General features: G+C 67.2%; 58 protein-coding genes and 2 pseudogenes (2 of these 60 only partly in view). 27 read left to right on the top strand and 33 right to left on the bottom strand.

Translation table 11 applies throughout. The annotated features are described in order from the left end of the window. The 6 genes from ACOGXQ_RS07165 to ACOGXQ_RS07140 all read left to right on the top strand — a co-directional run. Window positions 1–518, top strand: the 3' portion of a protein-coding gene (locus tag ACOGXQ_RS07165; RefSeq protein WP_419947357.1) for an ATP-binding cassette domain-containing protein. The gene continues 256 nt to the left of window position 1, outside the view; only the last 518 of its 774 coding nucleotides appear in the window; the start codon falls outside the window, past its left edge; it ends in the stop codon at window positions 516–518. After that, window positions 518–1507: an ABC transporter permease gene (locus tag ACOGXQ_RS07160; protein WP_419946727.1), complete on the top strand. Its 990-nt coding sequence runs from the start codon at window positions 518–520 to the stop codon at window positions 1505–1507. Before ACOGXQ_RS07165 ends, ACOGXQ_RS07160 begins: the two co-directional genes overlap by 1 nt. 71 nt (window positions 1508–1578) lie before the next feature. After that, on the top strand, window positions 1579–2433 hold the full coding sequence (locus tag ACOGXQ_RS07155; protein ID WP_419946726.1) for a phosphate acyltransferase: 855 nt from the start codon (window positions 1579–1581) through the stop codon (window positions 2431–2433). 101 nt (window positions 2434–2534) lie between these two features. Next, window positions 2535–3158, top strand: coding sequence for a TetR-like C-terminal domain-containing protein (locus ACOGXQ_RS07150; RefSeq protein WP_419946725.1), 624 nt, complete (start codon window positions 2535–2537; stop codon window positions 3156–3158). A gap of 116 nt (window positions 3159–3274) precedes the next feature. Then, window positions 3275–5041: a sulfoacetaldehyde acetyltransferase gene (gene xsc, locus ACOGXQ_RS07145; protein ID WP_419946724.1), complete on the top strand. Its 1767-nt coding sequence runs from the start codon at window positions 3275–3277 to the stop codon at window positions 5039–5041. After that, entirely contained in the window at window positions 4954–5781 is an 828-nt protein-coding gene (locus tag ACOGXQ_RS07140; protein WP_419946723.1) for a hypothetical protein, read from the top strand. Before xsc ends, ACOGXQ_RS07140 begins: the two co-directional genes overlap by 88 nt. Before the next feature lie 37 nt (window positions 5782–5818). Here the strand turns inward: ACOGXQ_RS07140 and ACOGXQ_RS07135 are convergent, their stop codons facing one another. Genes ACOGXQ_RS07135 through ACOGXQ_RS07110 form a run of 6 tightly spaced genes read right to left on the bottom strand, consistent with a single transcriptional unit; the run spans window position 5819 to window position 12308 of the window. Further along, entirely contained in the window at window positions 5819–6595 is a 777-nt protein-coding gene (locus ACOGXQ_RS07135; protein ID WP_419946722.1) for an ABC transporter ATP-binding protein, read from the bottom strand. After that, window positions 6592–7521, bottom strand: coding sequence for an ABC transporter ATP-binding protein (locus tag ACOGXQ_RS07130; RefSeq protein ID WP_419946721.1), 930 nt, complete (start codon window positions 7519–7521; stop codon window positions 6592–6594). Before ACOGXQ_RS07130 ends, ACOGXQ_RS07135 begins: the two co-directional genes overlap by 4 nt. Beyond that, window positions 7518–8447, bottom strand: a complete 930-nt coding sequence (locus tag ACOGXQ_RS07125) for an ABC transporter permease (RefSeq protein ID WP_419946720.1) — start codon at window positions 8445–8447, stop codon at window positions 7518–7520. Before ACOGXQ_RS07125 ends, ACOGXQ_RS07130 begins: the two co-directional genes overlap by 4 nt. Further along, the gene (locus tag ACOGXQ_RS07120) at window positions 8447–9463 is read right to left on the bottom strand and encodes an ABC transporter permease (RefSeq protein ID WP_419946719.1); all 1017 of its coding nucleotides are present in this window, start codon (window positions 9461–9463) and stop codon (window positions 8447–8449) included. The genes ACOGXQ_RS07125 and ACOGXQ_RS07120 overlap by 1 nt, the downstream gene beginning before the upstream one ends. Window positions 9464–9523: 60 nt before the next feature. Continuing rightward, on the bottom strand, window positions 9524–10657 hold the full coding sequence (locus ACOGXQ_RS07115) for a DUF917 domain-containing protein (protein ID WP_419946718.1): 1134 nt from the start codon (window positions 10655–10657) through the stop codon (window positions 9524–9526). Window positions 10658–10691: 34 nt separating this feature from the next. Beyond that, entirely contained in the window at window positions 10692–12308 is a 1617-nt protein-coding gene (locus ACOGXQ_RS07110; RefSeq protein WP_419946717.1) for an ABC transporter substrate-binding protein, read from the bottom strand. Between the two features lie 228 nt (window positions 12309–12536). Here ACOGXQ_RS07110 and ACOGXQ_RS07105 point away from each other — a divergent pair, with 228 nt between their 5' ends. Both ACOGXQ_RS07105 and ACOGXQ_RS07100 read left to right on the top strand, forming a co-directional pair. Beyond that, a complete protein-coding gene (locus ACOGXQ_RS07105; protein WP_419946716.1) occupies window positions 12537–13028 on the top strand; it encodes an Lrp/AsnC family transcriptional regulator in 492 nt (163 codons plus the stop codon). Window position 13029: 1 nt separating this feature from the next. Continuing rightward, on the top strand, window positions 13030–14034 hold the full coding sequence (locus tag ACOGXQ_RS07100) for a hypothetical protein (protein WP_419946715.1): 1005 nt from the start codon (window positions 13030–13032) through the stop codon (window positions 14032–14034). An 11-nt stretch (window positions 14035–14045) separates the two neighbouring features. Here ACOGXQ_RS07100 and ACOGXQ_RS07095 read toward each other — a convergent pair whose 3' ends face one another. Next, window positions 14046–15482, bottom strand: coding sequence for a M20/M25/M40 family metallo-hydrolase (locus ACOGXQ_RS07095; protein ID WP_419946714.1), 1437 nt, complete (start codon window positions 15480–15482; stop codon window positions 14046–14048). Window positions 15483–15707: 225 nt separating this feature from the next. Between ACOGXQ_RS07095 and ACOGXQ_RS07090 the strand changes: the two genes are divergently transcribed. Then, complete coding sequence (locus tag ACOGXQ_RS07090) at window positions 15708–16004, top strand: AbrB/MazE/SpoVT family DNA-binding domain-containing protein (protein ID WP_419946713.1); 297 nt, start codon at window positions 15708–15710, stop codon at window positions 16002–16004. Next, window positions 15994–16419, top strand: coding sequence for a PIN domain-containing protein (locus ACOGXQ_RS07085; protein WP_419946712.1), 426 nt, complete (start codon window positions 15994–15996; stop codon window positions 16417–16419). The genes ACOGXQ_RS07090 and ACOGXQ_RS07085 overlap by 11 nt, the downstream gene beginning before the upstream one ends. Before the next feature lie 13 nt (window positions 16420–16432). Here ACOGXQ_RS07085 and ACOGXQ_RS07080 read toward each other — a convergent pair whose 3' ends face one another. From ACOGXQ_RS07080 to ACOGXQ_RS07070, 3 genes are all read right to left on the bottom strand, one after another. After that, a complete protein-coding gene (locus ACOGXQ_RS07080) occupies window positions 16433–17959 on the bottom strand; it encodes a TauD/TfdA family dioxygenase (RefSeq protein WP_419946711.1) in 1527 nt (508 codons plus the stop codon). Then, window positions 17959–18747 carry an alkaline phosphatase family protein gene (locus tag ACOGXQ_RS07075; protein ID WP_419946710.1) on the bottom strand — a complete coding sequence of 263 codons (789 nt, stop codon included), beginning with the start codon at window positions 18745–18747 and terminating at the stop codon, window positions 17959–17961. Before ACOGXQ_RS07075 ends, ACOGXQ_RS07080 begins: the two co-directional genes overlap by 1 nt. Window positions 18748–18836: 89 nt before the next feature. Beyond that, window positions 18837–19259, bottom strand: coding sequence for a YciI family protein (locus ACOGXQ_RS07070; protein WP_419947356.1), 423 nt, complete (start codon window positions 19257–19259; stop codon window positions 18837–18839). Window positions 19260–19349: 90 nt separating this feature from the next. Here ACOGXQ_RS07070 and ACOGXQ_RS07065 point away from each other — a divergent pair, with 90 nt between their 5' ends. Beyond that, window positions 19350–19754: a hypothetical protein gene (locus tag ACOGXQ_RS07065; protein ID WP_419946709.1), complete on the top strand. Its 405-nt coding sequence runs from the start codon at window positions 19350–19352 to the stop codon at window positions 19752–19754. Between the two features lie 22 nt (window positions 19755–19776). On the opposite strand, the gene ACOGXQ_RS07060 is transcribed toward ACOGXQ_RS07065, so the two are convergent. Beyond that, window positions 19777–20769, bottom strand: coding sequence for an LLM class flavin-dependent oxidoreductase (locus ACOGXQ_RS07060; protein WP_419947355.1), 993 nt, complete (start codon window positions 20767–20769; stop codon window positions 19777–19779). 425 nt (window positions 20770–21194) lie between these two features. Between ACOGXQ_RS07060 and ACOGXQ_RS07055 the strand changes: the two genes are divergently transcribed. Further along, window positions 21195–21371, top strand: coding sequence for a hypothetical protein (locus ACOGXQ_RS07055; RefSeq protein ID WP_419946708.1), 177 nt, complete (start codon window positions 21195–21197; stop codon window positions 21369–21371). 231 nt (window positions 21372–21602) lie between these two features. Here the strand turns inward: ACOGXQ_RS07055 and ACOGXQ_RS07050 are convergent, their stop codons facing one another. The 3 genes from ACOGXQ_RS07050 to ACOGXQ_RS07040 are packed head-to-tail and all read right to left on the bottom strand — an operon-like array spanning window position 21603 to window position 23536. Further along, window positions 21603–21884, bottom strand: a complete 282-nt coding sequence (locus tag ACOGXQ_RS07050; protein ID WP_419946707.1) for a hypothetical protein — start codon at window positions 21882–21884, stop codon at window positions 21603–21605. Between the two features lie 23 nt (window positions 21885–21907). After that, window positions 21908–23011 carry a helix-turn-helix domain-containing protein gene (locus ACOGXQ_RS07045; RefSeq protein WP_419946706.1) on the bottom strand — a complete coding sequence of 368 codons (1104 nt, stop codon included), beginning with the start codon at window positions 23009–23011 and terminating at the stop codon, window positions 21908–21910. Window positions 23012–23053: 42 nt separating this feature from the next. Further along, window positions 23054–23536, bottom strand: coding sequence for a DUF6642 family protein (locus tag ACOGXQ_RS07040; protein ID WP_419946705.1), 483 nt, complete (start codon window positions 23534–23536; stop codon window positions 23054–23056). Between the two features lie 113 nt (window positions 23537–23649). Between ACOGXQ_RS07040 and ACOGXQ_RS07035 the strand changes: the two genes are divergently transcribed. Then, window positions 23650–23856: a hypothetical protein gene (locus tag ACOGXQ_RS07035; RefSeq protein WP_419946704.1), complete on the top strand. Its 207-nt coding sequence runs from the start codon at window positions 23650–23652 to the stop codon at window positions 23854–23856. A gap of 28 nt (window positions 23857–23884) precedes the next feature. Here the strand turns inward: ACOGXQ_RS07035 and ACOGXQ_RS07030 are convergent, their stop codons facing one another. Together ACOGXQ_RS07030 and ACOGXQ_RS07025 are read right to left on the bottom strand one after the other, a co-directional pair. Next, window positions 23885–24076 (bottom strand): hypothetical protein, encoded by a 192-nt coding sequence (locus tag ACOGXQ_RS07030; RefSeq protein WP_419946703.1) that lies wholly within the window; start codon window positions 24074–24076, stop codon window positions 23885–23887. Window positions 24077–24110: 34 nt separating this feature from the next. Next, window positions 24111–24692 carry a hypothetical protein gene (locus ACOGXQ_RS07025; protein WP_419946702.1) on the bottom strand — a complete coding sequence of 194 codons (582 nt, stop codon included), beginning with the start codon at window positions 24690–24692 and terminating at the stop codon, window positions 24111–24113. A gap of 614 nt (window positions 24693–25306) precedes the next feature. Between ACOGXQ_RS07025 and ACOGXQ_RS07020 the strand changes: the two genes are divergently transcribed. Both ACOGXQ_RS07020 and ACOGXQ_RS07015 read left to right on the top strand, forming a co-directional pair. Then, complete coding sequence (locus tag ACOGXQ_RS07020) at window positions 25307–26467, top strand: ImmA/IrrE family metallo-endopeptidase (RefSeq protein ID WP_419946701.1); 1161 nt, start codon at window positions 25307–25309, stop codon at window positions 26465–26467. After that, on the top strand, window positions 26467–27006 hold the full coding sequence (locus ACOGXQ_RS07015) for a DUF4411 family protein (protein ID WP_419946700.1): 540 nt from the start codon (window positions 26467–26469) through the stop codon (window positions 27004–27006). Before ACOGXQ_RS07020 ends, ACOGXQ_RS07015 begins: the two co-directional genes overlap by 1 nt. 754 nt (window positions 27007–27760) lie before the next feature. Here the strand turns inward: ACOGXQ_RS07015 and ACOGXQ_RS07010 are convergent. Both ACOGXQ_RS07010 and ACOGXQ_RS07005 read right to left on the bottom strand, forming a co-directional pair. After that, window positions 27761–28621 carry a transposase gene (locus tag ACOGXQ_RS07010; protein WP_419946699.1) on the bottom strand — a complete coding sequence of 287 codons (861 nt, stop codon included), beginning with the start codon at window positions 28619–28621 and terminating at the stop codon, window positions 27761–27763. Continuing rightward, complete coding sequence (locus ACOGXQ_RS07005) at window positions 28618–29112, bottom strand: transposase (protein ID WP_419946698.1); 495 nt, start codon at window positions 29110–29112, stop codon at window positions 28618–28620. The genes ACOGXQ_RS07010 and ACOGXQ_RS07005 overlap by 4 nt, the downstream gene beginning before the upstream one ends. 127 nt (window positions 29113–29239) lie before the next feature. On the opposite strand from ACOGXQ_RS07005, the gene ACOGXQ_RS07000 reads away from it, so the two are divergent. After that, window positions 29240–30163 carry an RNA-directed DNA polymerase gene (locus tag ACOGXQ_RS07000; RefSeq protein ID WP_419947354.1) on the top strand — a complete coding sequence of 308 codons (924 nt, stop codon included), beginning with the start codon at window positions 29240–29242 and terminating at the stop codon, window positions 30161–30163. A gap of 178 nt (window positions 30164–30341) precedes the next feature. Here the strand turns inward: ACOGXQ_RS07000 and ACOGXQ_RS06995 are convergent, their stop codons facing one another. From ACOGXQ_RS06995 to ACOGXQ_RS06985, 3 genes are all read right to left on the bottom strand, one after another. After that, complete coding sequence (locus ACOGXQ_RS06995; RefSeq protein WP_419946697.1) at window positions 30342–31286, bottom strand: transposase; 945 nt, start codon at window positions 31284–31286, stop codon at window positions 30342–30344. Window positions 31287–32289: 1003 nt separating this feature from the next. Beyond that, window positions 32290–32685, bottom strand: coding sequence for a type II toxin-antitoxin system death-on-curing family toxin (locus ACOGXQ_RS06990; RefSeq protein ID WP_419946696.1), 396 nt, complete (start codon window positions 32683–32685; stop codon window positions 32290–32292). Window positions 32686–32692: 7 nt separating this feature from the next. Beyond that, window positions 32693–32911, bottom strand: coding sequence for a ribbon-helix-helix protein, CopG family (locus ACOGXQ_RS06985; protein WP_419946695.1), 219 nt, complete (start codon window positions 32909–32911; stop codon window positions 32693–32695). A 123-nt stretch (window positions 32912–33034) separates the two neighbouring features. Here ACOGXQ_RS06985 and ACOGXQ_RS06980 point away from each other — a divergent pair, with 123 nt between their 5' ends. Next, window positions 33035–33283, top strand: a complete 249-nt coding sequence (locus tag ACOGXQ_RS06980) for a DUF2188 domain-containing protein (RefSeq protein WP_419946694.1) — start codon at window positions 33035–33037, stop codon at window positions 33281–33283. A gap of 66 nt (window positions 33284–33349) precedes the next feature. Next, the gene (locus tag ACOGXQ_RS06975; RefSeq protein WP_419946693.1) at window positions 33350–33796 is read left to right on the top strand and encodes a hypothetical protein; all 447 of its coding nucleotides are present in this window, start codon (window positions 33350–33352) and stop codon (window positions 33794–33796) included. Here the strand turns inward: ACOGXQ_RS06975 and ACOGXQ_RS06970 are convergent. The 7 genes and pseudogenes from ACOGXQ_RS06970 to ACOGXQ_RS06940 form a co-directional block, all read right to left on the bottom strand. After that, window positions 33790–34038 carry a hypothetical protein gene (locus tag ACOGXQ_RS06970; RefSeq protein ID WP_419947353.1) on the bottom strand — a complete coding sequence of 83 codons (249 nt, stop codon included), beginning with the start codon at window positions 34036–34038 and terminating at the stop codon, window positions 33790–33792. The two genes, ACOGXQ_RS06975 and ACOGXQ_RS06970, sit on opposite strands and share 7 nt — an antisense overlap. A 72-nt stretch (window positions 34039–34110) precedes the next feature. Continuing rightward, the gene (locus ACOGXQ_RS06965; RefSeq protein WP_419946692.1) at window positions 34111–34404 is read right to left on the bottom strand and encodes a hypothetical protein; all 294 of its coding nucleotides are present in this window, start codon (window positions 34402–34404) and stop codon (window positions 34111–34113) included. Window positions 34405–34760: 356 nt separating this feature from the next. Beyond that, window positions 34761–36851, bottom strand: a complete 2091-nt coding sequence (locus ACOGXQ_RS06960; protein WP_419946691.1) for a reverse transcriptase domain-containing protein — start codon at window positions 36849–36851, stop codon at window positions 34761–34763. A 43-nt stretch (window positions 36852–36894) separates the two neighbouring features. Further along, window positions 36895–38226, bottom strand: a complete 1332-nt coding sequence (locus tag ACOGXQ_RS06955; RefSeq protein ID WP_419946690.1) for a hypothetical protein — start codon at window positions 38224–38226, stop codon at window positions 36895–36897. Continuing rightward, a complete protein-coding gene (locus ACOGXQ_RS06950; protein WP_419946689.1) occupies window positions 38223–38861 on the bottom strand; it encodes a hypothetical protein in 639 nt (212 codons plus the stop codon). Before ACOGXQ_RS06950 ends, ACOGXQ_RS06955 begins: the two co-directional genes overlap by 4 nt. Beyond that, window positions 38858–39070 (bottom strand): hypothetical protein, encoded by a 213-nt coding sequence (locus ACOGXQ_RS06945; RefSeq protein ID WP_419947459.1) that lies wholly within the window; start codon window positions 39068–39070, stop codon window positions 38858–38860. Before ACOGXQ_RS06945 ends, ACOGXQ_RS06950 begins: the two co-directional genes overlap by 4 nt. 87 nt (window positions 39071–39157) lie before the next feature. Next, window positions 39158–39313: pseudogene (locus tag ACOGXQ_RS06940) on the bottom strand (MerR family transcriptional regulator); the annotation flags it as partial. A 376-nt stretch (window positions 39314–39689) separates the two neighbouring features. Here ACOGXQ_RS06940 and ACOGXQ_RS06935 point away from each other — a divergent pair. Continuing rightward, window positions 39690–39899 (top strand): annotated as a pseudogene (locus ACOGXQ_RS06935) (DUF262 domain-containing protein); the annotation flags it as partial. Window positions 39900–40057: 158 nt separating this feature from the next. On the opposite strand, the gene ACOGXQ_RS06930 reads toward ACOGXQ_RS06935, so the two are convergent. Then, window positions 40058–40672, bottom strand: a complete 615-nt coding sequence (locus tag ACOGXQ_RS06930; RefSeq protein ID WP_419947352.1) for an ISL3 family transposase — start codon at window positions 40670–40672, stop codon at window positions 40058–40060. An 844-nt stretch (window positions 40673–41516) separates the two neighbouring features. Here ACOGXQ_RS06930 and ACOGXQ_RS06925 point away from each other — a divergent pair. Genes ACOGXQ_RS06925 through ACOGXQ_RS06890 form a run of 8 tightly spaced genes read left to right on the top strand, consistent with a single transcriptional unit; the run spans window position 41517 to window position 50565 of the window. Then, window positions 41517–43148: an AMP-binding protein gene (locus tag ACOGXQ_RS06925; RefSeq protein WP_419946688.1), complete on the top strand. Its 1632-nt coding sequence runs from the start codon at window positions 41517–41519 to the stop codon at window positions 43146–43148. Next, entirely contained in the window at window positions 43145–43939 is a 795-nt protein-coding gene (locus ACOGXQ_RS06920) for an alpha/beta fold hydrolase (protein WP_419946687.1), read from the top strand. The genes ACOGXQ_RS06925 and ACOGXQ_RS06920 overlap by 4 nt, the downstream gene beginning before the upstream one ends. Beyond that, the gene (locus ACOGXQ_RS06915) at window positions 43936–44949 is read left to right on the top strand and encodes an LLM class flavin-dependent oxidoreductase (protein WP_419946686.1); all 1014 of its coding nucleotides are present in this window, start codon (window positions 43936–43938) and stop codon (window positions 44947–44949) included. The genes ACOGXQ_RS06920 and ACOGXQ_RS06915 overlap by 4 nt, the downstream gene beginning before the upstream one ends. Further along, the gene (locus ACOGXQ_RS06910) at window positions 44949–45710 is read left to right on the top strand and encodes an SDR family NAD(P)-dependent oxidoreductase (protein ID WP_419946685.1); all 762 of its coding nucleotides are present in this window, start codon (window positions 44949–44951) and stop codon (window positions 45708–45710) included. The genes ACOGXQ_RS06915 and ACOGXQ_RS06910 overlap by 1 nt, the downstream gene beginning before the upstream one ends. Beyond that, window positions 45703–46755, top strand: coding sequence for an amidase (locus ACOGXQ_RS06905; protein ID WP_419946684.1), 1053 nt, complete (start codon window positions 45703–45705; stop codon window positions 46753–46755). Before ACOGXQ_RS06910 ends, ACOGXQ_RS06905 begins: the two co-directional genes overlap by 8 nt. Window positions 46756–46760: 5 nt before the next feature. Then, the gene (locus ACOGXQ_RS06900; RefSeq protein ID WP_419946683.1) at window positions 46761–49151 is read left to right on the top strand and encodes a xanthine dehydrogenase family protein molybdopterin-binding subunit; all 2391 of its coding nucleotides are present in this window, start codon (window positions 46761–46763) and stop codon (window positions 49149–49151) included. Further along, entirely contained in the window at window positions 49148–50014 is an 867-nt protein-coding gene (locus ACOGXQ_RS06895; RefSeq protein ID WP_419946682.1) for an FAD binding domain-containing protein, read from the top strand. The genes ACOGXQ_RS06900 and ACOGXQ_RS06895 overlap by 4 nt, the downstream gene beginning before the upstream one ends. Next, a complete protein-coding gene (locus ACOGXQ_RS06890) occupies window positions 50011–50565 on the top strand; it encodes a (2Fe-2S)-binding protein (protein WP_419946681.1) in 555 nt (184 codons plus the stop codon). The genes ACOGXQ_RS06895 and ACOGXQ_RS06890 overlap by 4 nt, the downstream gene beginning before the upstream one ends. Here the strand turns inward: ACOGXQ_RS06890 and ACOGXQ_RS06885 are convergent. The 4 genes from ACOGXQ_RS06885 to proX all read right to left on the bottom strand — a co-directional run. Further along, window positions 50545–51120 (bottom strand): hypothetical protein, encoded by a 576-nt coding sequence (locus ACOGXQ_RS06885; RefSeq protein ID WP_419946680.1) that lies wholly within the window; start codon window positions 51118–51120, stop codon window positions 50545–50547. The two genes, ACOGXQ_RS06890 and ACOGXQ_RS06885, sit on opposite strands and share 21 nt — an antisense overlap. Window positions 51121–51144: 24 nt before the next feature. After that, window positions 51145–52095, bottom strand: coding sequence for a dipeptidase (locus ACOGXQ_RS06880; protein WP_419946679.1), 951 nt, complete (start codon window positions 52093–52095; stop codon window positions 51145–51147). After that, complete coding sequence (locus ACOGXQ_RS06875) at window positions 52092–53921, bottom strand: hypothetical protein (RefSeq protein WP_419946678.1); 1830 nt, start codon at window positions 53919–53921, stop codon at window positions 52092–52094. The genes ACOGXQ_RS06880 and ACOGXQ_RS06875 overlap by 4 nt, the downstream gene beginning before the upstream one ends. Window positions 53922–54029: 108 nt before the next feature. Continuing rightward, a protein-coding gene (proX, locus tag ACOGXQ_RS06870) for a glycine betaine/L-proline ABC transporter substrate-binding protein ProX (RefSeq protein ID WP_419946677.1) crosses the window boundary here: on the bottom strand, window positions 54030–55001 show its 3' portion. Its footprint extends 111 nt past the window's final position; the window shows 972 of its 1083 coding nt (coding positions 112–1083); its start codon lies off the right edge, out of view; the stop codon is at window positions 54030–54032.

The following is a 55001-nucleotide window of genomic DNA, read 5'->3' as shown; positions in this document are numbered from 1 at the left end:
ACAACGTCGGATTCGGCGCTCGCATGAACGGCCGGTCCCGGCCGGCGTCGCGTGAGGCAGTGCAGGAGCTGCTGCGCATCGTGGGTCTCTCGGAGTTCGGCGACAAGGCGGTGTACGAGCTGTCGGGCGGCATGCAGCAGCGGGTGGCGCTGGCGCGGTGCCTGGCCAACGACCCGACCATCATCCTCATGGACGAGCCGCTCGGGGCGCTCGACGCGTTGACCCGCGAGAAGATGCAGGGCTTGGTGCTCAACCTGTGGCATCAGACGGGCAAGACGATTGTGCTGGTGACCCACAGCGTGGAAGAGGCGCTGTATCTGGGCGACCAGCTCTTCGTCATGGCGCCCCGCCCGGGCCGCATCGAGCGGATCTACGACCTGCCGTTCGCCCAGCAGGCCCTCACCGCTGATGCCCGCGAGCTGAAGGCCTCGGCAGAGTTCATCGAAGCCCGCGAAGAGATCCTCTCGCTCATCTGGGAGATGGAAGAGCAGATCATGGGCACGGCGGAGGGCGGCTGATGATCGAACGTCTCCGCCGACGCCGCCAGGCCACGCGCAAGACGGTCACCTTCGGCGATGCCGCCGAGGTGGGCGGGGCGCTGAGATGGACGGTCGTCAGCCTCATCGTCATCCTGGTGATGTGGTTCATCTCCACGACGGTGTGGGGGCTGCCCCAAGAGTGGTACGACCACGCGGAGGAGGTCCGGGCCGGCCTGTCCGCAGACGAGAGCTACGGCCAGCGAGACCTGCTGCGCGACTGCGACCGGGCCGCCGACGATCCCTCGGAATTCCCGGGCCTGTCGGCGTGCTCGTACACGCAGTGGCTCAGCGAGTCGACGCTGCCCAGCCCGATCCAGGTGTGGGATGCCTCATGGGACTTCGCCATCAACGGCTACAGCGGGTTCACCCTGTGGCAGCACCTGTGGCTGAGCTTCAGCCGCCTGGCCAAGGGACTGTTCTGGGGCGTGGTCATCGGCGTGCCGATCGGGCTGGCGATGGGCCTGTCGAGCCGTTGGCGGGGCATCTTCGACCCGGTGGTGGAGCTGCTGCGACCCATCCCGCCCTTGGCGCTGATCCCGCTGTTCATCGTGTGGTTCGGCATCGGCGAGGAGGGAAAGGTCAACCTGCTGCTGTTCGCTGCGATCTGGATCATGGTGATCGCCGCGAGATCCGGCGTCCTCGCTGTCAACACCACGAAGGTGCATGCCGCCTATTCCTTGGGCGCGTCCAAGGCCCAGGTGCTGCGGCACGTGATCCTGCCCAACGCGCTGCCCGAGATCTTCACGGGGCTGCGGGTGGCCATCGGGGTGTGCTGGGGCACGCTCGTCGCCGCCGAGCTGCTCGGCGCCAGTTCCGGGCTCGGTTTCACGATCTTCAAGGCCCGGCAGTTCTTCCTGCTCGATCTGATGCTCTCGGCCGTCATCCTCATCAGCATCCTGGGGGTGACCATGGACGTGGCCATGCGCATGGCTGAGAAGCGGTTGATCCCTTGGCGGGGCAAGGGTTGACAGCTTCCGAGCCGGCCGCGGGCCGGGAACCCGTTGAGGAATCGTGGCGACGGCAGGCACGAGCCGCGCAGATGCGAGTGGTCTTGGCCGACGGCGCCGACGAGCGCGCCCGGGCTGCGGCTGCTTCGTTGGCCGCCGAGGGCCTGGCCGAGCCGGTGCTGCTCGACGATCCTGCCGGTGCGTGCTCGCCGGCGGTGCGGGCCCACGCCGAGGCGTCGGCGTGGTGCGAGCGCATCGACATCGACGACCCGTTGCACGTCGCCGCGCTCATGGTGGCGGCCGGTGAGGCCGATGCCTGCGTCGGCGGTGCCAGCCGACCGTCTGCCGACGTGGTGCGGGCGGCGCTGTTCTGCATCGGGCCGGCGCCGGGCATCGACACCATCAGCAGCTGCTTCCTGATGGTGCTGGCGGACGGGACGCCTGTCACCTACGGCGACTGCGGGGTGATCCCCGAGCCCGACGCCGACCAGCTCGCTTCGATTGCGATGGCCACGGCGGCCACGCATGCCCAGCTCACGGGCGAGACGCCACGGGTGGCGATGCTGTCGTACTCCACCAAGGGCAGCGCCGAGGGCGCGGGGGTCGAGCGGGTGCGTGCGGCGACGCAGATCGTGCGCGACCGGATGGGCTCGTTGGCCATCGACGGCGAGCTGCAGTTCGATGCCGCCTGGGATCGGGGAGTGGCTGCCGCCAAGGCCCCCGGCTCGGAGGTCGCGGGCCGGGCCAACGTGTTCATCTTCCCCGACCTCGACGCCGGCAACATCGCCTACAAGATCACCGAACGGCTGGCCGGCGCCCGGGCGTACGGGCCGCTGCTGCAGGGGACAGCCGGGGCGATTCACGATCTGTCGCGAGGCTGCGACGCGGACGACATCGTCTCGGTGGCGCTGATTGCGGCCTGCCAGGCTGCTCAGCGTCGCTCGTAACGTCCGTTACCTCTAACAATTTTGATATAGCTGCTAACTTCGGTGTTAGTCGCTTGGGCGGCCAGTCTGGGCGGCGGCGCAGCGACGGAAGGCAGGGCGGGATGGCCGGACAGAACGGGGACCGCTCGACAGGGCGACGACCGCTGGACCGCGCCAAGGTCGTCGCGGCAGCCGCCGAGATCGCCGACGCGCAAGGGCTCGACAAGATGACCCTGACCCGGATCGCCGACGGGCTCGGCGTGCGCCAGCCGGCCCTGTACCGCCACATCGGCGGCTACGACGATCTGCTCCGCAGCCTCAGCCTGCGCGGCCGCGAGATCCTCGCCCAGCGGCTGACCGATGCCGCGGTGGGCCTGTCGGGCGACGACTCGGTCGCTGCGGTGGGCCACGCCTGGCGGGCCATGGTGCGAGACCATCCGGGCATCTACGCCGCCACCGACCGCTACCCGTGCGCCGGCGACGCCGAGCTGGAGGCCGCCGTGGAGCGAGTGCTGGCGGTGCTCGGGCAGACCCTGCGGGGCTACGACCTCAGCGACGCCGACCGGGTGCATGCCGCCCGCACGCTGCGCAGCGCCTTCCACGGGTTCAGCCATCTCGAGTCGGGCGACGGCCACCCCCTGCCGCACGACCCCGAGGACACGTTCGAACACCTAGTCGAGTTGCTGTGCGCAGGAATTCACCGGCTCTCCCGCACACCGGCCGGCGCCGCGAAAAGCGACCGGTGACGGCGCTTATTGTGGATTGGGCTAGTTCGACACCTTCCACTATCGGTTATAAGCTCTAACACGGCGGCGGGGTGGGCGTCGACGAGTCGGGAATTCGTTCAACGAAGGGTGAAGACATGACCCGCATGACCCCCAGCGAAGCGTTCGTCGAGACGATGGCGGCCCACGGGGTCGACACCATCTTCGGCATCATGGGCAGCGCGTTCATGGACGCCATGGACATCTTCGAGCCTGCCGGCATCGAGCTGGTGCCGGTGGTGCACGAGCAGGGCGCCGCGCACATGGCCGACGGCTTCAGCCGCATCAGCGGCCGCCACGGCGTGGTGATCGGCCAGAACGGGCCGGGCATCTCCAACTGCGTCACCGCGATCGCCGCTGCGTTCTGGGCGCACAGCCCGGTGGTCATCGTCACCCCCGAGACCGGCACGATGGGCATCGGCTTGGGCGGTTTCCAAGAGGCCAACCAGCTTCCGATGTTTGAGGAGTTCACCAAGTACCAGGGTCACGTCAACAACGAGCACCGCATGGCCGAGCTGACCGGCCGGTGCTTCGACCGGGCCCTGTCCGAGATGGGGCCGACACAGCTCAACATCCCCCGCGATCGCTTCTACGGCGACATCGACGTGGAGATTCCGAAGCCGCAGCTTCTGGATCGGGGCCCGGGCGGCGAGCGCACCCTGAACGAGGCCGCCGATCTGCTGGCGCAGGCCACCTTCCCGGTGATGATCTCGGGCGGCGGCGTGGTGATGGGCGACGCCATGGCCCCCACGATTGCGCTGGCTGAGCGGCTGGGCTGCCCGGTGGTCAACAGCTACCTGCACAACGACTCGTTCCCGGCATCGCATCCGCAGTGGTGCGGACCGCTCGGCTACCAGGGCTCGAAGGCGGCCATGCGGCTGATCGCGCGGGCCGACGTGGTGCTGGCGCTGGGCACCCGGCTCGGCCCGTTCGGCACCCTGCCCCAGCACGGGCTCGACTACTGGCCCGACGAGGCGAAGATCATCCAGGTGGACGCCGACGCCACGATGCTCGGGTTGGTGAAGCGCATCGACGTGGGCATCTGCGGCGATGCGGGCGCGGCGGCGGTTGCGCTCACTCAGCGGCTGGCCGGCCGCGAGCTGGTCTGCGACGCCACGCGGGCGCAGCGGGCTGCGGAGATCGCGGCCGACAAGGCCGACTGGGAAGCCGAGCTGGACGAGTGGATCCACGAGACCGACGACTTCAGCGTCGACATGATCAAGCAGGCGGCGGAAGAGACCTACAACTGGATGCATCCCCGCCAGGTGCTGCGCGAGCTCGAGAAGTCGATGCCGGAGCGGGTCATGGTGTCCACCGACATCGGCAACATCAACTCGGTGGCCAACAGCTACCTGCGCTTCGAGGAGCCCCGATCGTTCCTTGCGCCGATGAGCTGGGGCAACTGCGGCTACGCGCTGCCCACGATGATCGGGGCCAAGAAGGCGGCACCGGATCGGCCGGCGGTGGCCTATGCGGGCGACGGGGCGTGGGCCATGAGCATGGTGGAGACCATGACGGCGGTGCGCCACAACATCCCGGTCACCGCGGTGGTGTTCCACAACCGCCAGTGGGGCGCGGAGAAGAAGAACCAAGTCGACTTCTACGGCCGCCGGTTTGTGGCGGGCGAGCTGGACGGCGGCGAGAACTGGTCTGAAGCAGCCCAGGCCATGGGTGCCGAAGGCGTGCGGGTCAACCAGCTCGAGGACGTCGGCCCGGCGCTGGAGCGGGCCATCGACGCCCAGATGAACGGCGGTCGCACCACCATCATCGAGGCTATGTGCACGATGGAGCTGGGCGATCCGTTCCGCAAGGATGCGCTCAAGCGCCCAGTCCGCTTCTTGGACAAGTACGGCGAATACACCTGATCGCGTGCGGGTTCGCGCCGCTGCGGTCGTCGGCGCGCTGGCGCTGCTGGCGAGCGGCTGCGTGGCATGTCACCGTCCACGACGACGGGTCGGGCTCGTTCGAGTGGAGCTACACCTTCGACGATGCCGCTGTCCAGTTCGACGCGGACGATGGCACGGGCGGCGGCGAACTCACGCCGCACGCGGCATGCGAGCAGTTCCTGAGACGGTTCGACGGCGCCGGTCCGGTGCGGCCACGTGTCGCCGCAGTCCCGACGCGTGTCGAGGCGCATCACAGCGACGGCGTGTGCAGCTATGTCGCCTCCATCACGTGGTCGGCTGACGATTCAGAGGACGTGCTGGGTTCGCTGGCCGTCAATCACGGTCCGGAGATCCGCCGCATCACCGGCGGCGGGTGGAGCTTCGACCTCGAGACCCGTTTCGTCGACGAGTACTTGGCTGCCGGCGGGCCGTTGTTCGCAGCGGTCGGCGAGCTGCACCCGACTTTCACGCTCTCGTTGACGCTGCCCGGCACGCTCGTCGAGAGCAACGCCGACACCACTCACGGGTCGAACCATGTCTGGGTCATCGACCTGGCCGACTTCGAGAACGTGCCCAAGGTGCTCCACGCCGAGTCGGCGACTGCCGGCGGCGGATTCCTGCCCCAGATGATCGGCATTGCACTCTTTGCGATCGTGCTGGCGCTCGCCGTCCGCTACCGCCTCTACAAGCGCCGCCGAGCCCAAGCCACCGCCTGGTAGCCGCCCGACAGCCCGTCGGGAGCGCCGCGGTCCAGTGCTACACAGCGAGCGACGACGCCAGAAGTCCGCGTGTGTAGGCGTGCTGAGGCTCGTCAAAGAGCGCGCCGGTCTGCTGCTGCTCCAAGATCTCGCCGAAGCGCATGACAGCGATCCGATCTGCAAGGTGCCGGGCGACACCCAGGTCATGCGTGATGAACAGGTAGGTGAGGCGGCGGTCAGCCTTGAGCTGCTGCAGCAGGTTCAGCACCCCTGCCTGCACGGACACGTCGAGCGACGAGGTGGGCTCGTCGAAGATGATCATCGAGGGCTCGAGCACCAGCGCCCGGGCGAGCACCACCCGCTGAGCCTGTCCGCCGCTGAGTTCATGGGGGAGCCGGTCACGCACGGCAGGGCTCAGATCGAGTGCCGCGATCGTCTCGTCTGCTCGGGCGCGGCGCTGCAGGCGGCTGAGCCGTGTGTGGACGAGCAGGGGTTCCTCAACCTGGCGTCCGACCGGCTGCCGAGGATTGAGCGCCAGCAGCGGATTCTGGGCCACCATCTGCATCCGGCTGCGGATCCGGCGTCGCTCGGGTCCGCGCAACCCGACGAGCTCGGTGCCGTCGAAGCGGATGCTCCCATCGACTCGCGGAATGAGCCCGGTGACGGCCTCGGCGAGCGTGGACTTCCCGGCCCCCGATTCCCCGACGACCGCGAGTGTCTCGCCCTCGTGCACCTTCAGGTCCAGGCCGTCGATCACCAGTGTCGATCGCCTGCGTCTCGCCGTTCGGCTTGCGTAGCCCACACGCAGGCCCTGGATCGACAGACGGGGGCTCACGCGGAGTCCTCCACCAAGACGCACGCAGCCCGGTGCCCGGCCTGAACCCGGCGCAGCGCCGGCTGGGCGACCCGGCAAGGTTCGACGGCGTGAGGACAGCGTGGCGCGAAGGCACAGCCGCGGATCTCCTCACGGCCATCGGGCACGCCGCCGGCGATGGAGGCCAGGTCTCGGCCCACCGCGTCGGGTCGGGGGACCGATTCCAGCAACGCGCGCGTGTAGGGGTGAGTCGGGGAGTCCAGGACTTGATCGACCGAACCCGTCTCGGCCACTCGACCCGCATACAGCACGACGACCCGATCGCACACCCGCCGGATCGCGGCCAAGTCATGGCTGATGAGCACAATGCCGAGCTCGCTCACGTCGCTCAGATCTGCGATCAGGTCCAGTACCTGTGCCTGGGTGGTGACATCGAGCGCCGTGGTCGGCTCGTCAGCTATCAGCAGCTGCGGCCGCTGCGCCAGGGCCAGCGCGATCACCGCCCGCTGTCTCATGCCGCCCGAGAACTCGTGCGGGTAGGCGTCCAGCAAGTGTTCAGGCTCGGCGAGGCCCGCCCGAGCGAGCAGCCCGCACAGGACCTCACGGTCGCGAGTCCTGGCGACGATCTGCAGCTGACGACCGATGGTGAACACCGGGTTCAACGCGGCGCCCGGATTCTGGTACACGAGCGCTGCTGCGCTTTGCAGGCTGCCGTCGACGGGCGTCGCCTCGCCCCGGAACCGCAGCTCGCCCCTCACGGCGGCAGTGCTGGGCAGCAGCCCCAGCAGGGCGCGGAACAGCACGGTCTTGCCGCAGCCTGACTCGCCGACCACACCCAGGATCTCGCCGTTGTCGACATGAAGCGACACGCCGCGCACCGCACGCACCGGCCCAGTGGGCGGGTTGAAGGTGACATGCAGGTCGTCGACTTCGATCAGGGGCGTCATTGCTGATCGCCTCTGGTGCGAGGATCGGTGACGTCGCGGATGACGTCGCCGGCGAGGTTGAAGGCCATGGCCACGATGACGATGACAGCGCCGGCGAACCCGGCGATCCACCACTGACCCGACAGCACGTACTGGCGGCCCTCGGCGATCATGGTTCCCCAGTCAGCGGTGGGCGGCCGTGGCCCTAGCCCCACGAAGCTCAGCCCGGCGGCCGTGAGCACCGCCGCACCGAGGTCGGCGGTTGCCTGAACCCAGACGGGCGCCATCGCATTGGGAACGATGTGCCGCGTGATGACGCGGCGGTGGGGAACCCCGATGGCCCTGACTGCCTTGACGAAGGAGCGCTCTCGCAGGCTCAGCACCTGCGAGCGCACCAGGCGCGCGTACCACGGCCACCATGAGATGGCGATGGCGATGATCGTGTTCCGCAAGCTCGCGCCGAGGGCGGCGGCGACCATCACCGCAAGCAGCAGCGGGGGAAACGCCAGGAACGTGTCAGTGATGCGCATCAGGATCTCGTCCACCCAGCGCCCGAAGTACCCCGCAATCGCCCCCACGACCACTCCGATGACCACGGACAGCACCACGACCCCGACCGCCACCCACAGCGCCGTGCGAGCACCGAACAGGATCCGGGCTGCCACATCGCGTCCCAGATCATCAGTGCCCAGCCAATGCGACCAGCTCGGTTCTTGGAGCCGGATGGGCAAGTCGGGCACGCCGCGGCCTGCGTCGGCGTACGGCGTGAGCCAGGGAGCGAGCAGCGCCGCCAGCGCGAACAGCACCACCACGACGGCCGCGGCAACTCCGAGCCGGCTCCGGATGAAGTGCCACAGCGCGCCCCCCGGCGCCACCAGCGGGCGGCGGCCCCGCCCTGCAGCGCCGAGACCGAATCGGCGGGCACGCGGCTGCGGATCGGCGTTCATCAGCCCAGCTCCACGCGGGGATCCAGACGCGCCTGGATGAGATCCAGCACGAGATTCACCAGCACGTACACGACCGTGACGGCCAGTGCTGCCGCAGTGATCACCGGGTAGTCCACACGCACGACGGCGTCAGTCAGGTACTTGCCGATGCCCGGCCAAGCGAACACCGTCTCGACCAGGAACGCGCTCGACACCGAATAGGCGAAGGTCAGCCCCAGCACGGTCAGCGCCGGCAGCACGGCGTTCTTGAGCGCGAGCCGGCTGAGCACGGTACGCCGCGGCACCTGCGCCACCCGTGCGGCTTCGATGTAGTCGCTGCCCAGCACTTCGAGCATCGAGCCGCGAATCAGCCGGATGGTGAGTCCGAGCGGGTACGCAGCCATCACCGCCACCGGCATGGCGAGGTGACTGATCACGTCCGCGAAGTTCGACAGGCTGCCTGACAGCAACGAGTCGATGACGAAGAAGCCCGTGATCTCGTTGAAGCTCACCGACGGATCGGTCCGGCCCGAGAGCGGCAGCCACCCGAGGCGCGAGGCGAACAGCAGCTGCAGCAGGAGGGCACCCCAGAACACGGGCATCGACACACCGGTCACTGCGAACAATCGGATGGAGGTATCGCTGGGACGGCTGCGGTGAGCCGCGGCCCACGCGCCGGCGGGGATTCCGACGACCATGGACAGCAGCGTCGCCGCGAGCGCCAGCTCCAGCGTCGCGGGCAGAAAGCGGCGCAGATCCTGCGCGATGGGTCGCCGCGTCGCGAACGACACGCCCAGATCGCCCTCCGCCAGGTCCCCCAGGTAGGTCACATACTGCGACAGCACGGGTGCATCGAGTTTCAGGTCTTGACGAACCTGCTCGACCTGCTCGGGACGGGCTCGTGCGCCCGCATAGAGCTGGGCCGGGTCCGACGGAACGAGACGCGACACCACGAAGGTGATCGTGACGACGCCCAGGATCACGAGGAGGCTCGTCGCGGCCCGGCGTGTCAGATACCTGGCCCCGATGCCTCTCACCAGTCCGAAGTATCGGTCATGCCGGTTCCGTGCGGGGCCTCGGTGCCTCAGACACCGAGCTCACTGCATCAGCCGCTCGATGGGCACATAGGGCAGGTCGAACCCGAAGTAGGCAGGGCCGGTGCCGTTCACGAGAGCGTCCGGCCCCCGGAACGCGTCGAGGCCGGCCATGCCGACAGCGACCACCTCGTCGCCTATCTCGATGTCGGTGTTGGTGTAGCCGCGGGCGCTGCCCGGATCGACCAGTGTGACCAGGTCAGGGCTGCACACCCAAGGCTGGCCGTCCAGCCAGGTGACGTGGGTCTCGTTCTTGAACCACGTGCGCAGGCTGCGGCCCGCCGAGGTGCCCCGACCTTCGATCTCGAGCGTGCCGATCATGAAGCCGCCCGAGTCCTCCCAGGTCTTGTCCACGACGACGCCGTCGAACAGACGCCACCCGCCGACCACCTCGAGTGCGGCCGCCACGGGATCGCGCTCGGCCTCGGTTGCCCCGCGGCATGCCCGCCCGATCTGCAGGCACAGCGACAGCGTCCCCGGAACCAGCACGCGCTTCATCTCACGCCCGCTCAGCGGTGTCGACGCGATGGCCGCGCCGTCGAAGCTCGCCATGGCGATGTGGCGGGCGATCCGTTCGAGCATGTACGGATTGGCCGCTTGCTTGACAATGACGGTGTTGCCCCAGCGATCCACGGCAGCGAACGGGTCGCTCGAAATGCCGTGCACGAACGGGGTGCTCTGCATCTCCTCGGGAATCGCCCGCCCCGAATAGTCGCCGTCGACGATCGGTATGCCCAAGCGTGCGGCCGCAACGACAGGACCGGGAGTGTTGCTGGCGCCCAGTTCGGCCGCCACGAGGCACCCGATCGGCTGCCCAAGGTGCTCGGACAGCTCCCGCACGGCCTCGCAGATGGTGTCATCGCCGAGATCGTCGTCGGCATCGAGGCGCACCGCCGCCAAGGCATCGGCCTGGCCATCGGATCGGGGGGCGATCGACCCGATGCCGTACACCATGGCAGTGAGCACATCGTCGCCGATGCGATCCGCGTCGTGCCACCTGAGGGTCAGCCCATCGTCGAGCGCAGCCGTCAAGGCCTTGCGGCCCTCGACAGGGTCGCCGCCGCCGCCGGTGCCCATGAAGAGGCAGCCGGCGATGAAGTCTTCGCAGTCAGCGACGGATTCCAGTGAATGCGTCACCTGGTTCTGTCGGGGGGTCGTGCTGGGTGCGGGCTCAGCGGACGGCTCGCAGATCGTAGAACCGCACGACGTTGGCATAGGCCGGGTTCGGGACATGCCCGGTGAACTCGGCCCGCAAGACCTCCACCGATGGCACGTCCAGCATGAAGACGGCCGCATGGTCGGCGATCAGGATCTCCTGTGCCTGGCGGAAGAGCTCGCTTGCGGCCTCCCGATCGGTGCCGCTGACCGCGTCCGCCTCGTTGATCAGATTGTCGAACTCCTCATTGGAGTAGTAGCCGAGGTTGAAGAACGGCTCCTCTTCGGAATGGAACGTCGAGAACAGGAAGTCAAATGGAGTCACGTAGCTCGGGAACCAGAACATGGTGAACACGTCCTGCGCGGTGTCGGGGTCTGACTGGGCCTTCTCCCAGCGGGCATCCCAAGTGAGCGGCTCCAGCTCGAGGTTGACACCGATCGTGGCAAGGTTCGCCTTCCAGACTTCGCCGATTTGCTGCTGCTCGGTGGTGCCGGCGTCAAAGCTGTAGGTGACGGTGAGACCGTCGGCGCCGGCCGCTTCGATCAGCTCTCGCGCCCGGTCGAGGTTGGTCTGGGGAATATCCAGGTCCGGACTGGAGCCCCACACCGTCAGCGGCACCATGCCGCGTGCGCGGACCGCCTCGCCGCCGTACAGCGCCGCGGTGACATCGTCGTAGGGGAACGACAGCACCAGGGCTTCGCGGATCTCCGCAGAGAGCCGTCGGACGTTCAGCATCCCGAAGAGGTTGGTCATGGACAGACCGCGCAGGACGCTGATCTCGCTGTCGGATTCGAGCGAGTCGTAGACGTCGAACGGCAGGTTGTAGGTGAAGTGGGCATCGCCGTTGCGGACGAGCTGCTCCGCCAGCACAGGGTCTTCGATGAGCCGCATCTCGACGGAGTCGACCTGGCCGTCCGACCAGCCGCCCCAGTAGTCGTCGAACCGGGCCAGCCAGGTGCTGCCCGCCGGGTCGTGAGCGTCGATCGTGTACGGACCGGTGCCGCAGGCGTTGCCGTCGTTGAACCAGGCGGAGTCGTTGCCGACGGCGGAGGGGCACACGATGTAGACGGAGTACTGCGAGGACAGCACCAAGTCCATCGGCGCCGGCCACGCGAGCGTGAACGTCAGCGTGTGGTCGTCGGGAGCCTCCATCGACTCCACGGGCAGCAGGATGAATGCCGCTCCGAGGTCCAGGTCGATGGTGCGCTGCAGCGAGTCACGAACTGCTGCGGCAGTCAGCGGGGAGCCGTCGTGGAACGTGACGCCCTCGCGGAGCTTGAAGGTCCACTCGGTGGCGTCGGCGTTCGAGGTCCACGACTCGGCGAGCACGCCGCTCACCTCGTCGGAATTGTCGGGATTGGCCAGCCGCGTCAGCGTCTCGTACACGTTCTGCAGCAGTGCGTTCTCGTTCGAGAACGCACTCGAGGGGTCGAGGTCGCCGAACCCGTACGGGTTCGAATAGACGAATTCGACGCTTGCGGCCTCAGCAGGAGCAGCCGCCGCTTCGGTGGTCGCCGCCTCATCCGCCGGTGCCGTTGTGTCAGCCGTGTCAGCGGTGTCCGTGCCGCTGGTGCAGCCTGCAGCGAGCAGGGCTGCGGCGACGGCAACGCAGAGATACGTCCTGATCCTCATTCCGATGTCCTCCCCGTTCCGAGCGTCCGCGCCGTTACTCACGGCGAGACTCACACGCGCATATGTTCAGCATATGCCCGCTCGGATTGCAGAAGTCCTAGCACAAGTGTTCGATACATGCAAATCTTGTATTCTGAAAACGCAATAACTGCAAGTTATGCCGTCGCATCGATCCGTCCCGCTGGACAAGGCTCGGCTCGACGTCATCAACGCGGGAGGCGCAACGTCGTGCAGCTGGACGATCTAGACCTCGAAATTGTCGGAATGCTCAGCGTTGACGGCAGAGCCAGCTACAGCGAGATCTCCAAGGAAGTCGGCGTCAGCGTCGGGACCGTGCGAAACCGCATCACCCAGATGCGCGAGGCCGGTGTGCTCCACCTCAACGTCTGGCTGGATCCGTACCGCTCCGGCTTGGCCATCTACGCCACGTTGTTGCTGCGGGTGAGCGCGGGGAAGCTCGAAGCGGTGACCTCGAGGCTGGCCGAACTGGACGAAGTCGGGTATGTCGCCACGCTGACCGGTGGGCACGACGTGCTCGCGGACGTCTTCTGCCGGGACGTCCCTCACCTCAGCGACTTGGTCCACAGCCAGGTCCAGGCGATCGACGGCGTGGAGTCGGTGACCTCCTACCTCGTCACTGACGTGAAGTACGAATCGAACCTCAACATCCGCAGGGTCATCGACCGGCTGAGCAATGCCGACGGGGAGAACGGCGGCTGAAGTGGCTGGCGCGGCAGCGGCGGAGCTTCAGCAGGCGGCTCGTGTCCTGGTTACCGAGGTCCGACCGGTCGCCCCGGGTGACCGGGTGCTGATCACTGCTGACAGCAAGGCGGACCTGCAGGTTGCCCGTGCGACGAGGGCAGCGGTCCAGGCGGCCGGCGCGATTCCCACTGTGCTGAGTTACCCGGCCGGCACTCCTGTCGGGCCGGCGCCCGAGGCGGTGACCGCCGCGGCGACCCAGGCGCAGCACTGGATCAACTTCTCGGTCGGCTACCACCTCTACAGCGACGCGTACGAGGCTGCTATCGCCAACGGCTGCATCTACGTGGAGCTCACCGGCATGGACGCGGACATGATGATCCGCACGATCGGCAGGGTGGACAACGCCCTGCTCGAACGGGTCAAGACCTTGCTGTACCGCAGGTCGCAGGCCGTCGAGGCGGTGCGGCTGACCAGTCCAGCGGGCTGCGACGTGATCATGACGGTGGATCCGGCGGGCGATCACTTCTGGGAGGATCCCCCCGCCGACGGCGGCTGGCCCCAGATGCTGGGCGGCCAGTCCGGCTGCATGGTGTTCCGGGAGTCGGTGAACGGCACGCTGGTGTTCGACGGTGCCGCGTGGCCGCCCGACAGCCTCGGGCTGCTCGAGCGGCCGATCGTCATGACCGTGGCGGATGGGTACGTCACCCACTTCTCCGGGGGACCCGAGGCCGAGCTCTACGAACAGTGGCTGCGGTCATTCGGCAACGCCGAGGCGTTGATGTTCGACCACTTCTGCTACGGCTTCAATCCGGGGGTGCCCAGGCCGACAGGACGGATCTTGGAGGACGAGCGGGTCTTCGGGTGCGTGCAGATCGGCATCGGCGCGACCGAGCTCGGTTCGCCCACCCATTCTGACGGCGTGGTGCTGGCACCGTCGGTGTGGCTCGACGACCACCAGATCCAAGCTGACGGTGCCTACGTCGATCCGGAGATAGCCGCGCTGACCGATCGCCTGCTCGCCTGAGAGGGCTGTGTTCACACTTCGGAGCGTGTCGCTCCGGCGTGGAGGATGTCGGCGATGCAGCCGGTGAGCTTCTCCGCGTAAGCAACGTGGAGGAACTCGTTCGGGCCATGAGCGTTGGACTCCGGCCCCAGCACGCCGGTCACGACGAATTGCGATTCGGGGAACATGCCGCCGAGCATGGCGATGAACGGGATACTGCCACCCTCTCCGAACAGCTGCATCGGCTGCCCGAACCGGCTCAGCGCGCTCTCGTTGAGCGCAGTCGCCAGCCACGGTGCCAGATCGGGGGCGTCCCAGCCGTCAGCACAGTCGACATCGTCGACGCTCACCGTTGCTTGCAGCGGCGGATTCGAGCGCAGCAGCTCGGCGAGCTCGGCTGCAGCAGCTCGGGAGTCAGCGGTCGGCGGCAGTCGCAGGCTGAGCTTGAGGGCGGTGAACGGCCGCAGCACGTTGCCGGCCGACGCGGTGGGCGGCATGCCGTCGGCACCCACGACGCTGAGCGCAGGGCGCCACGTTCTGGCCAGCAGGCCGTCTGCCGGATCGTCCTCCATGAGCTGCAGATCGCCGATCAAGCCGAAGTCTTCGCCTGTGCCGCCCAGGAATTCGGCCATCGCTCTCGCCTCGGCGACCCGGTGGGGCGGGATGTCGGAGTTGGCCGATTCAACCTTCACGTGGCCGGAGTCGGCGTCCTCGATGCGATCCAGCAGGATGCGCAGCAACCGGAACGAGGAGGGCACCAGTCCGCTGGCCATGCCGCTGTGCCAGCCCTCGGCGATGACATCGATACGCAGGGTGGCCTCCACCAGGCCGCGCAGCGAGGTAGTGAGCCACACCGTGTCATAGGTGGCGCAGCCCGAGTCCAGGCACACCACCAGGCCCACGTTGCCGAGTCGCTCACCGAGCGCCTCAAGATGGTCCAGCAGGTCCGGGCTGCCGGATTCCTCGCAGGCCTCGATCAGCATCAGGCAGCGGCTGTGGCTGCCGCCGCTCGCCTGCACGGCTTCGATTGCCGTCATGCTGGCGAACGCGGCATAGCCGTCATCGGCACCGCCGCGGCCATACAGACGGTCGCCGTCTCGCACCGGCGTCCACGGGCCGAGGCCGTCTTTCCAACCGGTCATCTCGGGCTGCTTGTCGAGGTGTCCGTAGAGCACCACGGTGGATGCGTCTGCGCCGTTGGCCGCGGCCGCGCCGAAGGGTTCCACCTCTACGACGATCAGCGGGGTTCGGCCCGGCAGCCGCTGGATGTCGACTGTGGCGCCGGCGATCGGCCGGGACTTGAGCCATGCCGCTACCTGCTGAACCGCGGCCTCGATGTGGCCTGCTGTCTCCCAGTCTGCGTCGAAGCTCGGCGACAGCGCGGGAATCGCTATGTAGCGCTCGAGCTGGGGGATGATCTCGTCGCGCCAGCAGTCCGCAATAAGGCTCTGCGCGTTGTCGGCATCCATGCTCGGACTCCTCCCTGCTGCTCACCGACCAGTGGGTCTCGAACAGTAGAGCCTGCGGCTCGATCAGAGGTCATCGAGCGCCTCGCAGGCCGTGCGGTGCGGCCCATCCTTGGGGCGCTCTCTTGCAAGTACCTGTCGTGAAAAACAAGACGATGTGATCCTGAGAATCCGCTTTGCTTCGCCTCTCGGCTGTAGTAAGGATTCTGTCCTTGCTATGGTAAGGAGATGGCGAAGGTGACGAGCAAGCTGCAGGTGACCGTGCCCAAGGCGGTGGCTGATCGCTACGGCATCAGGCCAGGCGACGAGATCCGCTTTGAGGAAGCGGGCGAGGTGATTCGGGTAGTGCCCCCCTCGGCGCCTGCCCGCCCCGAGCCGGCTGACGTGGTGACGCGCCTTGCGCTGTTCGACGCTGCGACCGAGCGGCAGCGCCACCGGGAGGCGGCGACGACGTTCGAACGGGCCGGATCGCGGGGCTGGACCCGCGACGACCTGTACGAGCGCGGCGGTCATCTTGCTGATTGACACCAACGTGCTCGTGTACCGGGTCGATGCTCGCTTCCCGGACAAGCAGCAGGCAGCGGCCGAGCGGATGCGAGCCGGCATCGAGGACGGCAGCGCGTTCATCGCTCACCAGTCGATTGTCGAGTTCGTGGCCGCCACGACCAGAGGCGGACCCGAGCGCCGGCTGCTCGACTTCGCTGAAGCGGCTCGGGAAGCCGAGGAGCTGATGGTGCAGTTCCCGGTCATCTACCCCGACGCAACGGTGCTGCACACTGCGTTGCGGGGTGCGGCGGCCTACGGCATGTCGTGGTTCGATGCGCACCTGTGGGCATGCGCCGAGGTGAATGGCATCACCGAGCTGCTCTCGGAGGACTTCGAACACGGCCGGCTGTACGGCACGGTCCGGGTCACGAACCCGTTCGCGGTGCTGGACTAGCCCCGGAGCCCGCTCACGTCACGGCGATGCGGGCGGTTGAGCGGATCGCGTCGATGTCGATGTAGCAGCCCTGCAGGTGCCGGCGCTCGCTGGAGCGGAAGGCACGGCGGCCGTGCAGCACTCGGCGGTTGTCAAGTGCGACCAGCTCGCCGGGTCGCAGGGTGATCTCGATGGCGAAGTCGTCTCCGTCGAGGAGTCGGGTGAATGAGCGGTACGCGGTGTAGAAGGCAGCGGTGCCGGTGCGGTCGGCCGGCAACGGCTCCATCGAGCGGTTGTTGACGCTGATGGCCCGCACCGCTCCCTCGGTGTCGAGTTCGATGAGGGGGCGGCGGGCTCGCAGGTCGACATCGGCGCTGTGAAAGCGGAAGCTGATCTCGGTGGTGGCGAGCGTCTCGAAGGCGGCGGGATTGTCGTCGCGCAGCCGGGCAGCGGCCGCGAACCCGTCCACGAACCGGCTGGCGCCGCCGTCGGCGGCTGCGACCAGGCAGTGCAGAAGCTGCACCGTGGGGCAGGGTTCCCGGTAGGGGTTGTCAGTGTGGGCGGGCAGGCCCAGCGGTGTGAAGGCGAGGTTGACGGGGTCGGGCTCGGCGATGACATCGAAGAGAGCGTCGTAGCTGGTTACGCGCACGAAACCGATGGCGTTGGCGACGTCGAGCACCGTTCCGGGTGTGGTTCCGCAGTCGTGCAGCAGGGCGATGCCGCGGCGGGCGAGCTGCCGAGCGAACTCGGTGTGGTCACCGTGCTGGCCGGCCCAGCGCGTGCTGTCGGAGCGGATCTGTATGGCGAAGGCGGGCGGCCACGGCTCGATGGGCAGGTCGGTGCATGGGGCCGTGGGGATGCGACAGACGTGCCGCTCGCCTGAGCAGTGGTGAACGGTGACGGTCAGCTCGTTGTCGGGCGGGCGCGGCTGGTCGGTGCGGACGACGGTCCAGCCTTCGAGCGCCGCGGCATCGATGAGGTGCTGGTCGTTGCCGGGGTCGCGGCATTCGGCGCACCGGCAGGCGTCGCGTGCCCAGGCGGGATCAATCGGGCGGGCAGGGGTGAGCGCGGCGTCGATGAGGTGGCGATAGGCCTCGAGGGGCGGGATGGTGAGACCGTGCACCTTGCCGGCGTCGTCATAGCTGCGCAGTTGCAGTGCCTCGGCGGCGAACGGGCTCGCGGCGAATGCTCCGGCTGCCTCGGCCGACAGCGGGCCCCCCTGCTCGGCGAGCGACATCTGCGAGGCGAGGCTGAGAGCGTCGCAGTAGGCCGGTTCGACGGCGACCCGGTACTGCTTGGCCCGGACATGGGCACGGATGGGCTCGACGATCCCGGGGGACAGGAGCGATTGCAGCGCCCGGGCGCCGACCTCCGCGTGGGAGGGCAGACCCCACTCGCCGGCGCGGGCCAGCAGGTGACCGAGGTCGTGAAGCAGGCACGCCAGGACCATCTCGTCGCCGGCGTCGTCCGCCGCTGCGAGCGCTGCGGCCTGCAGCGCATGATCGAGCATGGTCACCCGCTCGCCGTAGGTGTGGTGCGCGCTGGCGGCCAGCAGATCCATCAGACGTCGGTGAGCGGGCGTTCACGGCTCGCCAGCGAGGTGCCCTCCCAGCGGTGGTCGGGGGTGATGCCGCACAGGTCGGCGACAGTGGGGGCCACGTCGAGAAGCGAGGCTGCGGGCCAGCCGGAGGCGGGCCTGATGCGGCCGGGGGCGCGCACCACCACGAACGTCTCCATCACCTCGGCGGCCGGGTCAGCGTGGCCGGTCCCCAGGCCGTCGTGATCGGTGGTGACGAGCACGCTGGCGCGAGGACCGGCGGCGTCGAGCAGTTGGGCCAGGGCGGTGTCGGCTCGGGTGACCGCGGCCACGTATTCGACGCTGTCCCAGCCGTGGTCGTGCCCGGCCAGGTCGGGACCGATGAGGTACGCGAACACCAGGTCGTGGCGGGCTTCGCCGATGGCCGCGACCGCGGCGTCGACCACTCGGCGGTCATTGTCGGCGTCGTAGCCACCGTCGATCACGAATCGCTCGGAGGCAGCGTCGCGTTCGATCACGCCGTCGAGCGGCAGCCAGCTGATGCATGCCGCGGTGGAACGGCCGGCACCGCGGGCTGCCTTGAGGAACGTGGGCGCGTCGGTGTGCGGCGCGGCCGAGGCGTTGCCGGTCACACCGTGGGCGGCAGGATCCACGCCGCGCAGCATCGACGTGTGCGCAGGCAGCGTCAGCGGCGGTGTCACCGTGCGGGCGGTGAAGCACGACGCGCCTTGCAGGGCGAGCGTGGTGAGCGCGGGCATGGTGGTGCGGGTGATGTGCCGCGGGGCCATCCCGTCGATCGACACCACCACCACGGGGGATCGCTGAGCCGTCGTGCCCCGCAGAGTACGGCTAGTGATTCGGGCTAAGCGTGATAGCTCGTGCTCGCGGCCCGGCGGGGCGGTCAGCCGTCGGCCAGCTGGTCTCGCAGGCGGGTTTCCTGGTCGCGGAGCTCGTCGGTCATGGCGTCTCCGAAGTCGTCCATCTCGAAGATGGGACGGAGCTCGACTTCGCTGGTACCGGGCATCGGACTGGGGCATCGCTGCATCCAGGCGACGGCCTCGTCCATGTCGGCGACTTCCCAGATCCAGAAGCCGGCGACGAGCTCGCTGGTGTGCTCGAACGGCCCGTCGATCACCGTGCGCTGCTCGCCGTCGAACGCAATGCGCTTGCCGCTGGCCGAGGGCAGCAGGCCTTCACCTGACACCATCACGCCGGCGTCGACGAGCTCTTCGTTGAAGTTGCCCATCGCTTCGAGCAGCTCAGTGTCGGGCATCACCCCGGCTTCGCTCGCCGCGGATGCCTTGATCATCACCATGACGCGCATACTGCGCGAGAGGGTATTCACGACCGCTCGCTAGGTCATAGCTGGCTCCGGGCCATCCGTCGGTGGGCGCCCGCGACAATGGGAGTTGCTATGGCAGCTTCCGCGAGGTTTGAGCAGTTCACGCTGGCGGGGATCGCAGCGCTGCATCTCGGTGTCGGGTTGACGCACACCTATGGCCATGCGGCCGCTGATGTGCCCATCCCGGCCGTCCAGCTCGCGTACATCGTTGTGGTGGTGACGCTCTTGCCGCTGGCCGCGGTGTGGGTGGCGTTCCGTCGCAGCGTCCGGCTGGGCGCTGCGCTGTTCGCCGCGTCGGTGTATGCGTCGTTCGTGTTCGGCTACCTGCTGCACTTCGTTCTGGACACGCCAGACCTGCACTCCAACGTGATCGGCGACGGTGCGGGTGTGTTCTTCCACACGGCGCTGAGCCTGGCGCTCATCGAGTTCGTGGGCTTCGCGGTCGGGCTGGTTGCTGCGGTTCGCCGCATACGTTGACAGCGGCGCAGCCGCCGAGGGGCTAGGCGGCGTTCACTTGGGGGAGGATCTCGTCGTTGAGCTGGCGGAGGTCGTCCAGCGTCTTGGAGACCGGCACGTCGGCGAAGGGCGGCCAGATGAGCGGCATGGTCATGCCCGCAGCCTTCAGCTCGATCAGGTTCTGCGTGATCTGCTCGGCGGTGCCGGCCAGCAGGTTCGTCAGCTTGCCGTTGCGGGTCTGATCGGTCGGCTCGTCGGTGATCACGAACCAGCACATGCTGGAGATCTCCATGTCGTCGACGCTGTGCGAGCTGTCGAGCTTGTCGAGTTCGTCGCCGAAGGCGGTGAGCCACTCGGTCAGTTCCTCGGGCGTGTCCTGGATGCCGATCCAGCCCGACAGGTTGTACTGGGCCACTCGCTTGGCGGAGATGGCCGGGTTGCGCAGGCCGCTCATGAAGATCGGCGGATGCGGGTCCTGCAGCGGCTTGTGGCCGAAGCCGCTGGGGCCGAAGTCGGCGAACTCGCCGTGGTACTCGAACAGGTCGTTCGTCCAGATGCCCAGGCAGATCTCGATGGTCTCGCGCACGTGCTTGTGCCGTTTCGGGAAGAGGTGCGATGCGCTTGCGGCAGCGAACTCTTCGGGCATCCAGCCCGAGCCGACCCCGACGTTGACGCGACCGTTCGACAGGTGGTCCACCGTTGCTATCTCGGCGGCGAACACGCCGGGCGAACGGTAGGGCGTGTCGGTGATGCTCATGCCGATGCGACACTTCGAGGTCTTCGCGGCGAGCCAGGGGATGAGCGGCCAGCCCTGGAACCACTGGCCGCGGGCCGAGACGGGGAGCTGCGTGGGGAACTGCTCCATCATCCCGAACGGGTACTCGAGCTCGCCCCGGTCGGATACCTCCGGCACGACGATGCGGTCGAGCGTCCAGATCGAGTCGAAGTCCAGTTCCTCAGCGAGGTCGGTGAGATCCTCGAGCTCCTGGACGGTCACGTGGTCGCGGAAGTTCGGCAAGTACAACGCCAGCTTCATGTCAGCCATGTCAGATTCCCCCTGTTCGAGCAGCAGCACCGAACGCCGCCGCCGACACGCCGAACGCTAGATGATTAGTTCCAAGGTTGGCGCTGGAAACTTGAGTGTGCAATAGACCAAGAAGAATTGAGAGACATCGATAATTTCCGTATCGCGGGTTGCTCGGCTCCTGAGTCCGTTGCCGACCTTGCGCTCCGGCTCAGCTCCGGCTCGGACATCCGCTGCTCGCGCCCGTGTTCCTGAGCGCTCAATATCTTTTTGCATATATTTCAGTATCTTTCACTATAGATGTTTACGCTGACCCCTTGGAAACAACCATCTAGGAACCGCGCCTCACCAAGGTCAAGCCGTTCCCCCCGGCGGCCTCGCGGCCTCGTGCGAAATTCAGACGCTGGATCCGCTCGGGCTGAACCTAAGATCGGCATATGGCCGAGAAGATCCTGACGGCGGCAGAGCTCGAGAAGCTCAGTCCGGCCGAGCGACACGCTCTGTTCGAAGCGAGCATCGTCACGGACCTCGACGAGGCGCCTCCGCAACTCGTTGAACGAGCGCGGTCGCGGGTGCAGCAGAAGATCGCGGAATCCGAGCCTCAGCGACGCTGACCGCCGCGGGCTAGTCAGGGATCCAGTCTTCGGTTTGGGGCTTACATACGATAGTTGACGACACGGCTGTGACCTGCGGAAACGCTTTTCGCATCCAACAACGTTCTTGCTGGTCGCACCGTTGCAGGCAACTATCCTACATAAGCCCCGAAACTTAGGGTCCGCCGCGTCTTAAGTCGCGTGATCCGCTCACGCATTTCCGCAGGTCAGAGACCTGCGCATGGGGGAAAATCACGCGACTTGACTGATGGCGGACTCTAAGTTTCGGCTCCCTGACACCAGACGCTCGGCGTACTTTGAGAACGCAGCGACTTCCTGAGCCGACTCGAGTTCATGCGTCTCGATCCAATCGGCTTCGAGCGCGGTCTGAATGCTCGGGTGAAGATGTACGCCGTCTCGCAGCTCGCGCTGCACCGCATCAGGCATGACTGCTCGGCGTTCGCCGACGACGAGCTGGAGGGCATCCAGGAGGCCGGCGCGTGCAAAGTGGCTGAGCGGTCCCGTGTCGAACACGAGCGTTCTCGGAGGCTGGTCCGTCAACTGACGAATGACCAGATGGCGTCGCGTGGCAGCGTCGGAAGCTCCGGCAGTTCTTCTCCGTCCCAAGTGTCGAACAACAAGTCGAGGGCACGCGCGGCTGAGATCTCCTCAGCGCGGTAGGCGCGCAGCACGGCCTTGCTGTATGCGTCGGGCAGCGCCGGGGGCTCAAGCTCGACAGGAACGATGAGTCCGTGATCGACGATGTCTGCCTGGCGGGTGCGTGTGCGCCGGACCTGCTGCACTTCAGCAGCCGCCGCGATGTCGAGTTCCGCGAGTCGCTGCGCGAGCGTTGACATGTCGACTCGGTACTCGCTCGCGATGAGGATGGCGTCAGTGCGTGTGTCCTCGCCGCCGTGCCAACGGTCGCGCAGTGCGGTGTGAGGGAGCAGCAGCGCTCTCGCGAATTGATCGATGCGAGCCTCTAATCCCTCTGCCTGCGTCTGCGCAACCTCCCAATCAGTGGAGTATTCGTCGGCGAACACGTAGTGACCGATCTCGTGCGCGAGCGTGAGACGGCGGCGCCCTACTGCCAGAGTGCCGTTGACCAGTGCCACGCCGCCTTCGACGAGCAGCATCGAAGCCCCATCAGCGCCTTCATCTCCGAGCGCCAGCGAGAATGTCAGCAATCCGAGCGCTTCGGCGGCACGGGCGAGATTGTTCGCCGGCTCGTCGGTGTCGTAACCCAGCAGACGGCGCGTAGTCGCCGCCGCAGTCTCTGCCCCTTCGTTCGTTGTGGGGAAGTCAAGGGCGGGTGACGGCGGCATCTCAAGTCCGACACCGAGACGCTGCAGGAACTCCGTTTCGCGGACTGCTCGCTCCACCATTCGATCGATGGTCGGACTCGGAGCGTCGATGTCCCGGCCGCGTCGACGGGAAATTACTGCTGCTGGCGCCTCATTGAACAGCCACTCAATTCGGGTGCCGAGGGAATTCGCAATGTTGGCCAATTCCGTCGCCCCGACTCCCCGGCCGCCGGTCTCGATCTTGGCCAGGGCACTGCGGTGCAACCCCGCACGCGCCGCGCACTCGGCCTGTGTCAGCCCGGCATCCCGCCTAGCAGCTGCGATGCGCTGCCCAAGTTCTTCGGTGTCCGGCGTCACATGTTCGATATTAGAACAATTTGAATTGCGTCGGACTCGAGTTCAGTAGACGTATTCGAAGCCGAGCTTGTCGCAGAGGTGGCCGTAGTTCTCGCGTAGGTGCCGGGCAGGAACGCCGATCTGGCGGTATCGGCTCAGCGCCTCCAGCAGCAGGATCTCGAACGCGGCCCAGTTGAGGTCGCTGTCGGCATCGGTGCGGTAGCCGATGACGGCACGGGCTCCGGTGTTCTCCTGGAACGCCTTCAGCGGTGACTCGCCGACTCCCATGACCGAGCACGAGCCGAAACCGATGGTGCGGCCTTGCGCCCGGCCGTCGATCAGGGCTTCGAGGTCTTCGAGCGAGACGTGGCGCTTGTCGCCGAGCCAGAGGCTGTTGGGCTCGCCGTGGATGCCGAAGCAGCCGAGTTGGTAGCCGGTGTAGCGCTTGTGGAGCCATTTGTCGAGGTAGTGCTCGAGTTCGGGCACGGTGGCGACGTTGCGGCGGGTGCACTTGAGCTCGCCGATGGCTTGGAGGGTGCGCAGCATCGGTTCGATGCTCCACGGGTTGGAGCCTGCGCATCGGCCGGCGAGGTTCAACTTCCAGAGCGGCCACGCAGGGTCCCTTTGGCTAGTGCCGGTGGCGCGCGAGACTCGCCCGCATGGCACAGGAGCGCAACTATCAGGGGCTGCCCCTGCACGAAGCCGTGAGACGCATTGCGCGCCACCATGTGCATCGTGACGTGCGGCACATCAACGACGAGGAGCTTCACATCTTGCTGGATGCTGCCGACTGGCTGGCACAGAACGGCTGCGAGCAACGAATCGGGGGGCCGCAGTTGTTCGGAAGCGACGAGACCCTCGGCTAGCTGATGAGTGTGAGGCGGCTGAAGTGACCTACTGCGACTGTGACCGTTCTTCCGATGCGCCCGTACCCGCGGTCTCAGCATCGGTCCGACGCTCGAGGCGCGGCGCTGCGGGTATCACAGCGCGCAGGTTCTGGAGGACTTCGCCGTAGAAGGTCTCTACAGCATCAAGAATCACCTCGATGAAACCGGGCTTGCGAACCGAGCGACGGCCTTGTCCCATCTCGGAACGGCGTAGCACGCGGAACCGGGCAGGTTCATTGCGGGATTCCCCGAGCCCGGCTCGGGAGTCCTCGAGCAGCTGGCCCAAGGTCGCCACCGTGGGCGCCCGAGCTCCATGCTGCGAACCTGAGCAGTTGGTCCCACCGTTGGCAGATTTCGACTACAGCGTTGTCTCGTCGGTTGAGCGTTCCTTCGCGGGCACTGTCCCGCACTGCTGTCCAGTTGGGACCCATGTCGGAGAATTCCAGGGCTCCTGATTTGGGGTGCTCGAGGTATCGAATGAGTTCGTGGAGTATCCATGCCTGCTCGGGGTCCTCGACGCCGCGATGTGCGTGTTCCTTCACGGCTTCGGAGAGGATCATTGCCCACGAGAGGTGGTGAACCTTGACCTTTGAATTGGACCGCAGTCGCAATTGGCCAGTCGGGTGAACACCGGGTGATGGTGCGATCTCGTTTGAGATAGTGATGACGCAGTCGTAGCCGTGCTGACGGGCCAGGTCGACGTAGGCGCTGATCTGCTCGGCGTCGAGTTTGGAGTCGCCAGTCTTGGCTTCGATGAGTGCCTCGAACTTGCTTCTGCGGCCGAACTCGACTCGCACGAAGCCGTCCGGTCGCATGGTACGGCCGTCGGTCGTCGTATGCGTGACTTCTGTGTAGACTTCGATGGACGCTCGCGGGTCGCGCCAAGCGGTGCGAGGAGCGCCCTTGAGAACGGACGCACGATCGAAAGCACCGCCAGCAAAGCGGAAACGGCCCGAGTCTCGGCCTCCTGGGTGCCTGCGCTTGGCGGCTTGCCCAATCACGGCTTGAATCTGAATCGCTGATGCTTCGACTGCGGTGGCCGGCTTCGTCGTCCCGACACACTGGACGGTGCATGATCGCACGGGCACCCAAAGATGATCTTTGGCGGGAACTGGATCGGTCGCGGGCGATCAGAATCCAGCCTGGGCTGACCAGGCCCGAGGATCCGAGCGAATTCGGGCGTCGAGTAGCTCGAGAGAGTATTGAACGCTATGTGAGGCTTCGGGACGGCGCGGACGACTCCGAGCAGCGCTGACATCAGCCCGTCTCGGCGGGTTCGCGTGCCTTGAGTGCCCCGCGAGCGGAGAGACATGCGGTTCTCGAGCCTTCCTCAGCGCAGCGCCAAGTTCGGGGGGACGCCGCACTTCCTCGCGCGACTGCCCCTTGGCCGATTGCCACAGCGCGATTGCTGAGCGGCGATACTGAGGCGGTGAGCGTCCGAGTGGAGGTCCATCCTGCGCTGTTTCAGTGGGCGCGTCGCCGATCGGGCATCGACGAAGAGGTCTGGCCCAAGCGCTTTCCGCGCTTCGAGGAGTGGGTCGCCGGCGACAAGCAACCCACCATGCGTCAGTTGCAGGAGTTTGCAGCCAAGACCTATACGCCCGTCGGTTTCTTGCTGCTGGACGAGCCGCCGGTCGAGTCGCTCCCCGTCGCAGATTTCCGCATGCCCAAGGCCCGTGGCCCGTCAGCGGCGGTGACGGGGAACTTGCTCGACACCCTGTACGCCGCACAGGCTCGTCAGGAGTGGTACCGGGACAATCAGTTGCTACACAACGAGCCGCCCGTCGGTTTCGTCGGCTCTGCGACGACTTCGACTCCGCCTGAGAGGATCGGGGCATCGATGCGCGAGGCGCTTGGGTGGACGAGCGACGTTCGCCACGATCTGCGGAGCCGGCAGGACGCGCTCGCCCAGCTTCGCGAGCGCGCAGAGGACTTGGGCGTGCTGGTGATGATCAGCGGGGTTGTCGGCGCGAACACGCATCGCAGGCTCGACCCGGGGGAGTTCCGGGGGTTCGCGCTTGCAGATGACTACGCCCCGCTGGTGTTCGTCAACGGGGCCGATGCCAGGGCTGCGCAGATCTTCACCCTCGCCCACGAGCTCGCGCACCTGTGGTTGGGCGCATCGGCTCTGTCCGATGTGGAGCCTGAGTCGGGCATCGAGTTCGCTGAGGAGCGGTGGTGCAACGCGGTCGCAGCCGAGCTGCTGGTGCCAATGGCCGAGTTCAGGCATGCACTTGACCCGGTGGCCAACCTGCAAGGGCAGCTTGAGCCGCTGGCGCGGCGGTTCCGCGTGTCGACGCAGGTGATTCTTGCCAGAGTGCGTGAGGCCGGCGAGCTGAACTGGGACGAGTTCATGTCCGAACTGGACATCGAACGACGCCGGATCGCAGCCCTTCGAGTGGAGCGCAGCACCGGTGGCGGCGGCAACTACTACAACACCAAGCCGATCCAGGTGGGGAAGCGGTTCGCACGCGACCTCCTCGTGAGCACATTCGAGGGGCGCACCTCATTTACCGAGGCATTCCGCTTGCTCGAGGTGAAGAAGGTCTCGACACTGGAAGGACTCGGCCGCAGTCTCGGAGTCCTGTGATGGCGTACCTGCTGGATTCCAACGTCTTCATCTCTGCGAAGAACCTGCACTACGGCTTCGACTTCTGCCCCGGATTCTGGGACTGGCTCGAATTGATGGGCGAAGCCGGAACCGTGTGCAGCGTTGAGGCGGTCTACCAGGAGCTCATGGGCCAGAGCGATGAACTCGCCCAATGGGCGAGGACTCACCGCCAGATGTTCTCGCAGCCGACCCAGGCCGACATCGAAGCAGTGTCCGAGGTCAACCGGTGGGCCAGGGAATCGGCTCACTACACCGCGAGTGCGAAGGCCGAGTTCGCGGCCGTCGCCGACTCATTCCTGCTCGGCCACGCGCTCGCGGGTGGTCACCGCGTGGTGACACACGAAGTTCCGGGCAGCAAGCGGACACGGATCAAGATTCCCAACGCCGCGGCCGAGTTGGGCGTCGCAGTCCTCACTCCATTCGCCATGCTTCGCATCGAGGGAGCCAGATTCGTTATCAGAGACCAGAGTCGACAACTGACGCTGCCCATGGCCGACAGCGGCGAGACGATGCCCTGATGCTGCGATTCCCAGCCACGGCGTCGTCTCCGCTGCACATTGGCAGGCCGACCTACGGGCGGTCATGCGAAAGCATGCCGACGGCCGCATTGCGGTGCTACGTACGGTGACCACTGCACGGAAAAGCGTCATTTCGAGCGAACCAATCGAGCAGGGGTGCTGCTCGACCTACCCGGACTCAGCGGTATCGACGACGCCCTGACCTGCAGTTATGCCGAACTGGATCGCTGGAAAACGGCACTTCGTGGTCTTCAACTGGCGCGTTTGGAGCGATGCAAGGAAGACATATCACCATATTCCCATAGATGTATCGACCTTCGGGCGACATGGGGACTGATCCGCCTGGAAATGACAACATCGGCGAGGTCTTCTGGCGCAGCCGACAGGTCACCATCGGCGGGCGCTGGCACAGGCGCAGTGCTCGACGGCATACCCGACGACCCTCGGCGCGCGACCTGTTCCCCTTGCTGCGGGAGTTCGCCCTCCTTACGCGGCTTCGCCCTCCTTACGCGGCCCGGACCCTCACCAACTACTCCACGCTAGCCCTGATTGTTCACGAGAGTTCTGTCGGGCGTTTTGGGGGTGTGTTGTGCGCTTCTTTTGGCGGTCTGGGGCTGTGGGAGTGTCGTTGGGGGCGTCGCGGGGCTGTTGATGGTCCCGGTTTGGGGTGCGCTGGGGGTTCGGGTGCGTGCTGGGGCGCGGCGGGGCTGCCCCGCTGGGCGGGGAGCTGTGCTGGCTGGGTGCGCGGAGGGGGTCAGCGGGGGTGCGCGATGGCGAGCAGCGCTCGGGTGCCGGGGTGCTGTTCGGGCAGGCGCAGCAGGGTGCGCCGTGCGCTGGTGCACGCGAGCGCTGGCAGGCGCCACAGCTGCCGGCGGAGCCGTTTGGGCGCCGCGCGGCGCAGCGCTCCGTCCAGGCAGGCGTTCTGGAACCATCCCACGAGCGCGAGGCCGACCATGCGCATGGCGGCCCATGCGCTGTTCGCGTTCCACGCGGTGAACGCCATGCGCGCCGGGCCGCTGTCCTTGAGCCGGCGCACGGCGTCGGCGACGTCGGCGTGTGAGCGCATCAGGCGGTCGAGCTGCGCGGTGTCGCCTTGCTGGTCGCTGTGGAACCCCCAGCAGCGGAAGCTGTCGCTGTCGAACAGGCTGCGCTGCGCGCCGGGGTGCCGCGGCTCGCGGCGCACCACCAGCCGTGTCCGCTCGGGCCACCCCGACAGGTCGGCGAGGTCGGTGAGGTCCGCGACCTGAGCGCGGCTGCGTTTGCGCTGTCGGGGGCGTTTGGGGGCGTTGTGCCAGCGGCCCGGCTCGCCCACGACGCGGCGGATCGCTGCTTGGACCGCCGGCGCGGAGCGCGCTGAGACCGCGAACCCGATGTTGCGCTTCGCGAGTCCCGCCGCGAGCGTCGCTGAGCAGCCGCCGGCGTCGATGCTCACCACCAGCGGGCGCTCTGCGAGCTCTTTGTCGTCGCCTTCGCGGTGGCCTGCCGCGTCGCGCTCGGGCAGCACCGCCACGGCCGCGTCGAGCACTTCGAGACGATCGGCGATGCTGTTCGCGGCGGCGTTGCCCGCCCGCAGCTTGACCCACAGCGGCTCCCCGTCCGCGGTGGAGCAGATCATCGGATGAAACCCCCTAGCCGCGCTTGCAATGCGGCGCGGCGCCGGCCTTGTTCCCCGAGTGGACCACCCGCCAGCGTCGAGTCGATGCCGACCACCAGCGGGCCGCTGCGGTCGCGGCCGGCCCACACCGATTCGCGCACCTGCGCCGCGGCGCCCAGCAACGCCTCGGGGCCGTTTGCGCCCAACCCGGTGACCGTGCGGCACAGCGTCGAGTCCGACCCCACACCGCCGAACAGCTCCCGCCGCGCGCGCAGATGCTCAATGTCGCTGCACGCCTCCCCGCCCGCAGCCACCGTCAACAACGCATGCGCCAGCACCGCGCCCCGGTCATGGACCGGGACGCGCTCCCCCCACCTTGGCACCGCCGCCGACAACGCGCCGGTCAGCCCCACACCGTCCGCGAAGCCGCCCAAAGCGAACAGTCCCGCGCCCCACACGACCCGGCCTCCGCCGCCTGCCAGACACGCGTTCGTGACACTGACAGACTTCACCTCGCAGATGCCCCCCTGAACCCGCTGATGCGTTCCTTGCAGACATGCATCGTCACAGGCCAGAGGGGCTCTTCCGCGGACCCCAACAGCCCCCAACACCAGACACGTGAATAATCAGGGCTAGCAGATCGAACCCAGCAATCATGCCTGGCAGTGCCTGCGGGATGTTGCCTCGGCGCATATCGATTCAGGCCGGTACGCGACGCTTGTGAAGTGCGACATTCGGCGCTGCTATCCGAGTATCAGTGCCGAGATTGTCGAACGTGCGTTGGTGTCGCAAGGACTCGATGCCCAACGGATAGGCCCGCTCGTGGAGCTGCTGCATGGACTGGTCCTGGTCGGCGCACCCAGAGGGCTTCCGATCGGTCCCGAGGCGTCAGCCGTGATCGCCGGACTCGTGCTTGGCGTCGTAGATCGAGCACTTGCCGAAGCCGAATTGGCCCACCTGCGCTACTCCGACGACAGCTTCATTTTCGTCCGTAGTGGTGCTTCCACGGCGTCCGCATACGACGCTTACTGCCAGGCGCTCGACTCGCTCGGCCTGGAACCGAATTCGGACAAGTATGAGGAGCATTCGGTCGCTGACGGCAGCGCATGGTCTGCCGTGCAGGACCCAACGGTTTCGGCGCTGCAGGGCTACCCGGCGTTCATTGGTGACGTTGGGTACCTCGTGTTCGCTCTCGATGAGGAATTGAGTCGGGAGCAGCCCAATTGGAAGGCCGTGTCGTTCTGCCTGGGCAGCCTTCGCTACCGGCGCAGCCCGGGCGCTCTGCCGAGGATCTACGGCTGTCCGGCGGTGCTGTTGAACTTGCCGAGACAGGTCGGGCGGTACGTGGCCGAACTGTCTGAGAATCGGCCGACCCACCACGAAGTCGACCAAGACTGGCTGGTCGAGCAGGCGACCGCTGATCGTGGAGACACCGGCTTAGCGGCTCAGCTGCACGCGTGCGAGGCCGCCTCCCGAGCCAGGCTTGGCAAGGCGAACGGACAGCGGCTCGAAGAGATCATCATTGGATCATCTAGCCCTGATTATTCACGTGAATTGCTCTGATCGTTTTTTGGGTGTGGCGGGTGCCGGTTTTGGGCGGTGTGTGGTGGCGGGGCCGGCAGGGGTGGGGCTGTTGGAGCCGTTGGGGGTGCCCGGCGGGGCCGGTGTGGCTGTGGGGGCGTGTGGGGGCTGGCCCGCCGGGGCGGGAAGGCGCCGGTTCGGGGTGCGGGGGGATGTTGTGTCAGTGGGGGTGGGCGATGGCGAGCAGCGCTTTGGCGCCTGGGTGCTGTTGGGGCAGCCGCAAAAGGACGCGTCGTGCGCTGCGGCACACCGCAGCGGGCAGGTGCCAGAGTTGCCGGCGGAGCCGTTTGGGCGCTGCGCGTCGCAGCGGGCAGGTGAGGCAGGCGTTTTGGAACCAGCCCACGAGCATCAAGCTGAGGGCGCGCAGGGCGGCCCGTGTGCTGTTGGCGTGCCAGTCGGCGAAGGGCACGCGCGCCGGGCCGCTGTGGTTGAGGCGTGCGATGGCGTCCTCGATGTCGGCGTGTTTGCGCATCAGGCGGCCGAGCCGGGTCGGGTGGCCGGCTTGGTCGGCGAGGAATCCCCGGCAGCGGAAGTTCTCGCTCGCGAACAGGCTGCGCTGCGCGCCGGGGTGGCGGGGCTCTCGGCGCACCACGAGCCGCGTGCGGGGCGGCCGGCCTGAGAGATCGGCGAGGTCGGCGAGGTCCGCGACCTGAGCGCGGCCGCGGCGCTGCTTTGGGCGGTCGGGGACGTCGTGGCACAGGCTCGGCTCCCCCACAGCACAGCGGACCGCCGCTGTGACGGCCGGCGAGGAGCGCGCCGACACGGCATAGCCGATGTTGCGCCCGGCCAGCTCGCCGACCAGTGCCGGCGAGGCGCCCGCGGCGTCGATGCGCGCCACCAGCGGGCGCAGCGCGAGATTGCTGTCGTCGCCTCCGCGGTGCCCGGCCGCGTCGGCGAGCGGCAGCACCGCCACCGCAGCGTCGAGCACTTCGAGACGATCGGCGATGCTGTTCGCGGCGGCGTTGCCCGCCCGCAGCTTGACCCACAGCGGCTCCCCGTCCGATGTCGAGCACACCACCGGATGAAACCCGAAGCCGCGCTTGCAATGCGCCGCCGCGCCCGCCTTGTTCTCCCAGTGGACCACCCGCCAGCGTCGAGCCGACATCGACCGCCAGCGCGCCGCTGCGGTCCGCGTCGGCCCTCAACCGCTCGCGCGCTGGCCCTGCCGCGCCCAGCAGCGCCGCCCGCGCCGCCCGCGCCCAGACCGGTGATCACCCGCCACAGCGTCGAGTCCGACGCCACACCGCCGAACAGCTCCCGCTGCGCTCTCAGATGCTCGACATCGCTGCACGCCTCACCGCCCCCAGCCGCCGTCAACAGCCCATGGACCAGCACCACGCCGCGGTCATGCACCGGGGCGCGCTCACCCGCTGGGGGCACCACAGCCGACAGCTCCGCGGTCAGCCCCACACCGTCCGCGAAACCGCCCAAAGCGAACAGCCCGGCGCCCCACACCACCCGCTCCCCGCCGCCCGCCACACACGCGTTCGCGACACTGACAGATTTCACCTCGCAGATGCCCCCCTGAACCCGCCGATGCGGTCGTTGAACACACGCATCATCGCAGGCCAGAGGGACTCTTCCGCGGACCCCAACAAACCCAGCCCCCACACTCGTGAATAATCAGGGCAGACGTAGGTCAGCATCAGTCGGTGCATAGCGAATACACATCCGGGCAGGCGTACCTTCGATTTGGCGGCTCAGAGTCGAGTCCTGACCAAGGATGACTAGTACGGGCAACCTTCGCGCGAGCGCCCACGCAAACTCTTGTCCCGCGCCCAGGCTTCCGCCGTGGTCGCCAAGAAGAACGAGTCCAGACGCGCGTCGCGCATGGCCCCGGTTCAGTTCATAGATGTCACGCGGCGACCGACGGTCATCCGGATTGGGTGCCGACCAGAGCACGGGCAGATGCACTTTCCATGCGGGTCCCAAGGACCCAGATGTCTCGACAATGGTCCGGTCGATGATCTCGCAACGACGCGAGATCTCGGATCGGTCGTCCGGCTCGAGAGCGGTTAGCGCTGACGCCACGTAGATATGGGTGTCGGGACGATCTCCGAGTTCGAACGCGAGTTGCTCAGGCTGATCGGCTCCTGGCGTGTTTGCCATCACGAGACCCGCTTCTCTACCCATGCCGCGAAGGAGTCCTCGTCGACGGTGCCGGCCGCTGCGGCGAGCATCATCTCGACCGTCTCGTCACCCCCGGTGTCGTCGGCTGGTTCGTGCCAGGCCGCTCCGTTTCGCTCGGCCATTTCGACCATCGCGAGAAACGCGACACGCTTGTTCCCGTCAGGGAACGGGTGATTGCGGACGAGCCGATACCCCAGGACGGCGACCTTGCGCTGGAGTCCGGGGTAGAACTCGATTCCGCCGAAGGTGGCGCCGGGAGCGTGTACCGCTGAGTCAGCAGAGTTGATGCGACTTGTGCGCATGAGCACCTCGGGCTCGACGCGCAGGACCGCCGAGGCGATCGCCAACACGTCGTCGAGCCCGAGGTAGTTCATGGGTCTCTCAGGTGGCCAGCCGGTCGAGGATGCGCTTGTGACGCTCCATCGAAGCGGCGAGCCGCTGCTGGAAGCCCTCGTCGGCCCGGCGGTTCTCGATGTGACTCTCGATCGCGTCGCGCACCGCCTCCGACATGCTGACGCCGTCGACGTCGGCGACGAGCTCTAGCGCGTCGGCCTGTTCGGACGGCAGTCTCAGTGTCATGGCCTTCTGTGCGTCGGGCATGGCGGTCTCCCGTGGTCGGTTGCGAGAGTTACTCTAGGGCCTAGGTTGCAAATAATCAAGCTACCGAGGTATCTTTCAGACCGAGGTATCTTTCATACAGTCTGCAAGCGAAAGGGCACTCAGATGTCGAACAGCAACAACCGTCATGTCGTGCCCAACCCGAAGGGCGGGTGGGATGTCAAGGCCCCCGGCGCCAGTCGGGCGAGCGCACATCGCGACACCCAGGCCGCTGCCGAGCAGCGGGCAAAGGAGATCGTCGGCAACCTCGGCGGCGGGGAAGTGAGGATCCACGGCCGCGACGGACGGATCCGAGACTCCGACGCCGTCGCGCCAGGCAATGACCCGAACCCGCCGCGCGACACCCGCCACTGAGCCGAATCCCGAAGTCACGAGTGGCCCGGTATCGGCGCGGCGGCACTCGCAGATTGGATCCTGAACATGGAACCGTTGAAGTTGACCGAGATACTCAAAGACGATGTCGGTCGTCCTCGAAATGACGGGACTCGGGGATCAGCCCTCTACGCCGTTCCGATTGGCCTCAACCGGACACCAGACAGTGTCGAAGCACAGCTGCTCGTGCGGCACTGGGACTCGCCGCCGCGGTTCACCACTAGGCATCGGCCCGGAATTCTCCGGGTCCTGGACGATCGCGTGATCCTGGAGCGCACGACTATTGACGAAGTCGAGAGCTGCCACGCAGAGACGCTGAGGTTCGTGATCGAGCAGACCAACGCCGCCGCCGCCACCTACCGCGAATCGCAGAGGAAACGAGCGGACGCACAGGTTCGTCGCGACCACGAACACGACGACCATGTACGCGAGGTCGCGGCTCGGATCCAGTTCAAGGGGGCGGTCCTACTCGGCCCGAGACCGCCGGATCAGTAGATGTACTCGAAGCCGAGCTTGTCGCAGAGGTAGCCGTAGTTCTCGCGTAGGTGCCGGGCAGGAACGCCGATCTGGCGGTATCGGCTCAGCGCCTCCAGCAGCAGGATCTCGAACGCGGCCCAGTTGAGGTCGCTGTCGACATCGGTGCGGTAGCCGATGACGGCACGGGCCCCGGTGTTCTGCTGGAACGCCCTCAGCCGTGACTCGCCGACCCCCATGACCGAGCACGAGCCGAAACCGATGATGCGGCCTTGTGCCCGGCCGTCGATGCGGGCTTCGAGGTCTTCGAGCGAGACGTAGCGCTTGGCGCCGAGTCAGAGGCTGCCGGGCTCGCCATGGAAGCCGAGGTAGCCGACTTGGTAGCCGGTGTAGCGCTTGTGGAGCCACTTGTCGAGGTAGTGCTCGGGTTCGGGCACGGTGGCGACGTTGCGGCGGATGCACTTGAGCTCGCCGATGGCTTGGAAGGTGTGGAGCATCGGTTCGATGCTCCTCGGGTCACGCAGGTCAGATTCCCAATCCCCTTCGAAGGCGAACACAGCCGTTGTGATCGGTTCGGTAGAGGGATCACGTCCGGCTGCGGCGACGGTCGTGCTTGCCTTCTTGGCCATGACTGTCCCTGGTTGTCGATCCTGTGGTGCCCCGGCGGCGGGGCACCCTTGCTCGAGGACTCAGCTGAGGAGGCATCGAAGTGCCTCTGCCTGCTCGTCCCAGTCCTCAAGCTCCGCTTCTCGAATCGCAGTGCCAACCCGATCCTTCTGGAATTCTCCGCTGGTATTTCGCAGCCAAGCATCCGGGCTGTAGATGGCGACGTCGGCATGGGGTGTGACGGCGATGTGGATTCAATCATCGGTCCGGATGCGAGGCGGCTCGCCTGTCCGCGAGGCAGAGCGAGTCTGTGGCCGCGCAACTCGCCGAGGATTAGACCGAGTCATTCTTCGCGAATGGTCAGACGTTCTCAGCCATTTCAGGCTGTCGCGGCGAGGAGGGCGGCGGTGGTGGCGCCTTCGTGCTTTGCGACATCGTTGAAGGAGAAGGGCGAAGCGTGCCGCGTCAGATCCAAGACATCGTCGCGGAGCGCCGTCGGGGCCTCTGTGGAGATTTCTGAGATGTAGTCGGCATCAAGCTTCCCGCGATGTGCCATGAATCGGGCCGCTCGGAGCCGTCGCATCCAACCGCCATCCGCCGAACGAAGATGGGTCTGCGCAAGGTCATCGAATTCGCCAGACTCGCCGGCAGAGCCGAGCGCATCGTAGAAGCGGAGCCACTGAGCACCCGACGTCACGCCAGATTCCTCGATTCGCTGCAAGAGCCCCGCAACGGCGCTCGGATTCGAGGGTGCCGCTGTCTCGATGTAGGTCGACAACGCGTCGGCATACTCCGGGCGCGCCACGACGGCGGCCTCGAGTTCTGTGGCAGTTTCGGCTGCGCCCGCCACAGAAAGCAGGGAGATTCCCGCCCGCATCAACACGGTGTTCGACTGCGCGCGAATGCCCTTCCACCATTGTTCAAAGCGGGCAGAAGCCTCTTCTGCAGCGGCGACTTCCTTCAACAGAATCATCAGTGCCGTGGTATCGCTCGGATCCCATGGGGCGCCGATTGACTCCATGACATCGCTGACACTGAGGGTCTCGTGATACCAACCCCACGACAGTTCGTCGCTGGCGCCGAGCGCATCGAGCAGCTGGAAGATTGTCGAGTGACGCTCGACGTGGTCTGATGCATCGAGATACTCGCGCACCGCGGCGCTGACCTCGCTTCGACGGCCCATGTATGTGGCGTGGCGCAGCATCCGAGTCTTGTCGTCGTTGATGGTTAGCTCCAGCGATCTCAGTTCCTTACGAATCAACCGCGCTGCGTCAGCGACATCGGAGAACGAGCCGAGCACTCGCAGATCGTCTCCGTGTCGCACAAAGCGAAACCCAGCCGAGCGCAGCGCCGCGTCGAGTGGTGCCAGCACGGCCGTCGCCAGCGGATCGGACGCGATGAGTCCCTGCGGAAGCCCTCTCTTCCGGTCGCCCATGACCGTGCCCAGCCACTCGCCCAACGCTGACACCACCGTTTCGTCGCAATCTGCTCGCGCCAGCGCGTCGGTGAGCACATCGTGGCCAATCGAGTCATAGAAGGATTGAATGTCAACTGCCAGTACATGGGTCGCGTCGCTCTGATTGACAAACCCCTCGAGCGCGACCCACTGCTTGTCGCGTCTGAGGCCGCGCGGCCACAGAACCTCCCGCTCGGAGACCAAGCTCGCTTCAATCTCTGGGCGGCAGCGTTCGACGAGCGCCGCGTACACCAATCGGTCGGCAAACCGCAGCGCCGCGGCTGGGCGAAAGCCACCGCTCGTCTTGGGAATCTCTGCTTCGTGTGCGGGCGTCGGCACGTAGCGACCCGAGAAGAGGTCGTCTCGAAATGCTGCGCAGACTCTGGTCATACTCGCTGTTGGCAGGCGGTCACCCACCCGTCCGGGAAGCAGGTCGCTGTACACATCGTCGGCGCATAGCGTCGGCAGCCGTTCCGCGAAAATCTGCCAACTCCAACTGCGTCGGATAGCGGATCCGCCCCGAACCACCCGATAGCTGCGTCGTCGCCGGTCGCCGGTCGCCTGGTCGACCTCGATCAGGCCGCCATCGCGTAGCACCCGCGCGGCTCGGCTGATCTGACTGATGTCGACGCCGAGCCGAGCAGCCAGCTCAGTGGGCGAAGCCGATTGCTGTTCCAGTTCAACCAGCATGCGCTCGCCGACGCTATGTGCGTACTCGCGGGCTTCTCGTCGAGTCTCAGAGGTGACCGTCGCCAACAGCGCTGCCTGCAGCTCATCTCCGAGCGATGCCAGTTCATCGACGGGCAGGCCGCGACGCTGCAGAATACGCACGGAACTGGCCAACTCTGCGGCGGCCGCGGTGAGCGTCTCGGCGGCCGGGTCTTCAAGCAGCGCCCGGCCGTGCGCAACAGCATCGGCGAAACTGGCACCAGCGGAGCCATCGTCAACAGCCGCAAGGCCCTCCAGCGCCGCTCGCATCTCACTCAGAAACGCGTCGAGCAACGCGCCGCTCATGCGTCAAGCATATGTCAAGCAAATGTCGTCTGCAAACTGAGCATCAGCGCCACCCAGTCCCGAGCCGAGCGATTCCGAGGTCGGGTGCGGCGCGGCTCTGACGTTCAAGGCACCTGCCGTCAGTCTCGCGTACCGGCTGGCCCAGCAGCGCGTGACCGACCGAAGAGCCGTCCCACATGCGGGGGTTGTTGGCGACCACAGTCGCCCCTTGCGAACGCGAGATGAGCAGATGCGCTGCAGTGCTGAATTCCCCCAACGTGCTCGACATGGCGGGCACGGCCAGCAGATGCACCCCTAGGTCTGCGACGAGGCCAGCGTGGTCAACGCTAAGTGCGTCCTTGCAAACCAAGCTGGCCACACGTACCAGGTGGCCGCAGCCGATCGTGATGCAGGGCTCGGCTGGATCGATGGGTTCCCGCACGCCGTCGCGGCCTTCGAACACCGTGAACTTGTCGTGGTGCCACGCGGTACCGACGCCCGGCAGCAGGACTGCGGTTCGATTGACACGCCGGCCATCCTCGACCATGTGAGCGCTGCCTGCGAACAGAATCGGCAGATCCGTTGCGTTGGCCCACTGTTCGCTGAGCCATTCGACAATGTCTTCATCGACGCTCAACTCGGGCAGGACGACTACGTCAACGCCCTGCTCACGGGCTTCACGCAGCAGCCGGTCGATCGTTGACTGTTGAGTCTGAAGGTCTACAGGACCCATCTCGTTCGGCGGAAGGTTGATCTCGGCCAACGCTTCGTTGGGTAGCACGACGGCTGCTTCCAAGGGTGGTGCTGCCGCCAGCCGGTCGATGATGGGGGCGTACTCGCCGATCACGCGAACCCGTGTGCGGTCCTCGGCGCGACGGCGCACGTGAGCGAGCTCGCCCGGGGGCAAAGCCAACCGATGGGGTAGGGCGCTATGTCTGACGGCACCCATGAGGCGCATTTCTCCAATCGGGTATAGATCCCCCGCGCTGAGTTCGAAGGACATGCCGCGCTCGGCTAGCCAGTCACGAGTGAAGCTGGGCCAATAGAACTGGTCCAGCGCTGTGGCCGTCGCGAGGGCGAACCCGTCGTCGGGCAACAGAATCTCTGACTCCGGGATTCCAGCGATCACCTGGGCAACTTCTGCAGGCCTGTAGGCGGTGTCTGCGCTTGACGTGACACCTCGGGGTATCAAGCGCTGTTCGAGGGCCGCTGACACAGCCACTGCTTGTTCATGGAGGCTCGCTCCCGAGTTTCCGGCGCCTTCGCCGTGGGTTTCCGGGCGTGCGTAGTCCAGCAGGGCACTCACCGCCCGCCAGGCAGAATCCGACGTGTGGCAGATTGCTGCGACTACGGCACCGGCCTCACCGTCGCCACGGGCTACGGGCGCTCGGTTCATGGCGGACTAGTTGCATCTGGTCTGTCGTCAAAGTCGTGGCTGACGACCTCTGGTTCGTGCACTTGTTCCGTCATGTCAAACAGAGTCGGTTCCTGCTGGCTCGGTTCCTCCCGCCACGGCGCAGGGAGCGGGCCCGGAGGACGGTCGTCGTGCAGGTAGCGCTGCAAGCGCTGGAATCCTGCGAAATCGCCCTTCGTGGCGAGCACATCGAAGAAGTCGTCGGCACAGTCCGCGAGCATCGTCGCCGCGGCACCGCCTTCGGGCAGATGCGATGTAATCAGCAGAACCGGCTGATCCAGACGCTGGCGAACCTTGATTGCATCGAATGCGGCCTTCTTGATCGTGTCGGTTCGGCGCAGACCAGCCCGCTCGCCGTCGTCGGGTACGCCATGAACTAGCACCAAGAGCCGCCGACCATTCGGGCCAGCGATCTCGGCTTCGACTTCGTAGGCACCTACCTTGTGACGGAGGCGAACGATGCTGGCGCCAGCTTGCTGCATCCACTGGTGGGCCTGGACCCTGAATTCTTCGTTCACCGCCTTGGCTCGAGACTGGCCAGCTTGGGCCGGGTTGGGAATGTCTCCTTCGAAGAGCTCGCTATGTGTTCGGTCCGGCACAGGCCTAATCGCGTTCATGCCGTCCTCCTTTGCGCCTCAGGCAGGGCTGCCTCGGCCAAGGCGCTGGGCGAATGAACCGCAAGAAGGTGCGTGCGCAGCGGTTCGAGGTGGCAGACGCTGAAGCGGCCTTCGCGAGTGATGGCCTCGTGCAGCCGGTCATCGTCAATGCAAGCTTCGACGGCCAATTCCGTACCGGCTACGAGCCAGGCCGCGTCTGCCAACTCCACCGCGCTGACTCGCGCGCCCAGATCGCTGACTTGCCAACCAGACTTAGCAAAATGGCACAGCGCGGCAAGTCGCAGCACATCGGTCGTCGAGTATCGCCGACGGCCGCCCCGCCCTGACCCTGGCTGGATTGAGGGTGTTACCCAACCTTGACGTGCCCAGTGGTCGAGCTGCCGGTAGGTGATGCCGGCAGCATCGGCAGCTTCCGTCGCTGTGATTACACAATCATCGCTTGATGTGGTCATAGCGTGGATTACACTACACGCGATTCATGTAGTCAAGCGCGAATTCGGTGACCTAAGCGTCGACAACGTTTTGGGCATCGAAGCTTGCTTTCCGCCGGGCGTTGACGTCGGTGTGGCTGATCGTGATGGGGCGGTGGCCCGCTTGTGTCTAGCGATGATGCCCCGATGACCGGTTGGGTGTCGCCAAGGCATTGTTGGGCCGTTGTCATCGTTGAGTCCTTGTTGCCGAAGGCTCGCCTGCTGAGCGTTGCCGTAACTGGGGCTCGAAGCGTGCGAGCCGTGGCCTGCGTGCTGCTCGGGCCGAATCACGTCGGTGGCCTTACGCTGCGGCGATGACCGAGATATCCCTTGCGAGAACTGCTGGAGGAACCGAATCGTGAAAGCGACCCAAGCCAAGTTCCTCGAATTCCTGGGCAGGTCGCCGCAATTCGAGATACCGGTGTATCAGCGCACCTACAGCTGGACGGAACGCGAGTGTCGGCAGCTATGGGACGACATTCTCCGCACCGGGGCCGACGACGAGGTCGCCGCGCACTTCGTCGGCTCGATCGTGTACATCGAGGAGAGCTTGTACCCGGCGGTTGGCGACTGCTTTCGGCTGAGCTTGCGACTCGACTTTCTGCTCGACGAAGCCCTCCCAAGTATCAATCCCTACGATGACTTCACGGACGACCTCAACCTTTGGGTGAATCACAAGGCCCGAGGCCCGCTGGCCGCATGGGTGGATTTGCGGCTCTTCGCGTTTTAGCGTGGGGTGAGGTTGTCGAGCAGGGTCCAGTCGGGTTTGGCGGCGTAGAGCAGGACTCGGGTTCTGTGGTGGTCGAGGTTGGCGGTCCCGAACGAGACTCGCTTGATGAGCTTGGCGAGGTTGTTGGCGGCTTCGGTGGGGCCGTTGGTGATGCGGGAGCGGTGCCGGTTGGCGATCTGGGTGCGCCAGGCGTGCAGGGTGCGGCCGAGCTTGTTCAGCTCCGGGCTGAACGTTTCGTCGCGCAGGTCGCGTGAGAGCTCGTCGAGCGCATCGGCGGCGAGGTGGTGGTCGGGTATCTGGTAGATGCCGCGCAGGGTTTCTTTGGCGTGCCAGGCGTCGCGCACCTCGCCGCGGGGGTCGCCGGCTGCGAGCAGGCCGCGCAGCTTCGCCTTGCCGCGGTCGGTGATGCGCTCGGCGGCTTTGAGCAGCAGCCGTCTTGTGCGGTAGAGGTGGTCGCCTTTGGTGCCCCGCCCGCCGGTGGTGTGGTTGTGGACTCGGCGGCGCACGTCGTCGATGGTGGAGTTGGCGAGCTTGACGACGTGGAACGGGTCCGCGACCTGGGTCGCTTGGGGGAGCGCTTCGCGGGCGGTCTTGCGATACGGCCCCGACAGGCCCCGTGACCGCCCAGCGGATGCGCCCTCGCCCGCCTCGGGGGGCGTGCGCCCAGCCGGCGTTTCGCGCCCGAGGCGCTGCGGCCTGGGACTATGTCGAGCAGCCTGCCCCGGCGGGCGTCCACCAGGGTGGTGCCCCAGTGCTTTTCGCGGAACGGGCCGCGGCGGAACATCAGGATCTCATCGAGGCCCAAAGCGGTCACCCCGACCAGACGGCCCCGGTCCGCGTCGAGCAGCGCCCGGCCCCACCGATGCGCCGCTGCCATCGCGGTGTGCCAGCCGCAGCCCAGCTCGGCCGCGGTCTCGCCGATCGCCCGGCCCAGACCGGCTCGGCGGGTGGCGTGCTTCGCGGCTCTGGTCGTCATCCTCGCCCTGGGCAGCGCGATCGCGTCGTGCCGGTCGGTGAACGTGCCCACCGAACAGCCAGCCTCGGGGCAGCGCCAGCGGCGCTTTTTCCACCGCAGCCGCACCGGCCGCCCGAACGCCGGCAGGTCCGCCAGATCCACCCGGCTCGACCCGTGCGCCCACACCGGTCCGCCGCAGCCCCCACAGCACGGCCGCCCGGTCAGCTCCACACCGATCTCGATCCGTGCGCCGCGCCGCTCAGCAACACCGCTCACCGCGACACCCGGCCCCAGCCCGACGACCAACAACAACGCACGCGTAAGGTCAACAGCCACAGGGATCCTCCACGACTCGGAAGCTTTGACACCTCCGATTCTGGGGGATCCCTGCCTACACCACCAGCACCCTCACCGACCTACTCCACGCGCAAACGCGAAGCGCCGGATATCCAGCCTGCAATACTGCTGCGAGCGAGCCGAATCGGGAGTGGTGAAGAGCTGTGGTCGATGACGCCGCGGAGCCCTACCGGCTCGCCGGATGGTGGACCGGCCGCCGGCTCGTCGACCGATTCGAAGCGCACGTCACCTCAGGGCCCGATGAGCTTGCGCTGGTCAGCGACGGCACCACCTTGTCCCGGTCCGAGCTGTGGCGTGCGGCCGGGGAGGCCGCCGAAGAGATCCGTGCGGCCGTCGGCGCCCGCAGACGGGTGGTGCTCATCCATCTGCCCAACTGCCCCGCTTGGGTCGTCATGTTCTTGGCCGTGCTGAGGGCCGGCCATGTTCCGGCCACCCCCCCGGTCAACACAACCGAGGCCCACCTGCGCCACATTTTCCATCTGATCCAGCCGGCCATGGTCATCTGTGCAGGTCGCAAGAACGGGGCGTCGCCCGATGAGGCGATCCGGCGAGCCGCTGAGGGGGTCTCCACCCAGCTCGCCGTCGCCGCGACTGACGAGGCCGTGGTGGCCCTTCACGGCCCGGCGGTCCCCGAAGACCCGGGTGTCGAGGTGCCTGAAAGCACGGCGCACCTGATGTTCACATCGAGCACGACCGGCCCCCCCAAGGCAGTCAGCCACAGCGAGGACACGCTGGCCGCGCTCAACCTGCAGTTCGCCGAGCGTTTCGAGCTCGACCAATCCACCCCCGTGTTCATGCCGTCCCCGCTCGGCCACAGCGTCGGAGCCATTCACGGTGCGCGCCTGTCGCTGCTGCTGGGCGCACCGCTCATCCTCCAAGACGAATGGGACGCCAGCGGGGCGCTGGATCTGGTCGCCCGTCACCGTGCAGATTTCACGGCGGCCGCGACCCCGTTCCTGCTGGATCTCGTCAATGCCGAGTGGCGGGGCTGCGAGCCCAAGCTGGCATCGATGCGGAGCTTCCTGTGCGGTGGGGCCCAAGTGCCGCCGGCCCTCATCCGTCGCTCCGGCACGGAGCTGCCGAACACGTTTGTCACTCCCTTGTGGGGCATGACCGAAGGCGGTCTCACGACCTGCGTGACCAGCTCGACGAAGACGCAGATCGAGAACACGGTGGGGGTCGGCTTGCCAGGGCTGGAGCTGAGGGTCCTTGACGCCGGCATGGGGCTGCACGCTTCGGGAGACGGCGAGCTGGTCATGCGGGGCCCTGGGGTGTTCAACGGCTATTACGGTCAGCCCGAGCTGTATGGGGAGCACCTCATCGATGACGGCTTCTTCCGCACCGGCGACCTCGCCCGCATCGACTCCGACGGCTACGTGTCGATCACGGGTCGACACAAGGACCTGATCATCCGCGGGGCCGTGAACATCTCACCCGTCGAGACCGAGAACGCGATCGCCGCCCATCCCGACGTGGTCGGCGTGGCGGTGATCGGGTGGCCGGACGAGCGTCTCGGCGAGCGCATCTGTGCCGTCGTGCAGGCCGGCCTGCCGCTCGATTTCGACGAGGTCGTTGGGTTCTGCGCTGAGCAGGGCCTGCCGCAGCGGTACTGGCCCGAACGGCTGATGCAGGTCGATCAGTTCCCGCGAACGGCCGCCGGCAAGATACGCAAGCATCAGCTTCGCGACGAATTGGTCAGTGCCGCCCGATCGATTGGCTCGACTGGCGCGGCAGGCCCCGGCTGCGCATACGGCGATCGAGATGCCGTCCGATGAACACCGTCGAGCTGAACGACATCGTCGTCAGCTACCGGAGGAGCGGCTCGGGGCGGCCCGTGGTGCTGCTGCATGGTCTGGCTGAAGACCATCGTTCCTGGGACCCCGTGGCGGCCCATCTCGGCGACTTCGCCGTCTACGCGGTCGACCTTCGGGGCCATGGCCGGACGACGCCTGGGCACGGCACCGGCACCCTGTCGCAGCTGAGCGACGACTTGGCGGCGTTCCTGCGCGTCGTGACCGGCCCTGCGACGGTCGTCGGATACTCGCTGGGCGGCACCATCGGGCTCAAGGCCGCGACGGCCCCGCACAGCTTGATCGAGCGTCTGATCGTGGCGGCCACGTCCTCGGTCGTGGGCGGGGCCGCCGCCGAGTTCTTCGAGGGGCGCATCGCCCAGCTCGAATCTCACGATGTGGAAGGCTTCGCCGCTGGCTTGCGCGATGACACGGCCCAGCAGATCGTGACCTCGTACGACATCGACGCCGCGGCCTCGCGACGCGTCGATGCGGTCGGCGACGGCCGTGGCTACATCAATGCGGCCCGGGCGATGATCGGGATCCGCTCCGAGCCGCTGAATCCGCTGTTGAGCCAGATCGACATCCCGGTCGACGTCATCGGGGCATCCGACGACGTCTTCTGCCCGCGCAGGGCATCGGATATCATCGTCGAGGGCATCGATGACTGCCGGTACCACGAGATCGCCGGCGCGGGCCATCTCATCTCCGTCGACCAGCCCGACGCCTACGGCAAGCTGCTCGCTGAGCTCCTAGCCGAGAGGGGATCTGCGTGAAGCACCGTTACGGCATCTCGCTGGGCGTCAGCCCGCGCGAACCGTTGAGTCGCACTGCCGAATTGGCCCGCGCCATCGACGACGGGGGCTTCGAGGCGCTGTGGTACATCGACTTCCAGCTGGGCATGAAGGACGTGTACGCGGCGATGAACCTCGCTGCGCTGAACACCGAGAACGTGCTCATCGGCGCCGGAGTCACCAACCTCGTGACCCGTCATCCGACAGTGACCGCCAATGCCACCGCCGCGCTCGACGAGCTCTCCGCCGGACGCGCTCTGCTCGGTCTCGGTGCCGGCTGGTCAGCCGTGCTCGGCGCCGGAGGCACGCCGTCGCGGCTGGGCGATCTGCGCTCGGGGATCGACGACTTCCGTCGACTCTTCAGCGGAGAACCGTGCGATCTCGACGGCAACCAGGTTCGCCTGGCGACTGCGCGGCGCCAGATTCCCGTCTATCTCGCCGTCTCGCAGCCCGCCATGTTGCGGCTCGCGGGCGAGACGTGTGACGGGGCCGTGCTCATGGGTGCCGCGGACCCTGAGTTCTGTGCGTGGCAGCTCGACTACATCGGTCAAGGGCTCGAGGCCGCCGGGCGCGACCGTTCCGAGCTGACCGTCGACCTGTTCGTCACGATGTCGATCGGCGACGACGAGGCAGGTGCCCTCGACGACGTCCGGGCATGGGCCACCTCTCAGGCGGCCACATTCCATCCGTGGAAGCGAATGCCGCCCGCGTGGGAGAGGTTCCGCCCTGAGTTTGCGCGTGCCGCAGGCGAGTACGGCCTCGTCGACCACCTGTCGCTGCAGGCCGAGCACAAGCACACGGTGTCCGACGAATTCGTCAAGTCGGTGGCGCTGGTGGGAGACCTCGGCACCTGCGTCGAGCGGCTCCGTGAGCTGTGGCGTCTCGACATCGACCGGATCACGTTCGCGCTGCTCTCGGGCGGTCGCGAACAACGCCTCGCACAACTGACCGACACGGTGATCGGTGCGGTCGAGCCAGAGGGAGGAAGCTGATGGCGAACGACTCGCGGGTCGCACTGGTGACTGCAGCCGCCGGTGTCGGCATCGGAGCCGCAGTGGCGAGACGGCTCGCCCACGACGGGCTGGACGTCGTGGTCACCGATGCCCATGAACGCCGCTGTCGAGAATTCGCCGGCGTCCTGGCCGACGAGGTCGGGCGCGAGGTCAGCGCGCATCGCCTCGACGTGACCGACCACGACCAGGTGCAGGCCGTCATCTCAGAGGTGGTGGCCCACAAGGGACGGCTCGATGTGCTGGTCAACAACGCGGGCTGGTCGAAGATCGAACCGGTGTCGGAGATGTCGGTCGAGACGTGGCAGCGCTGCCTTGACGTCGATCTGACCGGCACGTTCGTGTGCATGCGCCATGCGCTCGGGGCGATGATCGCCGCAGGCGGCGGCTCGATCATCAACATCTCCTCGATTGCGGCCTGGGAGATGTCGACCGAGCACGGCGCCGCCTATTCAGCGGCCAAGGCCGGCGTCCTCGCACTCACCCGGGTGGCCGCCGCCGAGAACGGAGTCCACGGCGTACGCGTCAACGCAGTGGCGCCGGGCCTGATCTACAACGATTTCCTGCGCAGGATCTACCCGCAGGAGTTCTTCGACAGCTACCTGGCCGACAAGGCATTCCTCGGTCGCATCGGTCAGCCCGACGACGTAGCCGGGATGGTCTCGTTCCTTGCGTCGGACGAGGCGAGCTACGTGACCGGCGAGGTGTTCACCGTCTCGGGAGGCGTGTCCGCTCGTGGATGAGGGACCCCTGTGGTGGCCCGTGCAGCGCCTCATCGACGCCTACCGCAGCGGATCGCTGTCACCGGTGGAGGTCTGCGAGCTGGCCCAGGCACGCATTGGCGAGGTCAACCCGACGCTTCACGCCTGCGTCCTCGACACCGGAGAACTGGCGTGCAGCCAGGCCGCCGCGGCCGAGGCCGCTTACCGCAACGGCAGCGCCGGCCCGCTCGCCGGAGTCCCGATCTCGATCAAGGATGCCTTCCACATCGAAGGACACGTCACCACGCTCGGCTCGATCGCCCACGCCGACGACGTGGCCGAGCACGACTCAGGCGCAGTGAAGCGCCTGCGCCGCGCCGGAGCAGTCTTCGTCGGCAAGACCAACGTGCCGGAGTTCTGCCAGTCGGCCACGACGGACAACCTGCTGGGTCCCGACACCGCCAATCCCTTCGACGCTCGCCGCACCGCCGGCGGTTCGAGCGGCGGCGCGGCGGCCTCGGTGGCGTCGGGCACCTGCACGGCGGCTCTGGGTTCCGACGGCGGAGGCTCGATCCGCATCCCGGCTTCGTTCTGCGGACTCGTGGGATTCAAGCCCACGTATGGGACCGTCGGCGACGACGGGGGTTTCCGGGCGTTCAGCCCGTTCATCTTGACCTGGTATCACCGGCGGTCCCTGGAGGCGGCCGAGCAGCTTGATCGGGGTGTTCTGGCAGCGGCCCGTGCAGCGCAGGCGCACTACCGCGAGCGCGTCGACCGCTGCTTCGACACGTGCGACGTGATCGCCACGCCCGCTACCGCCACCACCGCCTTCGAGCTGGGCTGCCGTCCGAGGGCCATCGCCGGAGAGCGGGTGGACAAACTGTGGGGGGCCTTCCCGTTCGCCGTGCCCTTCAACGTCTCAGGACATCCCGCTGTGGTGCTGCCCGCCGGATTCGTCGACGGCTTGCCGGCGGCCATCCAGCTCGTCGGGCGGCACGGCAGCGACGACGAGCTGCTGTCGCTCGCCGAGCAGCTCGAAACCGCTCTCGACGTGCGTCCCTTCGCCCGCCCAGCGCCTCAGCGGTGAACCCGATGAGCTACGTCGGGCGTTCGGTGCCCAGGCGCGAGGACCGCGGGCCGCTCTCCGGACGGAGCCGCTACGTCGCGGATCTGAAGATCGCCGGCATGGCCGAGGTCGCCTTCGTCCGCAGCACCGAAGCCCACGCCCGGATTGCAGCCATCGACACATCAGAGGCTCTGGCCCTTGAGGGCGTGGTCGCGGTGTTCACCGCCGACGACCTCGCCGGAGTGAACGCCTTTCCCGATTTCATCGAGCACATCGGCCCCGTGGCCCAGCGACCGCTCGCGCACGGCAAGGTGCGCTACGTCGGCGCCCCGTACGCAGCGGTGGTCGCCGAGGACCGCTACATCGCCGAGGATGCCGCCGCCTTGGTGGCCGCTGGAACGGAATTCGAGCCGCTGCCGATCGTGGCGAACGTCGACCAGGCGCTCGCGCCGGGCGCGGCAAAGCTGTTCGACGACTGGGACGGCAACTGCTCGGTGGACGAGACTTCGCACGGGCGCGCAGTGGACGCAGCGTTCGCCGAAGCCGACCACTCCTTTGCCGAGACCTACATCAGCCAGCGCCAGACGGGCTTGCCGATGGAAACCAGGGGAGTGGTGGCTGACTCGTCCGACGGAATGCTCACCGTGTGGTCGTCGACGCAGAGCCCTCACATCATGCGAACCACGGTCGCTTCGGCGCTGGGGATTGCCGAGGCAAGCGTGCGCGTGCTGCATCCCGCGGTGGGCGGCGGCTTCGGCGTCAAGACCCACATCTATCCCGAGGACGTGGCGGTGCCGTGGATCGCTCGTGCGCTGGGGCGACCGGCTCGCTGGATAGAGGACCGCTTGGAGCACTTCGTGGCGTCGGTGCATGCCCGTGAGCAGCGTCACGACGTGGAGGTCGCCTACGACGACGACGGCACGATCCGGGCGGTGCGCTGCACGTCGCTGCTGGATCTGGGCTCGGGCGAGATTTTCATGCCCGGGGTGTCTCCGGTCTACGTGACCAACACCTGTCTGAGCGGGAGCTACGACCTCTCCAACTTCTCAACGCGCACCATCGCGGCAGTGACCAACAAGACCCCGTCGGGTGCGTACCGCGGCTACGGCATTCCCGAATCGACGTTCGTGATGGAACGCATCATCGACCGGGTGGCGCGCCTGACCGGGTCGGACCGGGTGGAGCTTCGCCGCAGGATGCTGCTGCGCCCTTCCCAGCTGCCCTATGTCATGCACGGCGGCGGAAGCATCGACTCCGGCTCGCACGCGCAGTGCTTCGAGCGTGCCCTCGAGCTGGCTGCGCCTGCACTGGCACGGGCGCGGTCGAAGTCGGCCGACGACCCCGATGTACGAGTCGGCGTGGGCTACGCCAACTACATCGAGCCGACATCGCCGAGCTATTTCCGCACCACCGGCCACTGGGCGGGCGGCGACGGAGCGACCGTGCGGGTCGACCCAGACGGCTCGGTGCGGGTCGCAGCCGGGCTCACGGCATTCGGCCAGGGAAACGAGACTGCGGCAGCGCAGCTCGCGGCCGACGCGCTGGGTGTCTCGCCTGACGACGTCACCGTGGTGCTGGGCGACACCGAGCGCACCCCGTACGGCTTGGGCTCGTGGGGCAGCCGTGGCGCAATGATGCTGACCGGGTCGGTGCGAATGGCGTCGCAGCGGCTGATGGACAAGGCACGCGAGATTGCGGCTCACCTGCTCGAGGCGTCGCCCGACGACCTGGTGGTCACCGACGGCGCGTTCGGCGTGGCGGGCAGCAGCCGGCCGACGGTGAGTTGGGCAGAGGTCGCAACGGCGGCGTGGGTTCGCACCGTGGATCTGCCCGACGGCATGGAACCGGGCCTGGAGACGTCGGCGCATTTCCAACCGGCGAACCTGGAACACGAACGCGACGAGTCCGGCAGGTTCAATTCGGCTGCGGGCTGGTCGAATGGCACGCACATCGGGATTGTCAGCGTGCGGATCAGCACCGGCGAAGTGAATCTCGAAGACTTCATCGTGGTCCACGACTGCGGGACCATGATCAATCCGGCGATTGTGGAAGGTCAGGTTCACGGCGGGGTGGCCCAGGGGATCGCCGGCGCGATGTACGAGCAATTCCAGTACGACGCCGAGACTGCCAACCCCCAGTTCGCGTCGTTCATGGACTACCTGGTGCCTTCCAGCGCGGAAATGCCTCCCATGACGGTGGATCACATCGAAACGCCCGCACCTGACCATCCGCTGGGGGTCAAGGGTTGCGGCGAGGGCGGCACCGTCGGCCCGCCCGCGGTGGTGGCCGGCGCAGTGTCCGACGCCCTGTCCGAATGGAATGTCGACATCACCGAATGCCCCCTCACGCCGTCGGGAGTGCGCGACGCGCTTCGGGCTGCCGGAGCGGTCGGCGACGCTGCGGCCGTGAACCCGTGAAACCCGCTCCGTTCGACTACTGCGCGCCGGCCACGGTGGCTGAAGCGATCGAGGCTCTCGGCTCGGACGAATCCAGCCGGGTGCTGGCGGGCGGCCAGAGCCTGATACCCACCATGAACTTTCGGCTGACCGACATCTCGCTGCTGGTGGACATCGGCAACGTGGCCGGCCTCGACGCCATTGACGCCGACGACAGCGGGGTGCGGGTGGGTGCGACCGCGACCCAGAGCCGGGTGCTCAACGACGATGCGGCCGCCGTCGCGGTACCGGGCCTGCGGGCCGCGCTGGCCCACGTGGGGCACTTGGCGATCCGCAACCGGGGCACCGTCTGCGGCAGCATCGCTCACGCCGACCCGGCCGCGGAGCTGCCCGCCCTCGCCGTCGCCACAGACGCCGTGATCACGATCGCAGGCCCCGACGGGACTCGCCGAGTCGATGCAGCCGACTTCTACCTGGGGCCGTTCTGGACCGCGCTCGCCGACGGCGAGCTGGTCACCGAGGTGCGGTTCGGGGCATCGAGGGCCGGTTCGGTGACCGTGGTGGACGAGATCTCCCGTCGCGCCGGCGACTTCGCCCTCGCCGGCCTGGTTGCGATATTCGACACCGACTCCGGCTCAGTGCGATCGGCTCGCCTCGTCGGTTTCGGCATCGGCAGCGTGCCCAAGCGACTGGCTGCCGCTGAGGCGGCGATTTCGGGTTGGGCCGCCGATCATCCCGACGGCGGGCTGTTCGATGCCGCAATCGAAGACGCCGCTGGGGCGTTGGACGACATCCACGCCTCTGGCCGCTACCGCCGCGAGGTGCTGGCGGCCATGGTCGTGCGCGCGGCTCGGGACGTGCTCGCGCAACCGGAGTCCCGATGACGGGGCGTGACCGGCTGTCGGAGGTCGACGTCGAGGTGGCGGTCAACGGTCGGCCGTACCGGCACCGCGTTCCGGCCCGGCTGCTGCTGTCGGACTACATCCGCGACGTGGTGAACCTCACCGGCACACACGTGGGCTGCGAGCACGGCTACTGCGGCGCCTGCACCGTGACCGTCGACGGGGAGGCGGCGCGGTCGTGTCTCATGTTCGCCGCCCAAGCCGACGGCACCGAGATCCGCACCGTCGAAGACCTCGCCCCCGCCGGCACCGATTCGCTGTCGCCGATGCAGCAGTCGTTCCACGACCATCACGCCTTGCAGTGCGGGTTCTGCACCGCCGGGATCCTCATGACGCTCGAGAGCGTCAACCCCGACGACTGGCGGGAGTCCGCCCAGATCGTCGAACTGCTCTCGGGCAACCTGTGCCGCTGCACCGGCTACCAGAACATCGTGGCCGCAGTCGCGCACGCGTGGAGCAGCCCCCAATCGTCGTCGGCACGATCCGGCGCGACAACGGAGGCCGAGGCCGAGTCAGGTGACGCCGCGCCGTAAGTCGATCTCGTCGAGCGTGGACTCGGCAACCAGGTAGGTCGCAGCAGCCGCTTCGAGCCGGCTGAACCAGATCTGGTCGACCGCGACGCCGTACCGGTAGGCGTCGTCTCGAACGTCGGTTGTCTGCGCGCGACGTGCCGATGCTGCGGCGTCGTCGATCAGGCGCAGCTCGATGGCGCTGACTGTGGTGTCGCCGCGGGCATCGGCGCCGGCTCCGGTGGATGTCACGCCCCGCTCCAGGCTCTGCTGCAGGCTCCAGGCGATCGCGGCCAACGGCACCACGGGCTCGAAGGTCACCGATGCGACGCCGTCGCTGCGCGCCGCGAGCTCGGCTGCGGCGAGCGCGTCGGGCGCGGCCACCCATTCCGACGCCGCCAGCGCAGGGGCCTCGAGCGCTTCGCAGAATGTGCGCACGGCCCCGCCGTGATGAATCTCCGCGAAGGTGACGTTGTGGGCGATGCGCTCCGCCATGGCGGCCTCGCATCCCGCGACGCAGCTGGCCCGGTAGGCGAGATCGTGGATCTCCCGTGGTGCAGCGGTGACGGTCGGGCTCATGTCATCGGGCCTCGTGGCGGTCCGTCATCCGAAGAGCTCTCCGAACAGGCGAAGCCAGTTGCCACCGAGGATGGCGTCGCGTTCGGCGGGCGAAAACCCGGCTTGGTCGATGCCGGCGGCGAGCGATCCGAAGTCCTTGGGCCCGCGGAACCACGCGGGCCATTCGGGAAAGTCGGGAATCGCGTCGGCATCTGCGGGACGGTCCCAGCGCCCGCTGCGCATCCAGCCCAGTCCGTCGGGCTGCCACCCGAGCACTGCATCGGTGCCGATGGCCACATGCTCGGTGCCGACCTGGGAGGCAAGCCGGGCGATCATGTCGCAGTACTCCTGCCGCGAGACACCGGCACCGCCCATGAACAGCGGGTAGAGCGTGCATCCGATCACCCCGCCCCGCGACGCCACCGCTTCGAGCACCTCGTCGGGCTTGTTGCGGGGCGAGTCGCAGAACCACAGCGGGTTTCCGTGGGTGACCGCGACGGGCTGGGCCGAAGCGTGCACCGCATCGAGGCTTGTCCGGTTGCCGACATGGGACAGGTCGATCAGCACCCCGGCCGCGTTGAGCGCGGCCACCATGCGGTGCCCGGCGCGGGTGAGCCCGCCGTCGTTGGGCTCCCAGCAGCTGGCCCCCAGATGGTTGGCAATGTTGTAGGTGAGCTGCACGACACGTACGCCGACGTCGGCGAAGATCTGCGCCATCTCGGGGTCGTCGCCGAGCATCGAGCTGTTCTGGAAGCCGAGCACCGCGCCGAGCACGTCGTCGGCAACGGCTTGATGCATTTCGGCGACGTTGGTGACCACCCTGAGCGCGTCGGCGTTGTTCCGGCACAAGTGGCGGAAATCGCCGATGCGCGTCATCGCTCCGGCGAGGTCCTCCCATGCCCCGACGGTGGCGTGGACGATGTTCACGCCGCCGGATCGGACTTCGTCGATGACGGAGCGGGACCAGTGGTTGATTTGGAGCCCGTCGATGATCACGCAGACCTCCCTCGACCGTCGACGCTGCGCGGACGGGCTGGCAGCACCCAGTTGTCGTCCATCTCTTTGCCCTCGCTGCCGAGGCGCGGCGCGCCCCCGAACAGCGTGACCCGCAGCCAGTCGGTCGACTTCGGCTTGAAGTTGTCCATGCCGTAGGCGGCGAGCTGGAACCGCTGCAGTTGCAGCGGCAGGTAGCGCGACGAGCAGGCGTTGTCGCGCGGCTCACCGTAGGTGCGGTCGCTGAGATGGAGCCGCTCGGCTGCGAGGCGGTGCTCGGGATGGTGGTCGAGAACGCATTGGACCGGCGTCGTGTCGTCGTAGCCGTCGAGCGCGGCGCGCAGTCGCCACAGCCGCAGCGCCACGTCGATGGCCACATCGCGGTGTGCGGGTTCGAGCTGGTCGCGGCGTGTGCGACGTGGCTCCTCGGTGTTGTCGCTGATGACCCACCACCACACCTCAGCCGATGTGTCGTCGAGGTCGAGTTCGTCGAGCCACGCGAAGCGCTCCGACAGCAGGGTTCGCAGATGGCCGACCGTCAGGGCGGGGTCAAGTGAGCTGTGCTCGTCGACGGCGAGCAGTTCATCGATCAGATCGTCGTCGGCCTCGTGCAGTTCGGTCAGCAGCGACACCACGAGCTCGGCGGTCTCGGGATCGCGGCGCTCCGCCCAGCGGTACAGGGCATCGAACGGCAGACGCTCGCTGCGACAGCTCACGAAGGCGTCGCGGATCCGCTCGACGGCTGAGGCCACTTCGACGGCGTTGAGAAACGGCCGGCAGTCGTCGTCGGTCCCGTTGACGAAATGCTGGTACGCCCGCTCGATCCACTCACCGAGGCGAGCGAGCCGCTGCGGGGTGCCCTGCAGCGATCGGACGTCGGCCAGTGCCAGCTCGCGCACGGCAACCCACGAGTGCAGCACCCGGGGGTGCTTGAACGCGAACGGCACGAGTCCCAGGCCGGTGGCGTTGCCGAGGCCGAAGTAGCGGCTCCAGTCGGCGTCGAACGGCACCGCGGCGCTTGGGTTTGCGGCTCGGGCGCAGTGCTCGACGAGGTCGTAGCCCAGCTCCCGAAACATCCATGCGCACACGAACTGCGCTCGGTAGGGCACCTTGAGCGGATGGCCGCTGGGGAATCCTTCAAAGGAGCGCATCCCGTACTTGCCGTTGGCGTAGAAGGCCGTGCTCCGCAGGATGTAGCCGGCATCGGCTACCTGCGCGGGATCCGGCTGCTCGCCCCGAGCGAGGACATCGACGAGATAGTCGAAGAAGCGCACGCTGCGATTGCCACGCGTGAGCACGAGGACGCGGGCATCGAATCGGCCGAGCTCCTGGCGGGGGACCTCGCGGCGGAGCATGGCACTGAGTTCGTCGGTCAGCGCGCCCTCGACCAGCGCGCCGGTGACCTCCCACCGATCGGCGATCACCCGGTCGGTGTGCTCGGACTCGTCGATCGTGGTGGTGAATGCGACGAAGCTGAGCCGGCAGCCGCCGGCGTCGATCTCGTACACCGCCTCGCCGTGGCCCCGGTCGTCGACGTCGAACCGCACGCGCCGGGCCTTCCAGCCGTCGTGTGCAGCTCGCCGCAGCATGGTCCGGCTGAAGCTGTAGCGAGTCAGGCGAGCTGCACCCAGCATCGCCGGCTGCATCACCACTCGTGCGGGCCGCAGGCGGGACCCTCGCGCAGACAATTCAGCCTGCAGTGCGTCCTCAGAGAGTGCGCGGGTGGAAGGATCGCGCCATTGCGTCAACTTCTGTTTCCCGCTCTTGATCGCTTCGCTCACGGGCCGCTCGGGCCACGGCTTCGCCATCCGGCTCAGCCTCTCAGACACCGGCAGCACTCACCTGAGCATTCTCACGCATGGTCACCGGACGGCCGGGCAAAGAGGGAGGAGCTTCGCCCGACCGTTCCGGTGGTCGCGAGTCGAGGTTGCCGGTCGTCAGCTCCCGGCAGCCAGCGCGGCCTCGATCCACGGATCGATCACGTCGCGATTGGCGGCGATCCAATCAGCGGCCGCAGCGGAGATCTGCTCGTCGGAGTTGGCGCCCGAGTCGATAGCGACGGCCTGGACGGCAACCGCGAGCGGGTCCAGCTCGAAGTCCTCCAGCAGCGACGCTGCCGCCGGGTTGTCGTTCAGGAAGTCGATGTTGGCGGTCACCACAATGTCAGAGGGCGTGAACATGGTCGAGCAGGGATCGTTCGTGCATGCGTCGCCGACTCCGGAGACCCCGTCTTGGCCCTCGAGGGCCTGTTCGGGCTCGATGGCGAGCCACAGGACATCTCGGCCCGGCACGAGCTTGCCGACGAAGGCAGTGGGCGTCCACACGTACTGCAGCACGGGACCGCCCCCGGCGAAGCTCGCCTGGGACTCCGCGAACAGCGCCGAGTGAGTGGCCGACACCTGTGCGGCGCGGTCATCCCAGCCGTTCTTGGCAAGCGTGTCGTTGATGACTTTCTGGCAGCCCCAGCCGTCATCGCAGCCGTTGATGTCCGCCTTGCCGTCGCCGTCGCTGTCAAAGTGAGCGACCGCATCAGGATTGTCGAGCAATTCCCCGAGCGTCGTGAAGCCGAACTGCTCAACGCTGGGAATGTCGACGAGCAAGCCCTGCAGAGCACCCGAGGCCATCATCGTGCCGATGTAGCGAGCCTTGTCGCCGAAGGTCCCGCCGTCGGGGCTCTCGCCTTCGAGCAAGGGGGTGTGGTTGAGGGGCCATGAAGAGCCCCACAGGTCGTAGTCGCCCTGGGCCACAGCCGGGTAGAACGTCGCCGGCGCGATTTCCTCCGGGTCGGTCACTTCGTAGCCGAGCTCTTCGAGCAGCTGCTGGATGACGAAGTTCTGGAAGTTGGTCTCGATCCAGTTGCCCCTCGCCATCGTGACGGTCACGCCGTCGCCGGGCAGCGCCGCTGGTTC

It is taken from the genome of Candidatus Poriferisodalis sp. (assembly GCF_965208485.1).
GTDB lineage: Bacteria > Actinomycetota > Acidimicrobiia > Acidimicrobiales > Poriferisodalaceae > Poriferisodalis.
This window is presented reverse-complemented; position numbering and strand designations above follow the sequence as displayed.

What these genes read in the sequence shown, in the direction of transcription:
- ACOGXQ_RS07160 (WP_419946727.1), top strand. Translation starts at nt 518, where the DNA reads ATGATCGAACGTCTCCGCCGACGCCGCCAGGCCACGCGCAAGACGGTC.
- ACOGXQ_RS07155 (WP_419946726.1), top strand. Translation starts at nt 1,579, where the DNA reads ATGCGAGTGGTCTTGGCCGACGGCGCCGACGAGCGCGCCCGGGCTGCG.
- ACOGXQ_RS07150 (WP_419946725.1), top strand. Translation starts at nt 2,535, where the DNA reads ATGGCCGGACAGAACGGGGACCGCTCGACAGGGCGACGACCGCTGGAC.
- xsc (WP_419946724.1), top strand. Translation starts at nt 3,275, where the DNA reads ATGACCCGCATGACCCCCAGCGAAGCGTTCGTCGAGACGATGGCGGCC.
- ACOGXQ_RS07130 (WP_419946721.1), bottom strand. Translation starts at nt 7,521, where the DNA reads ATGACGCCCCTGATCGAAGTCGACGACCTGCATGTCACCTTCAACCCG.
- ACOGXQ_RS07125 (WP_419946720.1), bottom strand. Translation starts at nt 8,447, where the DNA reads ATGAACGCCGATCCGCAGCCGCGTGCCCGCCGATTCGGTCTCGGCGCT.
- ACOGXQ_RS07110 (WP_419946717.1), bottom strand. Translation starts at nt 12,308, where the DNA reads ATGAGGATCAGGACGTATCTCTGCGTTGCCGTCGCCGCAGCCCTGCTC.
- ACOGXQ_RS07095 (WP_419946714.1), bottom strand. Translation starts at nt 15,482, where the DNA reads ATGGATGCCGACAACGCGCAGAGCCTTATTGCGGACTGCTGGCGCGAC.
- ACOGXQ_RS07090 (WP_419946713.1), top strand. Translation starts at nt 15,708, where the DNA reads ATGGCGAAGGTGACGAGCAAGCTGCAGGTGACCGTGCCCAAGGCGGTG.
- ACOGXQ_RS07080 (WP_419946711.1), bottom strand. Translation starts at nt 17,959, where the DNA reads ATGGATCTGCTGGCCGCCAGCGCGCACCACACCTACGGCGAGCGGGTG.
- ACOGXQ_RS07070 (WP_419947356.1), bottom strand. Translation starts at nt 19,259, where the DNA reads ATGCGCGTCATGGTGATGATCAAGGCATCCGCGGCGAGCGAAGCCGGG.
- ACOGXQ_RS07065 (WP_419946709.1), top strand. Translation starts at nt 19,350, where the DNA reads ATGGCAGCTTCCGCGAGGTTTGAGCAGTTCACGCTGGCGGGGATCGCA.
- ACOGXQ_RS07060 (WP_419947355.1), bottom strand. Translation starts at nt 20,769, where the DNA reads ATGAAGCTGGCGTTGTACTTGCCGAACTTCCGCGACCACGTGACCGTC.
- ACOGXQ_RS07055 (WP_419946708.1), top strand. Translation starts at nt 21,195, where the DNA reads ATGGCCGAGAAGATCCTGACGGCGGCAGAGCTCGAGAAGCTCAGTCCG.
- ACOGXQ_RS07040 (WP_419946705.1), bottom strand. Translation starts at nt 23,536, where the DNA reads ATGCTGCGCACCCTCCAAGCCATCGGCGAGCTCAAGTGCACCCGCCGC.
- ACOGXQ_RS07035 (WP_419946704.1), top strand. Translation starts at nt 23,650, where the DNA reads ATGGCACAGGAGCGCAACTATCAGGGGCTGCCCCTGCACGAAGCCGTG.
- ACOGXQ_RS07030 (WP_419946703.1), bottom strand. Translation starts at nt 24,076, where the DNA reads ATGGGACAAGGCCGTCGCTCGGTTCGCAAGCCCGGTTTCATCGAGGTG.
- ACOGXQ_RS07025 (WP_419946702.1), bottom strand. Translation starts at nt 24,692, where the DNA reads ATGCGACCGGACGGCTTCGTGCGAGTCGAGTTCGGCCGCAGAAGCAAG.
- ACOGXQ_RS07015 (WP_419946700.1), top strand. Translation starts at nt 26,467, where the DNA reads ATGGCGTACCTGCTGGATTCCAACGTCTTCATCTCTGCGAAGAACCTG.
- ACOGXQ_RS07010 (WP_419946699.1), bottom strand. Translation starts at nt 28,621, where the DNA reads ATGATCTGCTCCACCGCGGACGGGGAGCCGCTGTGGGTCAAGCTGCGG.
- ACOGXQ_RS06995 (WP_419946697.1), bottom strand. Translation starts at nt 31,286, where the DNA reads ATGTCGGCTCGACGCTGGCGGGTGGTCCACTGGGAGAACAAGGCGGGC.
- ACOGXQ_RS06990 (WP_419946696.1), bottom strand. Translation starts at nt 32,685, where the DNA reads ATGAACTACCTCGGGCTCGACGACGTGTTGGCGATCGCCTCGGCGGTC.
- ACOGXQ_RS06985 (WP_419946695.1), bottom strand. Translation starts at nt 32,911, where the DNA reads ATGCCCGACGCACAGAAGGCCATGACACTGAGACTGCCGTCCGAACAG.
- ACOGXQ_RS06980 (WP_419946694.1), top strand. Translation starts at nt 33,035, where the DNA reads ATGTCGAACAGCAACAACCGTCATGTCGTGCCCAACCCGAAGGGCGGG.
- ACOGXQ_RS06975 (WP_419946693.1), top strand. Translation starts at nt 33,350, where the DNA reads ATGGAACCGTTGAAGTTGACCGAGATACTCAAAGACGATGTCGGTCGT.
- ACOGXQ_RS06965 (WP_419946692.1), bottom strand. Translation starts at nt 34,404, where the DNA reads ATGGCCAAGAAGGCAAGCACGACCGTCGCCGCAGCCGGACGTGATCCC.
- ACOGXQ_RS06960 (WP_419946691.1), bottom strand. Translation starts at nt 36,851, where the DNA reads ATGAGCGGCGCGTTGCTCGACGCGTTTCTGAGTGAGATGCGAGCGGCG.
- ACOGXQ_RS06955 (WP_419946690.1), bottom strand. Translation starts at nt 38,226, where the DNA reads ATGAACCGAGCGCCCGTAGCCCGTGGCGACGGTGAGGCCGGTGCCGTA.
- ACOGXQ_RS06950 (WP_419946689.1), bottom strand. Translation starts at nt 38,861, where the DNA reads ATGAACGCGATTAGGCCTGTGCCGGACCGAACACATAGCGAGCTCTTC.
- ACOGXQ_RS06920 (WP_419946687.1), top strand. Translation starts at nt 43,145, where the DNA reads ATGAACACCGTCGAGCTGAACGACATCGTCGTCAGCTACCGGAGGAGC.
- ACOGXQ_RS06910 (WP_419946685.1), top strand. Translation starts at nt 44,949, where the DNA reads ATGGCGAACGACTCGCGGGTCGCACTGGTGACTGCAGCCGCCGGTGTC.
- ACOGXQ_RS06900 (WP_419946683.1), top strand. Translation starts at nt 46,761, where the DNA reads ATGAGCTACGTCGGGCGTTCGGTGCCCAGGCGCGAGGACCGCGGGCCG.
- ACOGXQ_RS06890 (WP_419946681.1), top strand. Translation starts at nt 50,011, where the DNA reads ATGACGGGGCGTGACCGGCTGTCGGAGGTCGACGTCGAGGTGGCGGTC.
- ACOGXQ_RS06885 (WP_419946680.1), bottom strand. Translation starts at nt 51,120, where the DNA reads ATGAGCCCGACCGTCACCGCTGCACCACGGGAGATCCACGATCTCGCC.